The sequence below is a fragment of the Pseudotabrizicola algicola genome (assembly GCF_010915705.1).
Taxonomy (GTDB): domain Bacteria; phylum Pseudomonadota; class Alphaproteobacteria; order Rhodobacterales; family Rhodobacteraceae; genus Pseudotabrizicola; species Pseudotabrizicola algicola.
Genome location: NZ_JAAIKE010000006.1, coordinates 167623 through 209215, shown reverse-complemented (window position 1 = coordinate 209215; position 41593 = coordinate 167623). Strand labels below are relative to the sequence as shown.

General features: G+C 64.3%; 38 protein-coding genes and 1 pseudogene (1 of these 39 cut by a window edge). 15 read left to right on the top strand and 24 right to left on the bottom strand.

Annotated elements, in window-relative coordinates:
* From G3572_RS17210 to G3572_RS17180, 7 genes and pseudogenes are all read right to left on the bottom strand, one after another.
* Window positions 1-856 (bottom strand): annotated as a pseudogene (locus tag G3572_RS17210) (IS3 family transposase); the annotation flags it as partial.
* Window positions 857-921: 65 nt separating this feature from the next.
* On the bottom strand, window positions 922-1629 hold the full coding sequence (gene tnpC / locus G3572_RS17205; protein ID WP_435530986.1) for an IS66 family transposase: 708 nt from the start codon (window positions 1627-1629) through the stop codon (window positions 922-924).
* On the bottom strand, window positions 1512-1928 hold the full coding sequence (locus G3572_RS17200) for an IS66 family transposase (protein WP_164614178.1): 417 nt from the start codon (window positions 1926-1928) through the stop codon (window positions 1512-1514). The genes tnpC and G3572_RS17200 overlap by 118 nt, the downstream gene beginning before the upstream one ends.
* Before the next feature lie 58 nt (window positions 1929-1986).
* The gene (gene tnpB, locus G3572_RS17195) at window positions 1987-2301 is read right to left on the bottom strand and encodes an IS66 family insertion sequence element accessory protein TnpB (protein WP_275897800.1); all 315 of its coding nucleotides are present in this window, start codon (window positions 2299-2301) and stop codon (window positions 1987-1989) included.
* 165 nt (window positions 2302-2466) lie between these two features.
* Window positions 2467-4374, bottom strand: coding sequence for a pyrroloquinoline quinone-dependent dehydrogenase (locus G3572_RS17190; RefSeq protein WP_164614176.1), 1908 nt, complete (start codon window positions 4372-4374; stop codon window positions 2467-2469).
* Window positions 4371-4715, bottom strand: coding sequence for a hypothetical protein (locus G3572_RS17185; RefSeq protein WP_164614174.1), 345 nt, complete (start codon window positions 4713-4715; stop codon window positions 4371-4373). The genes G3572_RS17190 and G3572_RS17185 overlap by 4 nt, the downstream gene beginning before the upstream one ends.
* 283 nt (window positions 4716-4998) lie before the next feature.
* Window positions 4999-5430 carry a MarR family winged helix-turn-helix transcriptional regulator gene (locus G3572_RS17180; protein WP_164614172.1) on the bottom strand — a complete coding sequence of 144 codons (432 nt, stop codon included), beginning with the start codon at window positions 5428-5430 and terminating at the stop codon, window positions 4999-5001.
* A 232-nt stretch (window positions 5431-5662) separates the two neighbouring features.
* On the opposite strand from G3572_RS17180, the gene G3572_RS17175 reads away from it, so the two are divergent.
* The 8 genes from G3572_RS17175 (at window position 5663) to G3572_RS17140 (ending at window position 14098) form a co-directional block, all read left to right on the top strand.
* Window positions 5663-6661: a TRAP transporter substrate-binding protein gene (locus G3572_RS17175; protein ID WP_164614171.1), complete on the top strand. Its 999-nt coding sequence runs from the start codon at window positions 5663-5665 to the stop codon at window positions 6659-6661.
* Window positions 6662-6710: 49 nt separating this feature from the next.
* Entirely contained in the window at window positions 6711-7187 is a 477-nt protein-coding gene (locus G3572_RS17170; RefSeq protein WP_164614169.1) for a TRAP transporter small permease, read from the top strand.
* A 3-nt stretch (window positions 7188-7190) separates the two neighbouring features.
* Window positions 7191-8471, top strand: a complete 1281-nt coding sequence (locus G3572_RS17165) for a TRAP transporter large permease (protein WP_164614167.1) — start codon at window positions 7191-7193, stop codon at window positions 8469-8471.
* Window positions 8472-8563: 92 nt separating this feature from the next.
* Window positions 8564-10090: a bifunctional 3-(3-hydroxy-phenyl)propionate/3-hydroxycinnamic acid hydroxylase MhpA gene (gene mhpA / locus G3572_RS17160; protein WP_164614165.1), complete on the top strand. Its 1527-nt coding sequence runs from the start codon at window positions 8564-8566 to the stop codon at window positions 10088-10090.
* Window positions 10091-10105: 15 nt separating this feature from the next.
* Entirely contained in the window at window positions 10106-11095 is a 990-nt protein-coding gene (gene tsdA, locus G3572_RS17155; protein WP_164614162.1) for a gamma-resorcylate decarboxylase, read from the top strand.
* 94 nt (window positions 11096-11189) lie between these two features.
* Window positions 11190-11486: a hypothetical protein gene (locus G3572_RS17150; protein ID WP_164614161.1), complete on the top strand. Its 297-nt coding sequence runs from the start codon at window positions 11190-11192 to the stop codon at window positions 11484-11486.
* A complete protein-coding gene (locus G3572_RS17145) occupies window positions 11483-13195 on the top strand; it encodes a methyl-accepting chemotaxis protein (RefSeq protein ID WP_164614159.1) in 1713 nt (570 codons plus the stop codon). Before G3572_RS17150 ends, G3572_RS17145 begins: the two co-directional genes overlap by 4 nt.
* A gap of 357 nt (window positions 13196-13552) precedes the next feature.
* A complete protein-coding gene (locus G3572_RS17140; RefSeq protein ID WP_164614157.1) occupies window positions 13553-14098 on the top strand; it encodes a sel1 repeat family protein in 546 nt (181 codons plus the stop codon).
* On the opposite strand, the gene G3572_RS17135 is transcribed toward G3572_RS17140, so the two are convergent.
* The gene (locus G3572_RS17135; RefSeq protein ID WP_164614155.1) at window positions 14095-14697 is read right to left on the bottom strand and encodes an ABC transporter ATP-binding protein; all 603 of its coding nucleotides are present in this window, start codon (window positions 14695-14697) and stop codon (window positions 14095-14097) included. The two genes, G3572_RS17140 and G3572_RS17135, sit on opposite strands and share 4 nt — an antisense overlap.
* Complete coding sequence (locus G3572_RS17130; RefSeq protein ID WP_164614153.1) at window positions 14697-15671, bottom strand: ABC transporter substrate-binding protein; 975 nt, start codon at window positions 15669-15671, stop codon at window positions 14697-14699. The genes G3572_RS17135 and G3572_RS17130 overlap by 1 nt, the downstream gene beginning before the upstream one ends.
* Before the next feature lie 238 nt (window positions 15672-15909).
* Between G3572_RS17130 and G3572_RS17125 the strand changes: the two genes are divergently transcribed.
* A complete protein-coding gene (locus G3572_RS17125) occupies window positions 15910-17685 on the top strand; it encodes a PQQ-dependent methanol/ethanol family dehydrogenase (protein WP_164614150.1) in 1776 nt (591 codons plus the stop codon).
* Window positions 17686-18152: 467 nt separating this feature from the next.
* Here G3572_RS17125 and G3572_RS17120 read toward each other — a convergent pair whose 3' ends face one another.
* The 5 genes from G3572_RS17120 to G3572_RS17100 are packed head-to-tail and all read right to left on the bottom strand — an operon-like array spanning window position 18153 to window position 22292.
* Window positions 18153-18950 carry an ABC transporter permease gene (locus G3572_RS17120; protein WP_164614148.1) on the bottom strand — a complete coding sequence of 266 codons (798 nt, stop codon included), beginning with the start codon at window positions 18948-18950 and terminating at the stop codon, window positions 18153-18155.
* 19 nt (window positions 18951-18969) lie between these two features.
* Window positions 18970-19713 carry an ABC transporter ATP-binding protein gene (locus G3572_RS17115; protein ID WP_164614147.1) on the bottom strand — a complete coding sequence of 248 codons (744 nt, stop codon included), beginning with the start codon at window positions 19711-19713 and terminating at the stop codon, window positions 18970-18972.
* Window positions 19710-20126: a cupredoxin domain-containing protein gene (locus G3572_RS17110; protein WP_164614142.1), complete on the bottom strand. Its 417-nt coding sequence runs from the start codon at window positions 20124-20126 to the stop codon at window positions 19710-19712. Before G3572_RS17110 ends, G3572_RS17115 begins: the two co-directional genes overlap by 4 nt.
* Before the next feature lie 11 nt (window positions 20127-20137).
* On the bottom strand, window positions 20138-21103 hold the full coding sequence (locus G3572_RS17105) for a YVTN family beta-propeller repeat protein (protein ID WP_164614140.1): 966 nt from the start codon (window positions 21101-21103) through the stop codon (window positions 20138-20140).
* A 1-nt stretch (window position 21104) separates the two neighbouring features.
* Window positions 21105-22292: an ABC transporter substrate-binding protein gene (locus G3572_RS17100; RefSeq protein ID WP_164614138.1), complete on the bottom strand. Its 1188-nt coding sequence runs from the start codon at window positions 22290-22292 to the stop codon at window positions 21105-21107.
* Between the two features lie 163 nt (window positions 22293-22455).
* Between G3572_RS17100 and pedF the strand changes: the two genes are divergently transcribed.
* Both pedF and G3572_RS17090 read left to right on the top strand, forming a co-directional pair.
* Entirely contained in the window at window positions 22456-23136 is a 681-nt protein-coding gene (gene pedF, locus G3572_RS17095; RefSeq protein WP_164614137.1) for a cytochrome c-550 PedF, read from the top strand.
* A 2-nt stretch (window positions 23137-23138) separates the two neighbouring features.
* A complete protein-coding gene (locus G3572_RS17090) occupies window positions 23139-24068 on the top strand; it encodes a substrate-binding periplasmic protein (protein ID WP_164614135.1) in 930 nt (309 codons plus the stop codon).
* A gap of 12 nt (window positions 24069-24080) precedes the next feature.
* Here G3572_RS17090 and G3572_RS17085 read toward each other — a convergent pair whose 3' ends face one another.
* Both G3572_RS17085 and G3572_RS17080 read right to left on the bottom strand, forming a co-directional pair.
* Window positions 24081-24941, bottom strand: a complete 861-nt coding sequence (locus G3572_RS17085) for an FAD:protein FMN transferase (protein ID WP_164614133.1) — start codon at window positions 24939-24941, stop codon at window positions 24081-24083.
* Window positions 24938-27004: a 4Fe-4S binding protein gene (locus tag G3572_RS17080; protein ID WP_164614131.1), complete on the bottom strand. Its 2067-nt coding sequence runs from the start codon at window positions 27002-27004 to the stop codon at window positions 24938-24940. Before G3572_RS17080 ends, G3572_RS17085 begins: the two co-directional genes overlap by 4 nt.
* Before the next feature lie 87 nt (window positions 27005-27091).
* Between G3572_RS17080 and G3572_RS17075 the strand changes: the two genes are divergently transcribed.
* A complete protein-coding gene (locus G3572_RS17075) occupies window positions 27092-27856 on the top strand; it encodes an ABC transporter permease (RefSeq protein WP_164614129.1) in 765 nt (254 codons plus the stop codon).
* A 118-nt stretch (window positions 27857-27974) separates the two neighbouring features.
* Here the strand turns inward: G3572_RS17075 and adh are convergent, their stop codons facing one another.
* From adh to G3572_RS17055, 4 genes are all read right to left on the bottom strand, one after another.
* Window positions 27975-29495 carry an aldehyde dehydrogenase gene (gene adh / locus G3572_RS17070; protein WP_164614127.1) on the bottom strand — a complete coding sequence of 507 codons (1521 nt, stop codon included), beginning with the start codon at window positions 29493-29495 and terminating at the stop codon, window positions 27975-27977.
* A gap of 123 nt (window positions 29496-29618) precedes the next feature.
* On the bottom strand, window positions 29619-30584 hold the full coding sequence (locus G3572_RS17065) for a GAF domain-containing protein (protein WP_205518779.1): 966 nt from the start codon (window positions 30582-30584) through the stop codon (window positions 29619-29621).
* A 108-nt stretch (window positions 30585-30692) separates the two neighbouring features.
* Complete coding sequence (locus G3572_RS17060; RefSeq protein ID WP_164614125.1) at window positions 30693-33785, bottom strand: efflux RND transporter permease subunit; 3093 nt, start codon at window positions 33783-33785, stop codon at window positions 30693-30695.
* A gap of 3 nt (window positions 33786-33788) precedes the next feature.
* The gene (locus G3572_RS17055; RefSeq protein ID WP_164614123.1) at window positions 33789-34934 is read right to left on the bottom strand and encodes an efflux RND transporter periplasmic adaptor subunit; all 1146 of its coding nucleotides are present in this window, start codon (window positions 34932-34934) and stop codon (window positions 33789-33791) included.
* 161 nt (window positions 34935-35095) lie between these two features.
* Here G3572_RS17055 and G3572_RS17050 point away from each other — a divergent pair, with 161 nt between their 5' ends.
* A complete protein-coding gene (locus G3572_RS17050; protein WP_164614121.1) occupies window positions 35096-35752 on the top strand; it encodes a TetR/AcrR family transcriptional regulator in 657 nt (218 codons plus the stop codon).
* On the opposite strand, the gene G3572_RS17045 is transcribed toward G3572_RS17050, so the two are convergent.
* The 4 genes from G3572_RS17045 to G3572_RS17030 all read right to left on the bottom strand — a co-directional run bounded on the left by G3572_RS17045 (window position 35749) and on the right by G3572_RS17030 (window position 40242).
* A complete protein-coding gene (locus tag G3572_RS17045; RefSeq protein WP_164614119.1) occupies window positions 35749-36222 on the bottom strand; it encodes a YbaK/EbsC family protein in 474 nt (157 codons plus the stop codon). The two genes, G3572_RS17050 and G3572_RS17045, sit on opposite strands and share 4 nt — an antisense overlap.
* Window positions 36223-36235: 13 nt before the next feature.
* Window positions 36236-36727 carry a RidA family protein gene (locus G3572_RS17040; protein ID WP_164614117.1) on the bottom strand — a complete coding sequence of 164 codons (492 nt, stop codon included), beginning with the start codon at window positions 36725-36727 and terminating at the stop codon, window positions 36236-36238.
* Window positions 36728-36754: 27 nt separating this feature from the next.
* A complete protein-coding gene (locus G3572_RS17035) occupies window positions 36755-39151 on the bottom strand; it encodes a thiamine pyrophosphate-binding protein (protein ID WP_164614115.1) in 2397 nt (798 codons plus the stop codon).
* 71 nt (window positions 39152-39222) lie between these two features.
* On the bottom strand, window positions 39223-40242 hold the full coding sequence (locus tag G3572_RS17030) for a 1-aminocyclopropane-1-carboxylate deaminase (protein WP_164614113.1): 1020 nt from the start codon (window positions 40240-40242) through the stop codon (window positions 39223-39225).
* A gap of 140 nt (window positions 40243-40382) precedes the next feature.
* Between G3572_RS17030 and G3572_RS17025 the strand changes: the two genes are divergently transcribed.
* Entirely contained in the window at window positions 40383-40859 is a 477-nt protein-coding gene (locus G3572_RS17025) for an Lrp/AsnC family transcriptional regulator (RefSeq protein ID WP_164614111.1), read from the top strand.
* 83 nt (window positions 40860-40942) lie between these two features.
* A protein-coding gene (locus G3572_RS17020; protein ID WP_164614109.1) for a fumarylacetoacetate hydrolase family protein crosses the window boundary here: on the top strand, window positions 40943-41593 show its 5' portion. It continues 474 nt past the right edge of the window; only the first 651 of its 1125 coding nucleotides appear in the window; the start codon lies at window positions 40943-40945; its stop codon lies off the right edge, out of view.

The window sequence follows — 41593 nt, the reverse complement described above, 5'->3', positions numbered from 1 at the left end:
GGAGGAGGATCAGGAAACGGTCCAGTGGACCGTTTCCCCGACGACAGGTTCAGGGAGCGGACGACCCGTTCGGCGGGCAGCGAAAAATCGACCTCGATCCCCAGGCCCTCGCGATTGAAGTCGTCCAGAACGTTCAAGAGCCGGAACTGTCGCCCGTCGGCCAAGCGGTCCGCCATGAAATCCATCGACCAGACCAGGTTCGGGGGCCGAAGCGTAAAGCAATCGATCCGGGGGATCGATTGTAGCGAAGGCGGCACAGCCAATTCCTCGGGCTTCTCGCGCTTGAGACGTCGCCGCGGCTTGATGCGCAGGTTCAGTTCCAGCTCGCAGTAGATGCGGTGGATCCGCTTGTGGTTCCAGACATGCCCCTTCACGTTCCGCAGATGCAGGAAACACAGGCCGAAGCCCCACATCTTGTGGACGTTGGTCAGCCCGACTAGCAGGTCGGCGATCATCTCGTTCTCGTCGTCACGCTTCGGGCTGTAGCGGAAACAGGTCTCGCTGACGCCGAACGCACGACAGGCCAGCGCAATGCTGACCCCCTTCATCGCCACCGCCTTCTCGGCCAACTCCCGGCGCTGAGCTGGCCGCGTCACTTTTTTCCAAGAGCTTCTCGAAGCAGATCGGCCTGCATGCTGAGATCGGCGAACATGCGCTTCAGCCGCCGGTTCTCATCCTCAAGAGCCTTCATCTGGCTCACCATGGATGCATCCATGCCGCCATACTTGGCCCGCCACTTGTAAAACGTCGCGCTGCTGATCCCGTGCTCGCGGCACAACTCGGGAACGGGCATCCCGCCCTCCGCCTGGCGCAGCACGCCCATGATCTGGGCTTCGGTGAAACGGCTCTTCTTCATCGGAATCTCCTCGTTCATCCTGCCGAGAAAATTCTACTTCCGCATCCCCTTAACCATGGGGAGGATTACCGGTGGATGTCGACGAACTTGCGTCTGACATGGGCCATGCAGGCAATCTCTCGGACTGCTCCGGTGCGATAGAGATCTTCGAACCCGGCATAGCCGTCGGCATGCATCCAGCCGCGGAAGCGGGCGAGATGGTTCTTCGGGTGCTGGCCCTTGCGGTCGCCGGAGAACCGATACCAGGCCGCGGGCGGTGCCGTTCCACTCCAGGGGCGTTCGTCACGGGCATAGGTCCAGAGCCGTGCCGTCTGGGTCTTGCCTGTGCCGGGGGCGAGCATGCTGACCGGAGTATCGTCGGCGAAGATCGCCTCGGCCGACAGGATATGGCGGCCGATGGCATCTGCGAGGGGTTCCAGCAGGGCCGTGGATTTGCCCACCCAATCGGCCAGGGTCGATCTGTCGAGGTCGAGACCTTCGCGGTCGAAGATCTGGCTCTGGCGGTAGAGTGGCAGGTGATCGGCATATTTGCTGACCAGGACATGGGCCAGCAAGCCTGGCCCTGGGCGACCGCGCTCGATGGGGCGCGAGGGAAGCGGGGCCTGGCTGAACCGTTCGCAGCAGGAACACGTCAGGCGCGGCCGGACGATCCGGTTCACGATGAAGCGCCCGGGGACATACTCGAGTTCCTCGGTGACGTCTTCGCCGATCCGACGCAGGCGGCCGCCACAATCGGCACAGGCATCGGCCGCAGGGCTGAGTTCCACTTCCATCCGTGGGATGGGATATGATCCGGGATCGGGCGGCGCTTGGGTTTGTCCTTCTCCTCGATGTCCGGCAGCTTCATCCGCGCTGTCATCGCAGCGGCAGCGATCTCGCTGGTCTCCAGAGCCAATTGCAACTGCTCTGCCGCCTCCGACGACGCCCCGAACCGGTGCGCCCGGTACCCGGCCAGCTGGTGCCGCAGCTTCTCGATCAGGATCGCCTGCGCCTTGACCTCGGCCAGCAGCCGCGCGGTGAAGCTGCGCAGCTCCTCGGGGTCTTCCGGCAAGGTCAGGGTCTGATCGAGCATGAAAGAAGTTTATCCCACTGTATTCCTTGTGGGAATCCTTCTTGCGCGGGGCAGGCGATTATCCCGCAGCCAGAGGCCGCCACGTCCGTTCCGGGGCCCGCCAGTCGATGCCTTCCAAGAGCATCGACAGTTGTGCAGGTGTCAGCGCCACCTTCCCCTCCTTCGCCGAGGGCCAGACAAACCGGCCCTTCTCCAGCCGCTTCAGGAACATGCAGGCCCCTTGGCCATCCCACCAGATGACCTTCACCAGATCGCCTCGACGGCCACGGAAGACGAAGAGATGCCCGGCAAACGGATCCTGCTTCAGCACGGCTTCGGCCTGCGCGGCCAGGGCCGCAAACCCCTTGCGCATGTCCGTCACTCCGGCCTCCAGCCAGACCCGCGGTCCCTAGGAAACTAGGGGCACCTCACTCCGTTGCCCAAACCGCCCAGATGGGCAAAACTCAAATCCGGAGTCTCGCTCACGCTGGATAAAAGGGGGGCAACGTCACTTGGTCAGTCGCACCCCGCATGAGGCGCCGGATCTGGTGGAGAGCGCTCAGCGCCGCAGGCGGTAGGCGATGGCTTGGTCTGATACCTCGGGTTTCAGGATGGAATTGCCGCCGACGGCGAAGACCACATAATCTTCGCCCTCATGGGTGAAGACGGCAGGGATCGAAACAGCCGGGGCCTCGACGAGATCGGACCAGAGTTCCCGGCCCGTTGCCGCGTCAAGCGCGCGCACCCGTGAGTCCATCGACGCTCCGATGAAGACCACGCCGCCGGCGGTGACAACCGGCCCGCCCAGCGTCGGGGAGCCCCAGTTCGCCATTCCGTAGAAGCCATGGAATTGCGCCATGCCGAACGGCACTTCGTAAAGCCGTTCGCCGGTGACAAGGTCGATCGCCGCGAAGGTGCCGAACGGGGGTTCCCAGCAGGGCATGCCCATCCAGTTGCTCCAGTCGGTCAGATAGATCCCGTAGGGCGAGCCGTGCTGGGGCGAGTAGCCTTCTTCGTTGCCGCCGCCTTGCGGGTTCATTTCGTCATACTCTGCCCGCGGGATCAGCCGGATGAACTGCACGATGCGCGACGCATTGACGTAGAGTGTCGCATTTTGCGGATCGACAGCCACGCCGCCCCAGTTCGTCGCGCCTGCGGTGCCGGGGAAGAACAGCGTTCCTTGTTCCGAAGGCGGCGTGAAGAGGCCCTGATAGAGGTATTTTTCACGCTCGCGCGAACACTGGCCAAAGCTGACGATGTCTGACAGCGTCCAGACATCCGGCAGTTCCAGCGCGTTGCCCAAGGGGGCCGGTGTCATCGCAAAGGGTTGCGTCGGCTGGGTGACCTCGCCTTCGGTAGTGCTTTGCGGCACGGCCCGTTCTTCGATGGGGAACAACGGCTCGCCCGTGCGGCGGTCCAGCACGAAGAGAAAGCCCTGTTTGGTTGCCTGCACGAGTGCCGGAATGATCTCGCCATCGCGCGGGATATCGACCAGCGTCGGGGCAGAGGGCGTGTCGTAATCCCAGATGTCGTGGCGGACATGCTGGAACGACCAAGCGACCTCGCCCGTGGCGATATCCACCGCGGTGACAGAGGTGGCCAGCGGCATCGGGTCAGTCCGCATGCCGCCCCAGTAATTCGGACTGGGCGACGAGACAGGGGCATAGACAAGCCCGAGTTCCGGATCGGCGGTCATCGCCGTCCAGATGTTCGCGGTTCCGGTGCGGGCGATCATCTCCTCGGGGATAAAGCCCGTGTCCCACAACAGCGCGCCGGTGCGTGCATCGATGGCCAAGAGGTTGCCCGGAGGTGCCACGCTGTATTCCCAGTCCATGCCCGCCCAGCCCAGCAGCAGGACATCACCCACCACCAGTGGCGGCTGCAGGAGCGAGAAGGGAAAGACATTGTTGACCTGGTTCCACTGATTGACGTTCAGCACGCCGCCTGCCGCAAAATCGGCGCATCGCTCGCCCGTGTCGGCATCCACCGCGTGAAGTTCCGCATCCATCGTGCCAAGGAAAACCCGCTTTTCGCAGAGGCCGGTCTGCCCGCTTTCCCAATAGGCGACGCCGCGGTTCTTCAGCGCGGGCTGGGTCAGCGCCTCGAGCGTCGAGTTGCTGTCATAGACCCAGCGTTCGGTGCCGGTTGCTGGATCAAGGGCGATGATGCGGTAAAAGGGCGTTCCCAGATACACGGTGCCATTGGCGTAGACCGGGGTGGCAGACCAGACCGTTTCGGGCAACTCGCCCGACCCGTCGGCCACATCCCCTGTGCGAAATTCCCAGGCACGTTCCAGATTGGCGACCGACTCGGGCGTGAAACTTTGCGCCTTGGAGAATTTGGTCGAGGCCAGATCTCCGTGAAATGATGTCCAGCTGTCCTGCTGGGCCTGTGCGGGGCCGAAACCTCCACCGACAAGCCCCCCGAAAAGCAGCGCAATTGCACCGGGCAACAGGTGCTGGTTCATAGAACTCTCCGATCCGTGACAAAGAAAGCGACCAAAAGCAGCGCGAAGGTGGCGGCCATCAGAGCGGCCAGCAGTGTCTGCATGAGGAAATAGCCGGCCACTGCCGTCAAAAGGGCAGCCAGCAGCGCAAGCAGACCCAGCGTGACAGACCAGGCGCGCGGCAGGGGCCGCGCCGCGATGATGCCGATCATCAGCGTGGCCGCGACTGTGCCGATGACGGCCAGACCCGCACCGAGCGTTCCGTCAACGCCCGTATTTCCCATCGGTGCCAGAAAGGCATTCAGCGCGGCAATGAGGCCGAGAACTGCGGGAAGAAGGGCCAGGAGATAAGGTTTTTGCATAGGGTAGTAACCGCGCGCCGCGCGAATGGTTCCGCGCAAAAACCTGAGCGAAGGGGCTGTGGCGGGAAGTGCCCCCGAATGGGCCGCGCCCGCCCTGCGGCCGAACCTTGCGCATGCGGCTGGCAGTTGCGGCAGTGTCCGCCTGCGCCGGCATCCTACGGCAAGGCCGAGAGGGGATATTCACCCTGATCCGGCGTGATGCAGGCCGGCCTTTTCGGGTCGGCTCGCCGCGCGCCACAGGGGAGTGGCTTTGGGGCGCGTGGTCGCGCTCTGGTCGGCCGCGCTAGAGTTTCTCGACTTGTTGGTTCACCTGGCGCAAGAGAGCCTTGAGCGTTTCCACCTGTGCCGCGTCGAGGTTGGAGACGAGTGTGTCTTCGAAATGGGTCGCGATGGGCATCAGCTTGTCGGCCATTTCCCTGCCGTCATCGGTCAGGTCGATCAGCACGATCCGCGCATTGTCCTGCGGGCGGTCGCGCGTGACGAGGTTGCGCTTGGCCATAGTGCCGATCAGCCGCGAGAGGGTCGACATTTCCACCGAGACCATCGCCGACAATTCGCCCAAGGTATGGGTGCCTGTCTGCCGCAACACAGCCAGAACACGGTACATCGGCAGGCTTACGTCGTAATCTTCCAGCCTCCGGGTGAAGCGTTCGGCCACCGCGACACCGGCGCGGTTCAGAAGGTAGGGGACAGACTCGGTAAACCTGTAAGGCATGGCATCCTCAACCAAGGGAACAATACGCATGTGCCGCGCGGGGGTCTGCATTTTCGCAAATCTTTCGCTTGCAAGAGTTCTATCGCCCATGCTCCCCGGTTGTGGCAATGTGAATCTGTGCCGGGACGGGCCTAAAGCTTTCCGACACAAAACATGTAAATGAAATATTTGCAAACGCAAACAATATGCGCTAGCGTGATTCCCAGGATTAAAGACGCTCAGGGAGGAGTGCATGAGGAAATTGCTGCTTGCCGCGGCCAGCTTTGGCTTGTCCGCGACGACGGTCTTTGCGGCGGATTACACGCTGAAAGTATCGTCCCCGACCAATAACGACGCGATCCTGCAATGGATGCAGGCGTTTGAGGCGCGGCTGGAGGCTGCGACAGCGGGGGCCATCGATGTAGAGCTTTATCCGGCCAACCAGTTGGGGCAGATCCCTGCGACGGTCGAAGGTGTTGCGATGGGCACCATCGAGGTGACCGCGCCTGCATCGAGCTTTTTCGTGAAATACGATCCGCGCTTCGAGGCATTTGACGTGCCGGGTCTGTTCGATGATCTGGCCCATGCGCAGCGGGTTCTGGCCGATCCCGAGGTTTTGGACCGGTTGGAAACCTTTGGTGCCGATCAGGGTCTTCACCCGATTGCCGCTTTCCCGCATGGACCGCTGGGCCTGTTGTCGACCAAGGGCGTTGACAAGGTTTCGGCGTTGCAGGGCCAGCAGATCCGTGTGGCCGGGCCCTCCGCGCTGGCCACCGGACCGTTTGCCGCGCTTGGCGCATCGCCCGTGTCGATGCCGCTCGGAGAGGTGCTTCCGGCAATGCAGAACGGGGTGGTCGACGGTCTGATTGCGGGTCTGCCGGTGTTTACCACAGGCCGTTACTACGACGTGGCCAAGGATCTGACGGTGCTGCCGGAGAGCTATCTGGTGGTGACGGCTGTCGCCAGCCAGACCTTTCTGGACATGATCGGGCCGGAGTTGTCCGAGCAGGTGCGCACCGCCGCGCGTGAGGCGATCGCGGATGCGAATGGCTGGAACCTTGGCGCGGTCGAGAAAGTGCAGGCGATCTGGGTCGAGAATGGTGGCAAGATCGTCGAGTTGAGCGCCGAAGACAATGCAGCCTATCTCGAGGCGGTCTTTGCCACGCTGCCGACGGCCTTCGGGCAGAACCCGACGCTGGAAGGCGAGCTAGCCTTCTTGCAGGGCGTTGCCGACCGTCACGCCGCCAAGTAACCCTTTCTGGGGCGGGGATGCCCGGTGCATCCCCGTCATGGGAGCCAAGATGAGACGATCTTTAGACGCGTTCGCGCGGCTTTGCACGGCTGGGCTGTCGGCCTTGCTGCTGGGCATGGTCACGCTGATCTGCCTGAACGTGGTGCTGCGCTATGTCTTCGGGGCATCGCTGCTTTGGGCGGATGAAGCCCTGGTGTTTGCGATGGTGGGTATGGTCTTTCTGGCCAGCATCGGTGTCTCGCGCCGCGATCAGCATTTGCGGATGACCCTGATCACGCAGGCTCTGCCCGATGGCGCGAAACGGGTGTTTTCTGCTCTGGAATATCTCGCGACGGCAGGGGTGTGCCTGTTTACCGCTTGGTATGCCTGGCGGTCCACCCTGCTGCTGCATCGGCGCGGCACAGTCAGCAACATGGCCGAAATCCCGCTGTGGCTGGCGCATGGCGTGGTGCTGGTCGGTCTGGTCGGCATGGCCGTGGTGGCGTTGGTCCGCCTTTATGCGCTGCTTGCGCGGAAAGATATTTGAGCGATGTTCTGGACCTTGGTTGTCATCCCCGTCGTGCTGATGCTGATGGGTTTCCCGATCTTTCTGATCTTGCTGGCCGGTGCGGCGGCCACGATGGTTTTCACAATGAACGTGCCGCTGCTGGCGCTGCCGCAATACCTGTTTTCGTCGGTAAACGCCTATGCGCTGCTGGCGTTGCCATTCTTCATTCTGGCGGGTGAGCTGATGGATCGGGGTGGCATCGCCAGCCGTCTGGTCGGTCTGATGCGTGCCAGCATGGGACGGGTACCGGGGAAGGTGCCGATGACGGCGATCACCGGCGGCGCCATCTTTGGCGCGATCACGGGGGTGGGCGCGGCGTCTGTGGCGACGCAGAGCAAGATCATGCTGCCCTCGCTGCGTGAAGATGGCTATGCGGACGAATATTCATCGGGGCTGCTGGCCTCGATCGGGGCGGTCGGGGTGATCATTCCGCCATCCATCCCGATGATCGTCTATGCGGCGGCGGCCGATGAATCCATTCCGCGTCTTTATGCGGCGGGCATCGTGCCGGGGCTTTTGCTGGTGGCGCTTCTGGGCTTGCATGCGCTCTGGGTGGGGCGGGGGCGTGTCATTCCGGCCGAGGAGGCGTTTTCGTTGCGGCGCTTTGTTCCGGCCCTGCGGCAGGGCATCTGGGCGGCAGGGGTGCCGGCGGTGATCATCGGCGGCATTTACGGCGGCATCTTCTCGCCGACCGAGGCCGCAGGGGTCGCTTGTTTCTACGCTTTTGCCGTTTCGGCCTTCGTCATGAAAGAGCTGACCTGGGCTGATCTTCTGGCTGCCACGCGCACAACCGTTTCCTTTACCGCGCAGATCATGATCGTGATCGCTTGTGCCGGCGTATTCTCCTGGCTGATCACGGTGAACCAGATTTCGGCGCAGATGGTGCAGGCTATTCAAGAGATGGCCCTGCCGGGCTGGGTGCTGTTGTTGGCGATAAACCTTTTGTTGCTGATTGTTGGCTGCCTGATCGACCCGTTGTCCGCGATCTTGCTGCTGACGCCGCTGCTGCTGCCCTTGGCAACGGCAGTGGGGGTGGACCCTGTGCATTTCGGGATCATCGTGACGGTGAACCTTGCCATAGGCCTGTTCACGCCGCCCTTCGGGATCAACATCTTTGTCCTGCAGTCGGTGGCGAAGATACCGCTCCGGACCATCTACCGTGGGATCATGCCTTTTGTGGGCATCTATCTGCTGGCGCTGATGCTGATCACCTATATTCCGGCGATTTCGCTCGCAGGGGTCAGGCTTTTGATCGGCAACTGAGACAGAGAGCGGCGGGGCGGCACTGTGCCTAATATTTGCAAATGCAAACCTTGTCCGCGCAAATTCGCCTTTTGAGAACAGGGAGGAACCTGATGGACTATGATGTCGCAATCGTGGGCTATGGCCCGACCGGCATGGCCCTTGCTGCGCTGCTGGGGCAACGCGGGCGCAAGGTGATCGTGCTGGAGCGCTATGCCGGGTTATACAACCTGCCGCGCGCTGCTGCCTTTGACGATGAAACGATGCGCACCTTTCAAAGCCTTGGCATCGCCGAGGCAATGCTGCCGGGCACCAATATCCAGAAGGGATATGTCTGGGTGAACGGCCAGGACGAGGTGCTGCTGGACATCGAATATGACAATCCGGGCCGCTGTGGCTGGCCTGCGCAATACATGATGTATCAGCCGCATCTGGAAGACGTGATGGACCGCAAGGTGCGCGGGCTTTCCTCTGTCACCCTGCGTCAGGGCGTCAAGGTGGTGGGGATCACGCAGGCCGATGACAGCGTCACCCTGACGGCCCGCGCCGACGATGGCAGCGAAAGCGAGATCACGGCCCGCTGGCTGGTGGGCTGCGACGGTGGCAACGGCTATGTGCGCGAACATCTTGACGGGGCGCTGGACGACTACGGCTTCTTCGAGAACTGGCTGGTTTGCGATTTCGAAATGCGGCACGCGGTGCCGGGCCTGCCGTCGTTCCGGCAGGTGTGCAATCCGGCGCAGCCGATCTCGATCGTCAACATCGGCCCCAAGCATCACCGCTTCTCGTTCCGGTTGGAGGCCGGCGCAGACCGTGATGCGCTTGTGAAACCCGAAAACGTCTGGCCAAGGGTCGCGGCCTTCTTTGGCCAGAATGATGCCGATCTGATCCGGGTGGCCAATTACACCTTCCGCTCCTGTGTCGTGGACCACTGGCGCAAGGGCCGCGTTCTGCTGGCCGGCGATGCCGCGCACCAGATGCCGCCGTTTCTGGCGCAGGGCATGGTTTCCGGCATCCGCGACGCGCGCAATCTGGCGTGGAAGCTGGATATGGTCCTTTCGGGAACGGATGCCGCGTTGCTCGATACCTACCAGACCGAGCGCGAGCCGCATGTGCGTTTCATCATCGAAAAGGCGGTCGAACTGGGCAAGGTGCAAACCATGCGCGACCCCGAGGCGGCCAAGGCCCGCGACGCCCGCATGATCGCGGCCCGCAAGGCAAACCAAAAGCCCGACAAGCTGCGCTATCCCGCGCTTCGGGGCGGGCTGATCGCCAATGACGGAAGCCTGTTCCCGCAAGGCGTCGTCTCGTCACCAAGCCGGACCGCCCTGTTCGACGATATCGCAGGGACCGGCTGGCTGATTGTCGCCAAGGGCGAAGACGCACTCGCAGCCCTGTCAGAGGCCGACCGCGCCGATTGGGCGGCCTTGGGCGGCAGCGAAGCCGTGTTCGGCCTGTCCAGCATGGTGGGTGCGGGAGATCTCTGGGACACGGGCGGGGTCTACACCCGCTGGTTCGACGAGACCGGCGCCGTTGCCGCGATCATCCGCCCCGACAGCCACATCTACGGCACCGCCCCCCAAGCCGGCGACCTGCCCGCGCTTTTGAACACCCTTCTGGCCGCCCTTGGCCGCCGCTGACACACGGAGATACACATGCAAGGCAAGATCGCTCTTGAAGAACATTTCGCCATTCCCGAAACCCTGCAGGATTCCGCAGGCTTTGTGCCGGGTGCCTACTGGGACGAATTGCAGCATCGCCTGCTCGACATTCAGGACACCCGTCTGCGCCAGATGGATGCGCACGGGATCGAGTTGATGATCCTGTCACTGAATGCGCCCGCCGTGCAGGCGATCACCGACCGCAAGCGCGCCATCGAGGTTGCGCGCCGTGCGAATGACGTGCTGGCCGAGGAATGTGCCAAGCGGCCGGACCGTTTCCGTGCCTTTGCCGCCCTTCCGCTGCAGGACCCCGAGGCGGCGGCGCAAGAACTGGCGCGCTGTGTCAAGGATCTCGGCTTTGTGGGTGCGCTGGTGAACGGCTTTTCGCAGGATGCAACGCAGGGCGACGGGAAGGACCTGCTGTATTACGATCTGCCGCAGTATCGCCCGTTCTGGGCCGAGGTCGCGGCGCTTGACGTGCCGTTCTACCTGCATCCGCGCAACCCGCTTCCGCAGGACAGCCGTATCTATGACGGCCACCCGTGGCTGATGGGGCCGACATGGGCCTTCGCGCAGGAGACGGCGGTGCATGCGCTGCGGCTGATCGGATCGGGCCTGTTTGATGAACACCCGTCCTTGCAGATCGTGCTGGGCCATATGGGCGAGGGCATCCCCTATATGCTGTGGCGTATCGACCATCGCAATGCGTGGGTCAAGCTGCCGCCGAAGCATCCGGCAAAGCGCAAGTTTGTCGAATATTTCGCGCAGAACTTCCACATCACGACCTCGGGGAATTTCCGCACCCAGACGCTGATAGACGCCATCCTTGAACTGGGGTCAGAGCGGGTGATGTTCTCAACCGACTGGCCGTTCGAGAATGTCGATCATGCCGCCGATTGGTTCGATGCCACCAGCATTTCGGAGGCGGACCGGCTGAAGATCGGCCGGACCAATGCGATGCGGCTGTTCAAACTGGCACTGTAACGGCACCGCCCTTGCGGAAAAGCGGGCAGGGCAGGCTGTTGTTCGGGGTTTGTTAAGGGGGGATGGCTAGGGTCGTGCCAGACCAGAGGCCAGCATGAACACATCCCTTACCATCGCCGCATTTGCCCTGTCCCTTTTCGCGCCATTGTGGATGGCGTTGGCCTCTCCGCCTCGGGGCGGGGGGCCATTGCTCGTCGTGCTGCCGCCTTGGGCGGACGCAGACCGCGTGATCACGCAGGCGGGGGGGCAGCGGATCGGGCCGGTCGCGGCCCCATTTGCCGTTCTTGCCCAAAGCGACCATCCCCTTTTTGTGGTGCGCCTGATGCAGTCGGGTGTCTGGGCGGTGCGCGATGGCCGCCAGATTGCCCAGATTTGTGGTGCCCGCGCATGATAAAATCCCCTCAATCCCTTGTCCAAAGCCAAGACAATGCCGCCCTCTGGCTGTTGCGGGGGGCAAGCGCCGTGTTGCCGATGGTGGGCATCGCAGCCTATGCCGCAGGCAACAGCCTCGCTTTGGCGCCGGTCCTTGCGGCCGTCTTCCTTGCGCTGGGCTGGGCTGCGCGGACGCAGGGCGGGGCGGCAGCCCGGTTGGGTGCCGCTGTTGCGGTGATTGGCCAATCCATCGGCCTGACGACCGCCATGGCGGGCCATGCCTGGCAGTTGGACATGCACATGACGTTCTTCGCCGCGCTGGCCACCCTGATCTTGCTTGTCGACATCCGGGCTGTTCTGGTCGCGACCGGCTTGATCGTGGTGCATCATCTCTCGCTCGGGCTGCTGATGCCGGGGCTGATCTATCCGTCCGCCGATCTGTTGGGCAACATCGCCCGCACCTTGCTGCATGGTGCGGTGGTGAGCATTGAAAGCGCGGCCCTGATCGCCGCCATTGTGGTCAGATTGCGTTTGCAGGCGCAGGCGGAGGAGCGGGAGCGCGCGCTTGCCGAGGCGCGGGTCCAGACCGACAGGATGTTGGAACAGACCGAAACTGCCCGCGTGCTGGCCGATGCCCAGCGGATCGAGGCGGACCAGCTCCGCGCTCTGGCAGAGGCTGCACAAGCCAGGACCGCCGCCGAAAGCCAGCGCGCCGAGGCGGCGCATCGGCTTGCGCGCGAGGCAGAGGCGCAGGACGCGGCGCGGCGCGAAGCCGCGATGCAGGAGCAGCAGCAGATTGTCGCCGCGCTGCGCGAGGCGCTGAACCGCCTGTCGGGCGGGGATCTGACGGTGGGCATCACCACCGGTTTTCCTGCCCATTCCGAGACGCTCCGGCAGGATTTCAATGCGGCCATAGGTCGGCTGGGCGATGCTATTTCCGACGTCTCGCGGGTGTCGCACGGCATACAGGGGGCGGCCGGAGCCATCAGCAACGCTGCGCAAGACATGGCTTTGCGCACCGAACGTCAGGCCGCCACGCTGGAAGAAACGTCGGCCGCGATGTCTGACTTTGCTGCCAGCGTGCGCGCCTCGGCCACACTGGCCTCGGAGGCCGAGGCCAGCACTGCCCACGCCCGCATCAAGGCGATCGACGGCGGCACGGTGGTGGAACAGGCGATCGAGTCGATGCAGCGCATTGCAGAAAGCTCGCAAAAGATTGCCCAGATCAACTCGGTGATTGATGAAATCGCGTTCCAGACCAATCTGCTTGCCCTGAATGCAGGGGTGGAGGCGGCGCGCGCGGGTGAGGCAGGGCGGGGCTTTGCGGTTGTGGCCTCGGAAGTGCGGGCATTGTCGCAGCGATGCTCGGATGCGGCAAAGGAGATTACCGGCCTTGTTGAGGAGGCAGGTTTGCATGTGCACAACGGTGTTTCCCTGGTCGGGCAGACAGGTGCGGCGCTGACTGCGATCACGGGCAGCGTGGCCGCCGCGGCAGAACAGGTCGCCGCAATCGCCCGAACCGCCAAGGATCAGACGCTTTCGCTGACCGAAATCACCAGTGCCATCGCCAACCTTGATACGGTCACGCAGCAGAATGCCTCCATGTTCGGAGAGACCACAGCGGCGTGCAGATCGCTCGACGCTGCGACGCGCAAGATGATTGAGATGGTTAGCCAGTTCACGACGGCCGAAAGCACCGCCGCCCCTGTTTTGCGCCGATTGGCATAAGCCGTGGTGGGCCGGCCTGCCTTGCCGCGGCAAACTGGCTGCCCGCGCCGTGGATGTCCGGTGCGAAGTGTGATGGATGGGGTTGTGGCGCGCGAAGCCGATCTGCTGCGGCTTGACATTCTGCCACCCGCTTCCTGCCGGCCAGATTGCCGGTCGCCGTCGCCATATCCTGTCGCGCTAACCAATTCCGCGGTGCAAGGAATGTCCTGCCGGCTCGGCCCCCCCGCTGACGCGCCCCATGCCCTGCCCGTGTTTCTGCGGCCATGTGCCCTGCATCAGACTACGACCATGACAGCATTGCCGCGCCGGTTGGATCGGCGCATTCTTTTGCCTCACGCTTTGGAGTGGGAGCAAAAGATGCGCGCCGTGGTTGGACGAGCCGGAGTTGCCCTGCTTTTGGGCCTGAGCCCTGTGGCAGCGGAAACGGATGCCTACGGCAGCCTGAACCCCGACGAGATGAGCCTGCAGCGCATGGTCGAGGATGCAGAGCGGGGCAACACCTCTATGTCGGTCTGCGCCTCGGGCTATCTGATGACAAAATCGGGACGCCATGGGGCAGCGCGCGAGGTGTTCACGCGCTGCGCTGAAGATGGTTACACCGCTGCGATGACGTGGATGTCGCAACTGGAGGACAACGGATTCGGGGCTCCGGAAAACCCCGATGCTGCCGCCGCCTGGGATCGTCGGGCCGCCGAACTGGGGGACCCTGTCGGCATGTTCAACTACGGGCTGGACATGATGCGCGGGCGCGGGGTGGCACAGGATGAAGCTGCCGGACGGCAGATGATTGACCGCGCCGCTGCCCTCGGCCTTCCTGTAGCGCGGCGTTTGCAGGACGCGGGTTACGATCTGGACGAGATCACCCCCGATGCCGACAACTGGAAATACGCGCCGCTGTTCTAGCCTGTCACGATGCGCGCAGGCTGCCCCGACAGCACGACGATGCGGGTGGCGAGGCGCGCGGCCTCGGCGGCGTCATGGGTGACGAGAACCGTCGCCACATCGTGCCGGTCCCGCAGTCTTTCGAACAGCGACATGATCTCGTCGGCAAGCGCCGCATCGAGCGACACGAAAGCTTCGTCCAGCAAAAGCACATCCGGTTTTGTGGCAAAAGCGCGGGCAAGCGACAGGCGGCGTTGCTGGCCCAGCGAGAGCTGGTCGGGATAGGCGCCGGATTTGGCCGCAAGGTCAACCGAGGCGAGGGCGGCCTCGCCCTCTGCCAGACTGGCTCCGGTGGCAAGGCAGATGTTCTGCAGCGCGGTCCGCCACGGCAAAAGCACCGGTTCCTGAAAAACCATCGCCAAGCGACCCTGCAGCCGCAATTCTCCACTCCAGCCGCGATGCAGGCCCGCGATGATCCGCAAGAGTGTTGTCTTGCCCGCGCCAGACGCGCCGGTTATGGCCACGGTTTCGCGCGGGGCAACTGAAAAAGACAGGGCCCCAAGGATTTGCACGGCGCCGTGGGCAGCGCCGTGCAGCGTCAGGGACAGGGGTGGCGACATCAGCTTTCCGGTTGCAGGAACACGCCGGAGGGCAGATCGGTGACCTTTCCCAACAGCTCTTCCCCGCCAAGATCGGCCATAAGACGGAGCATTCTTTGCGCCGCATCTTCATCGACGGGACCGGGGGCCGGAATGCCCGCGCGGAAGCCTGCCACCAAGGCCTCGAATTGCGCATCGGTCTTTGCGTTCATGATCGGGCGCAGGGCCTGCCATGCGGCATCATCTGTGGCGAGGATCGCCTTTGCGCCGCGGCTGGCGGCGGCAAGACCCGCGACAAGCTCCGGCTGCTCGCGCAGCATCTCGCCGCGCACGACATAGCCCAGAAGCGGCGTGCCCGGGTCAAGGCCCAAGGCCTCGGCTGCCTCGGCCACGGTGATCAGGGGGCGCATCCCCGCCGCTTCCATCTTGGCGCCGAAATGCCAGAAATTTACCGCGCCGTCCAAGTCGCCCGCGATGGCGGTTTCGAAGATGAGGGGGGGTGCGCCGAAAACCTGTTCCGTTTCGGCTGCCAGATCAAAGCCTTTCTCTTGCTGGGCATAGGCGCGCAGGATCAGCCAGCTTTTGTCGATCGGGCCTCCGGCGATGCCGATCTTGGCCCCCTTGAGTTCGGCCAAGTCATTGATCGGGCTATCTTTCGGTACATGCAGCGCCCCCACCGCACGAGAATAGGGGATGAAGACATAATCCTGCCCCTCGGCCCGTTCGCGCGCAACCCAGAGCCAGTCTGACACGATCACATCGGCCTCACCCGCCTGAAAGGCGAGTTGGGCGGCAGGCCCTGCGGCGACATCCTGAATGGTCATCGTAAAGCCATTGGCCTTGTCGAGCCCGTTCTGCGCGATGGTCGTCAACTCCCAATTCACGGTGCCGCTGACCTGCGTTGCGATGCGCAATTCGGTCTCTTCGGCCACGGCTATCGTTGTGGCAAGCAGCAGGGTCAGCGCCGAGAGGCGGATGGATCTTGTAAAGCTCATGGTTTCTCCTCCCCGAGATGGCCGTAGAATAGCAAGGGTGCGCCGCAGGCAAATGGGACCAAAGGAGGGGGGCGCGGACGGGCAGCGGGAGCGGGCCAGGGCAGACCCCGCCCGGCCTACGACCATTGTTCAATTTTCACGCCGCCGTGAAAGATCGCAGGATGTTGCATGACCAGAGCTTCCCGCAGGAGGGGGCGAGTCGCTGCGGTCTTGTCGGCATCATCATGGGAGGAAACAGATGAACCGCTTTATCGTGGCCGCGGTCGCCGGATTGGCCGCCTCGCTCGCCACCGCGCCGATCTATGCCGGGGTGACCGAAGAGCAACTTGCAGGCGATGCGCAAAGCACGGGCGATGTGCTGACCAACGGTATGGGGCGCGATCTGCAGCGCTTCAGCCCGCTGACCACCTTGAACAAGGAGAATGTGAAGAACCTGGTTCCGGCATGGGCATTCAGCCTCGGGGGGGAAAAGCAGCGCGGGCAGGAAACGCAGCCTTTGGTCTATGACGGTGTGATGTATATCACCGGCTCGTATTCGCGGCTTTACGCGATCGATGTCGCGACGGGCAAAGAGCTTTGGCAGTATGATGCGCGTCTGCCCGAGGGCATTTTGCCTTGCTGCGATGTGATCAACCGCGGCGCGGCGATCTATGGGGATAACGTTTATTTCGGCACGCTTGATGCACGGATCGTGGCGCTGAACGCCAAGACCGGCGATGTCGTGTGGAACAAGAAGATCGCCGAATACAAGGAAGGCTACAGCTATACTGCCGCCCCGCTGATCGTGAATGGTCTGGTGATCACGGGCAATTCCGGCGGGGAATTCGGCATCGTCGGCGAGGTTCAGGCGCGCGATGCGCTGACGGGAGAGACGGTCTGGACGCGTCCGGTGATCGAAGGCCACATGGGGACGCTGAACGGCAAGGAAAGCACGATGACCGGCACGCTGAACGCGACATGGCCGGGCGATCTGTGGAAGACGGGCGGCGGCGCGACATGGCTGGGGGGCAGCTATGACATGGACACCAACACGCTTGTCTTCGGCGCGGGCAACCCGGCCCCGTGGAACAGCCATCTGCGCAATGCCGGCACGCCGGTGGATGGCAACGCGGGTGACAACCTTTATGCGGCAAGCCGTATCGGGATCGATCCTGCGACCGGCGAGATCAAGTGGCACTTCCAGACCACCCCGCGCGAAGGTTGGGATTATGACGGCGTGAACGAGGTCGTGTCTTTCGTCGACAAGGATGGAAACAAGAAATATGCGACTGCCGACCGCAACGGGTATTTCTATGTCCTGAACCGTGAAGACGGCAAGTTCCTGAACGCCTGGCCCTTTGTCAAGGATATCAGCTGGGCCTCGGGTATCGACGAGACGGGCCGCCCGATCTTTGTCGAGGAAAACCGCCCCGGCAATCCGGCGCAATCGGCAGACGGTGCCAAGGGGGAAATGGTGTTCGCATCGCCTTCTTTCCTTGGCGGCAAGAACTGGATGCCGATGGCCTTCAGCCAGAACACCGGGCTGTTCTATGTGCCGTCGAACGAATGGGGCATGGATATCTGGAACGAGCCGGTCACCTACAAGAAGGGTGCGGCCTATCTTGGCTCGGGCTTCACCATCAAGCCCAATTATGAGGACCATATCGGCAGCCTCAAGGCCATTGATCCGATGACCGGCGAATGGAAGTGGGAATACAAGAATGAAGCGCCGCTCTGGGGCGGGGTGATGACGACGGCGGGCGGTCTTGTGTTCTTTGGCACCCCCGAAGGCGAGTTCCTCGCGCTGGATGATGCCACCGGCGAGACGCTTTGGTCATTCCAGACCGGATCGGGCATCGTGGGCCAGCCTGTGACATGGGAGATGGATGGAGAGCAATACGTCTCTGTCATCTCGGGCTGGGGTGGGGCGGTTCCGCTCTGGGGCGGGGAGGTGGCCAAGAAGGTCAACTACCTCAATCAGGGCGGGACGCTCTGGACCTTCCGCCTGCCCAAACAGCTTGCCGCTGCAAACTGACCCCCTCCGGTCAGGCAACAGCAAGGCGCGCCATCCTTCACGGGGTGGCGCGTTTTGCGTTTCCCCCTGTGTTACAGTAAGCAGAAGCCTTCGTTTTCAATGGCATAGGATACGCGATTCAGAAATCTTTAACTTCTGGCCGGACTTACGCAGCCAGAGGAAGGCCAAGTCTCTTGGCCGAGACGAAGCCTCAGCCGTCGTGTCTGTTGCCATTCACCTTGGCAGCACTGAGCGGATGCTCGCAGCATTTGCGTCGGGTGCGCCTGTCAGGGCCAGCCAATCCGCTCTACGCACGCGCGAGTCAGCCGCCCTGACCGTTGCGGGTCTGGACGCCGCGGGTAGGGTCATAGCCCCAGAGGACGGCTGTGCCGGAGCCGACCCTCGCAGCAATATGCGGATGTCGCGGCTTTTGCCGTGGGTTGCGCCTGTCGGGGCCAGCAGACCGCTCTATGCACGCCGCGCGGGAGTCAGCCGCCCTGACCCTTGCGGTTCTGGACGCCACGGGCAGGGTCATAGCCCCAGAGGGCGGCCGCACCGAAGCCGGCCAGCGCGAGGCTGACCCAGAGCGCTGCGGTCAGGTTGACCTGACCGTAGAGCGCAAAGCGGATGAGTTCGACCGCATGGGTGAAGGGGTTCAGGTTGCACAGGTCGCGCAAGCGGGGGCTGGCCTCGGCCATTTTCCACAGGGGGTAGAGCGCGGAGGACAGGAAGAACATCGGGAAGATGACGAAATTCATCACGCCCGCGAAGTTTTCAAGCTGCCGGATGAAGGACGACAGCATCAGCCCGAGCGCCCCCAGCATGAGGCCCGACAAGGCAAGGGCGGGCAGGGCGAGGAGATAGCCCGACAGCGGAAGCCTTATGCCCCACAGGGCTGCGATGGCCAGAAAGGCCGCGCATTGCAGAAGCGACACCAGCGTTCCGGCCAGCAGTTTGCAGAAGAGCAGCCACCAGCGCGGCAAGGGCGCGGTGAGCAGCAGGCGCATCGACCCCATTTCGCGATCATAGACAAGCGACAGCGATGATTGCATGCCGTTGAACAGCAAGATCATGCCGCACAGACCCGGAACGATGTAGGTTTCATAGGTGATATAGGTCTGGTAGGGCGGCGTGATCGAAAGGCCAAGCGCCGCCCGAAACCCTGCGGCGAAAACAAACAGCCAGACCAAGGGCCGCACAAGCGCGGCGACAAAGCGGCCGCGCTGGCCGACAAAGCGCAAGGCCTCGCGGTGAAGGATGGCGGCCAAGGCGATCGTCCAGTTCATGCCGCGCCCCCTTCGGCTCTCATCGCAGGCCCCCGCCACCGTGTTCCTGCACTGCGCCACCTGTCAGGCGCAGGAACGCATCTTGCAAGGACTGGTCCTGCCGGAGATTGGCCGCCGTGTCCTGAGCCAGAAGCACGCCCTTGTGCAGCAGCAGCGTCAGATCGTTGTCTTGCACCTCGTCTGTCAGATGGGTGGCCCAGAGCACAGACAGGCCCTGATCGGCCAAGGCGTGAACGTGGTCCGTGATCGCCGCGCGCGATGCGGCGTCGAGCCCGACGGTGGGTTCATCCAGCAGCAGAACCTCGGGGCGGTGAATCAGGGCGCGGGCAATCTCCATCCGGCGGCGATGGCCCCCGTTCAGGGCGCGCACCGTCTCGGCTGCGCGTTCGCCCATGCCCAGTTGCTCGAGCGCGGCATCGCAGCGCCGCGCCGCCTCGCTGCCCGAAATTCCGTGGAGCGCCGCGAAATACAGCATGTTGCGCCGCACCGTCAGGTCCAGATCAAGGGTCGGCTGCTGGAACACCACCCCCATGCGGGCCAAGGCGCGGCGCGGTTCTTGGGAAAGATTGACGCCCGCCACCATGATCTGGCCTTCGGGGGCCGTGAAAAGCGCGGTCAGCAGGTTGAACAGGGTGGATTTTCCGGCACCGTTCGGCCCCAGAAGCGCGCAGAACCTTCCCTTCGGCACCGAAAAGCTGACCTCTTTCAGCGCCTGCCGGGGGCCATAGCGATAGGACAGGCCGCGGACCTCAAGGCCGTTCATTCGATGGTGATCTCGACCCGCTGGCTTGCCCCCGTGCTGCCCGGCACCGACAGGCTGTAGCTGCCCGGTTTGATGGCAACGAAGGACATCTCGAGCGTGCCTTCGTCGTCGAATTCGAAGGAGTGCAGGCCGGAGGGCCGGATTTCGATATCGTTGATGACGACTTCATTCACCCATATCGCCCGGAAAAAGCCCGCGCCTTCCAGTGCCAGTTCCGCGCTGCCATCCGAAACGACTTCCAGAATGTAATAGGTGCCGGATTTCAGGCGCAGAGGTTCCTCGGAAACCGGCTCGCCCGACATCAGCTTCAGGGCGGGCAGGGTGACGCGGTTGGCACGCTCCAGAAGGCCGGCCGTCTGGCTTTGCGCCGCGCCGGGAAGGGCAAGGAGGGCGGCAAGGATCAGCGGTTTCATCAAAGTTCCTTTCAGTTTGACTTGGTGGGCCGCATGGCTGCGCCCCACGGAAAACGGCCGACCTTGATGGATTTGACCGCCTCTTCCCGCGCGACATCGATCACGGTGACATCGCCCGAAACGCCGTTGGTGGTGAAGAGTTGTGAATTGTCGGGGGAAAAGGCCATGTGCCACACGCGGCGGCCGACGAGGATGTATTTCTCGACGCTGAGGCTTTGCATGTTGACCACGGCCACATGGTTGGAGGGGCCAAGGGCGACGAAGGCCTTGGTGCCTTCAGGGTTGAACTTGAAGCCGACAGGCTGGACCAGATCGGCGTTCACCCCCGTGATGGCGAAACGGATCTTTCCGATTTCCGTCTGGTCGGCCACGTTGAACACCGTGATGGTGCCGCCGATTTCCGACGACACCCAGAGCGTCGTGCCATCAGCGGTGAATTCGGCATGGCGGGGGCGGCTGTCGACGAGGGTATTGGCAAAGAGGCTGTGGCTGGCGGTGTCGATCCAATGCGCCATGTTGGTGGTTTCCGAGGTGGTGATCGCGATCTTGCCATCGGGCGAGATCGCCATGCCTTCGGGTTCTATGCCCACATTGATTTGGGCCACCACCTGACGGGTCTGGGTATCAACCACGGTGGTGACGGCATCATCCTCGTTCGCGATGTAGATATGGCGGTCATCGGGGGCCAGAACGAATTGCTCGGGGTCTTCGCCCGAGGGCAGGTCAAACAGGATGGCGCCCGTATCCGGGTCCATGACCTGCACCGTGTCGCTGTCCGAGGCGCAGATGTAGACGCGGCTGAAGTCCTTGGAAAAGGTGATGCCGCGCGGACGCTCGCCGGTGGGAATGGTCCGGACCACCTCGAGCGTGTCGGTGTCGATCACGGAAATGGTGTCATCCTTTTCGTTCGTGACCCAGATTTCACCGGCGTGAAGCGGCAGGGCGACGGTCAGGAGCAGGAGTGCAAGGCGTTTCATCTTATCCCCCGAAGGCAGTGCAGTCGCTTTCGGGCTGGTCCAGCCCCAGACTGTCGGTTTCGTTGCGCTGGTGCAGAAAGCCTTCGATGGGGGCCATTGCCACCAGGGCGCGGTCGTTCACGATGGCGACGGGTTGCCGCATCTGGCCATTCCACGCCCTGTAGGTCAGGGCGCGGCCCTTGAAGCCGTCTTGCTGGAAAGCATCCGACAGCAGGAAGGCGCGCAGATTTGCCGGATCGGCAGAGCCGGTGCGTGTGACCGCCTCGCCGATGCTGCGCACCGCCAGCCAGGCCGCGTAATCACGGCTGCGCATGTCGCGCCCAGCCGATGCCTCGAACCGGTTCTGAAGCTGCACCGCGCCCCAGGATTCCACCACCGGCGCCCAGGCTTCGGCATGCAGTCCGTGGCTTCCGGCGACAGGGCGCGGCAGCCATGTGTTGTGCAGGATGTAGCGCCCGAAATCGTCGGTGGGATCGGCAACCAGCAGCACATCATGGTCGGGCAGGTCCTGGGTAAAGCGAGGCACTTCGGCCATCGTCGACTCGCGCAGGTCAGTGTCGAAGGTCCATGCCTTTTCGCCGAGGATGGCAAGGCCGAACTTGGCCGCCGATCTGCGCAAGGAGTCGGCATAGGCCTGATCGTTCGGGGTGGGCCCGACGATCATCGCCAGTTTGCGCCATTGCTTGGCCACAAGGAATTGCATCAGGGCATCGGTGCGGGCGGCGTCTTCGGGCAGGGTGTGCAGCAGATTGGCGCGGCAATCGGCGGATCGCAGCGACGCATCGCCCGCGCTGACGTTGAACAGCAGCTTTCCCTGCGCTTCGGGCAGGTCTGCGATGGCCAGAAGATCGGAGGCCGTGCCGTCGAGCAGCACGAAAGGCGCCATCGCCAGCCCTTGCCGCGCGGCGCCGGTCAGATCCTCGCCCGGGGCCACGCTGATGATGTCCAGCCTGTAGTCATGGCCAAGGAAAGCGCCGGTTGTCTGGTTGTCGGTGACGGCGAGCTTTGCCCCCGCCAGACCGAGGTCTTCCGGCACGGGGTCCAGATTGGACAACACCGGAGGCTGCTTGATTTCCTGACGCAGATACAGGATCGGCACGTCGGTTTTCGCCGCTTGCGCGGCGGCACTGCATGGCAAGGCCAATGCGGTTGCAGCGCAAACGGCTGCCCATCTTGTCCAGTGCGGCATATGTCTGTCTCCCTGACCTCACAGTCCGGACCAAGACCCCTGCGGGCAATTCGACTATGGTCGCGGTTTGGGGGGGCGGGGCGGTGATCGCCACGAAAGTCCAATATCCGGCCGCGGCGGCGATGGGTTAGCACATCTGCGAACACCGAGGGAGGACCACAGCATGACCAGGGATTTTCGTGGAGCGAGCGCTTTTGTCGTCGCGTTTGGAATGGCCACGATGGCGTTTGCGCATGGCGACGTGGCCCCGCAGCCAGTCAACACCGATGCCCTGCCGGATGTAGGAGAGGAATGGCTCATCGAGAACCCATATCGCGCCGAGGCGGCGGGGAACGAGGTATGGTGGACCGCTGTCACGATCGGTGACAGCGCCTACAACCAGAACTGCGCGCGCTGCCACGGGCTTGGCGTTGTCTCGGGCGGGTTGGCACCGGACCTGCGCTATCTGGAGGCGGCGGAATATGGTGATGAATGGTATGTGGAGCGCTTCCGCCACGGCTACACCCAGGACGGCACCACCAAGATGCCTGCCTTCGGGGATGTGCTGGGCCAGAAGGCAGCATGGGCCATCCGGACCTATATCGAGACCAGACCCGAGGACGGGGCGCTGGATGCCTTTACCGCACGTCTTGGCGAAATCCGGAGCGAACTGGCCGCTGGGGGCGGCGACGAGGCGGCGATCAGGGAGGAGCTGATGGCAATTGCCTTGGAGGCCAAGACAGCATCGGGCGCACCGATTGCCGATAGCGCGGCCAAACGGGCGGCGCTGGCGCTGAATGGCACCGCCGAGGGGGTCAAACATGCGACCGATGCCCTGACGATCGGGCTGTCGGCAGCGAATTGACCATGCGGCGGCTGGGCTTGGCCCTTGGCTTGGCGGTCGGCTGTTTCGTCTCTGCGGGGGGCGTTGCCTTTGCGCGATGTGAAAACGTCGCGCCCGGGCAGCGCCCGCAAAACACCGCGCGCGAGTTTGTCGGGCAGACCCTCGACGAAATCGTGGACCGTGGCACCCTGACCATCGCGGTCTACGAGGATTTTCCGCCCTATAGCTGGCAAGAGGGGGAGACCCCGAAGGGCGTCGACATCGAAGTGGGGCGCATTCTGGCCGAAGGCTTGGGGGTGCAGCCCGAGTTCCGCTTTGTTCAGGCGGGCGAGACGCTTCAGACCGACCTGATGAGCTATGTCTGGCGCGGCACGGTGCAGCGTGAACCCGTTTCCAACGTGATGCTGCGGGTGCCCTATAACAGCGCCTTCACCTGTCTGGTGGAACAGGTTGTCTTTACGGGCCAATATGCCAACGAACAGATTGCGATTGCCTATTCGCGCGAGGCCTATCCCGATGCCGTGCCATCGGACAAGGACCGCCACGATGACGCCCCTGTGCCGGCCTTTTTCCGGTTTGATACGGTCGCGGTGGAGAATGACTCCATTGCCGACTTCTATCTGACTGCCTTTCCGGGGGGGCAGATCGGCCCCAACATCCGCCGATTTGGCGCGATGGCGGAAGGGATGGCCGCGCTGGCGCAAGGGGAGGTGATGGCGGCGATGGGGCCTCTGGCGCAACTGGAGTTCGCGCTTGCAGAGGGGATTGCCGTTCACCGCCCGCCCTTGCCGAACTTTGCCCTGTCGTCGTGGACAGTCGGGATTGCGGTGCATCACAGCCACCGCGATCTGGCCTATGCGCTGGATGATGCGATTACGGCCGCCTTGGGCGATGGCCGGATCGAAGCGGCCTATGCCGCCTATGGGCTGCACTTTTTGCCGCCCGATCGCTAGGGGTGGCGCGGCCTAAAGGGTCATCAGGTTGCCCGCAGGATCGACGAGGGCGATGCGCGACACCTCGGGCATCTGCTGTTTGAGCGCGGCGATCCGGTCTTGCGTCAGGAAGACGAGCGCGGTGGACAGCCCATCCGCCAGCGCCGCGCTTTGGGCCTGAACCGCGACGGTTGACCAGAGCAAGGGCAGGCCGGCGGGGTGCAGCAGGTGCGGCTTGCCGCCCACCAGCGTGGCCCGCGCCGAGGAGACGGCAAGCGCGCTGTTGCGCAGGTGCCATTGCGCCAGAAGCCCCGCCTCGGGGTCTTCGATGCCCAGACGGAACGGGCCGCCCATCGCGGCCAGTTCACCGATGTTGACAAGCGCCTTGGCAAAGCCGTGACCGGCGAGGTGATGGCGGACAAGATCGGTGGCAAAGCCTTGGGCAATGCCGTTGAACGTCAGCGCCTGCCCGTTGGCAAGGGTGATCTCTGGTCCAAGCGTGATGTGATGCCAGCCGACGGGGCCGCGCGGCGGATGGCCTTCGGCAAGCGCTGTCCACAGGGGCTGCACGCTGGGATCAAACGCCCCGCCGGTCAGCAGGTTCAGCCGCGCCGAGAGGGTCATCAGGTCTGCGAACCATGCGCTGGGCTGCAACCTGCCCGTGCGGTTCAGGCGGGTGAGCTCGGATGTCCGGTAAAGGCTGAAGCTGTCTTCGACCCGTGCAAGCAGCGCCTCCAGACCGGCAAGCGCTGTCTGGGCCTGCTCTTGCCGCCCGTAGAGCCGCACTTCGGTTTCTGCGCCAAGGGCGGTGCCGCGCCAGACGGTTTCTGCCTGCGCCAGACGGGGCCAGGCCAATGCGGCGGCGGTGATGCTGAGAAAGCGGCGGCGCTTCATGCGGCGGGGGCCTTTTGCAGACTGCGGCCCCTGGCGGCAAGGATCAGGGGAACGCAGCGGGTGGGGTCATTGTGAATGGTGACACAGTCAAGGCATTGGAAGCATTCAGAATAGACAATCTGCCCTGTCGGCTTGATCGCGCCGTAACTGCATTTGACGCGGCAAAGCTGGCACGGCGCGCCGCAGGCCTTGCGCCTTGCGATCCAGTCGCGGCCGCGCAGCAGACCGCCAAGCGCCATCAGCGCGCCCAAGGGACAGACATAGCGGCAAAAGCCCTTGAAGGTGAACAGGCCAAGCACCAGCCAGAAGCCCGCATAGGCCACATAGATGCCATCGCGCAGGAAGAAGGTGGTGATCGCGGTCTTGAAGGGTTCGATCTCGGCGGCGGTGTCGATATGCTCGGGGGCGAGGATCACGGTTGCGACCAGCCCCGCGAGCAACAGGTATTTCAGGGCTTTGGCGCGGGTGTCCCAGCGGGCCGAAAGCTCCAGCCGGGGCAGGCGCAGCAGACGGCCGAGTTTATGGGCGAACTCCTGCAGGGCGCCGAAGGGACAGAGCCAGCCGCAAAACAACCCCCGGCCCCAGAGGACAAAGCCGATCAGCGTGACCGCCCAGACCAGAAGCGAGACAGGGTCGTAGAGCAGATAGGCAAAGCTGCCGCCCTCGACTGCGGTGCGCAGGACGGCAAGCGGCGTGACGATGGAAAGCTGCGCCTGTCCCCACCAGCCGACAAAGCCCGTGACAAAGGCCAGAACCGACAGGCGGATCGCGCCGTAGTGGCGATGGTCCGCAAGCCGGTTCATGCGCGGCCCCAAGGCCCAGAGCAAGGCGGGCAGGGCCAGTGCCAGCACGACAAGGTCCGCCGCGCGATTGCGCAGCGCCTCGAGCCACGGGGGCAGGGGTTCGGCCACCTCGGCACGGGCAAAGAAGCGCTCTGGCGTGGCATGGGTCAGCGAAAAGCCCACCATGCCGATTTCGGGCTGGAACATGCCATGCGCGCGCAGGGCCTTGGCCTCGAATTGCCAGTCGCGGGTCGGATCAAAACCAAGTCGCCGGTCGGTGCGCAGGATCATGGCGACGCCCTCTGGCACATCGGGCAGGGTCGAGAAGATGAGATCGGCATCCCGCAGGGCGATGGGCAGACCGTCTTGCGTCGCCGCCAGCAGGTCGGGCGCTGTGTTGCGCACGAAATCGGGTCCGACCAACCCGTGCCGCCCCGCGTCGATCACCAGCAGGGGCTCGTCAAAGCCGGAGACTGACAGAAAGTCCTGAAGCTCGGCCAAGGCATCGGCCGGCAGGACCGCGCGGGCAATGGCGGGTGGCCCGATGTCGACAAGCCAGAGGTCAAGGAACAGTCCCTCGGGGTCGGCGCTGGCCTCGGGGTCGTCGTCGGCCCAGACGGTGCCTGCGAAGGCGGCGTCGACCTCGGCATTGGTGACGCGCAGGTTACGGGCGATGCCCTGATCCACCAGGGCGGCCCAATCCAGCGGCTCGTCATGGTCAGGGTCGGGATAGGCGGGCGGCGCGGATTGCACCCCCTGCATCTTCTCGCGCGCGACCTGCAAGGTGGCGGCGAGGATCGATTCATGCGCGATGCGCACCGATGCCGTGGCCTTGACCACACCGTCCAGATAGACAAGACCGCCATCCCCCGCACCGGAGCCATAGCTGGTGCCGACCACCATCGGCGTATTGATGGAATGGCCGCGATATTGTTCGAGAAACTTGCGAAACGGCGCTTCGCCCAGACCCGAGACGAAAATCGGCTCGTTGTGCGAGATCAGGCGCACGTCGATGAAGCGGCCATCCAGATCGAGCATGACCAGCATGTTGACGGGCGCGCCGGAAAAACCGGGCAGGGGGGCCATCTGGGCGGTTTCAAAGACATATCCCGCCTCGGCCCCGCCCGAGTTCAGCAGCGTCCACACCCCCTTGTCATTGACAGGTTCGCCCAAGGCGTAAGGCGGCACGATGAATGGCTCGATGGTGCTGCGGGACAGCGTCTCGGCCATGAGGCCAAGGCTTTGACAGAGCCAGAACAGGGCAAACAGCATCATCCGCATGCGCAAACCTATGCCTTGGGCTGCGGAGGCTTCCATTAGACCAAGGTCGCGCGCGACAGGCGGGGCCAATCTTTTATGCTCGGGCAAATGAGCCAGACGAGCGCCCTGCACAGCCGAGTGATCTTTGCCCTGTCGGTGACGGGATTTGTGCTGTTCTGGTGGGCGCTTTCCGTGGTGCGGGGAGATCCGCGCATCCTGCCGCCGCCCTCGGATGTCCTCGGTGTGATGTGGGTCGAGGCGCAGTCGGGCCGATTGTGGCGGCACATTTCGGCCACCTTGGGGCGCGTGGTGCTGGCCTTTGGGCTGGCGATGATCTTTGGCACGGTTCTGGGGGTCTTGCTGGGCCGGATGCCACGGCTGAACCGCTGGCTTGATCCTTGGGTGTCGATCTTCCTGAACCTGCCCGCGCTTGTGGTGATCGTGCTGTGCTATCTGTGGATCGGGCTGAACGAGACGGCGGCCATTGCTGCCGTGACGATCAACAAGACCGCGATGGTGCTTGTCACGATGCGGGAGGGCGCGCGCACCTTGCGGCCCGATCTGGCAGAGATGGCGCAGGTGTTCCGCCTGTCCCCGCTGGCACGGTTGCGCCATGTGGTGCTGCCGCAGCTTGCCCCGTTTTTTGCCACCAGTGCGCGGCTTGGATTGGCGATCATCTGGAAAATCGTGCTTGTCGTCGAGTTTCTGGGTCGGTCTTCGGGGGTGGGCTTCCAGATCCACATGAAGTTCCAGATGTTCGACATCGCGGCGGTGCTGGCCTATGCCTTGGGTTTTGTCATCATCATGCTTGCGGTCGATGCCTTGGTGATCCAGCCGCTGGAGCGGCGTGCGAACCGCTGGCGGCGCGGGTGACGGGCAGCCCGGCCGGACCTTTGTGCGGTTTTTGTCTGCGGGCGGCGGATATGGCACCGAGCAAGGAAAAACCGGCCGCGCGTTGCGCGGCCGGTCTGGCAAGCCGGTCGGGGCGGGGTCAGAAGAAGCCCAGCTTGTTGGGGTTGTAGCTGACCAGCATGTTCTTGGTCTGCTGGTAATGGTCCAGCATCATCTTGTGCGTCTCGCGCCCGATGCCGGATTGCTTGTAGCCGCCAAAGGCCGCGTGGGCGGGATAGGCGTGGTAGTTGTTGACCCAGACGCGCCCTGCCTCGATCGCGCGGCCAAAGCGGTAGGCGCGGGTGCCGTCCCGCGTCCAGACACCGGCCCCGAGCCCATACATCGTGTCATTGGCGATGGCGAGCGCCTCGGCTTCGTCCTTGAAGGTGGTGACCGAAACCACGGGGCCGAAGATTTCTTCCTGGAACACCCGCATCTTGTTGTGGCCTTTCAGGATCGTGGGCTGGATGTAGAACCCGCCCGCCAGATCGCCGTTGAAGTGCGCGGCGCCGCCGCCGGCCAGCACCTCGGCCCCTTCCTCGCGGCCGATGGCAAGGTAGGACATGATCTTGTCATGCTGCATCTTTGAGGCCTGCGCGCCGACCATCGTTGTCATCTCGCGCGGATCGCCTTGCTGGATGGCCTTTACGCGGGCGATGCAGCGGGCCATAAATTCCTCGTAGATGTCCTCCTGGATCAGGGCGCGGCTCGGGCAGGTGCAGACCTCGCCCTGGTTGAAGGCAAAGAGCACGAAGCCTTCCACAGCCTTGTCGAGGAAGGCATCGTCGGCGGCCATCACGTCCGAGAAGAAGATGTTGGGCGACTTGCCGCCCAGTTCGAGCGTGACAGGGATCAGGTTGACGGTGGCGGCCTCCATGATCTTGCGGCCCGTCGCGGTCGATCCGGTGAAGGCGATCTTGGCGATGCGGCCCGAACGCACCAGCGCGTCGCCCGCTTCGGCGCCAAGCCCGTTGACGATGTTCAGAACGCCCGCCGGCAGCAGGTCGGCGATGAGTTCGGCCAGCACCATGATGGCGGCGGGGGTCTGTTCGGCGGGCTTCATCACGATGCAGTTGCCCGCTGCCAGCGCCGGAGCAAGTTTCCACGCGGCCATCAGGATCGAGAAGTTCCACGGGATGATCTGGCCGACAACGCCGAGCGGTTCGTGGAAGTGATAGGCCACGGTGTCATGGTCGATTTCCGACATCGTGCCTTCCTGGCTGCGCAGGACACCTGCGAAGTAGCGGAAATGGTCGATGGAAAGCGGAATATCGGCGAAGGTGGTTTCGCGGATCGGCTTGCCGTTGTCCCATGTCTCGGCGGCGGCCAGCAGGTCGAGATTGGCTTCCAGCCGGTCGGCGATGCGCAGCAGGATGTTCGAGCGCTCGGCGGCGCTGGTCTTGCCCCATGCGTCCTTGGCGGCATGGGCCGCGTCGAGGGCGAGGTCGATGTCTTTCTTGCCGGAACGGGCGACTTCGCAGACCTTCGCGCCGGTGATGGGCGTGATGTTGTCCATGTAGGTGCCGTCGACGGGGGGCACGAAAGTGCCGCCGATGAAGTTGTCGTAGCGGGCGCGGAACGGCGAGGTGACGCGGTATTCCGCCTGGGTCATCTGGTTCATGCTGGTCCTCCAAAACCTGCCCGGTCCTCCACCGGGTGTGCCTGGAGGCTGCGGCACGCGGTGGGCGATGTCAGCCCGACCAAGGTCTCGTGGCGGGGGCGGGTGTCTCAGGTCTGAGACAGGTCAGGACAGGTTTTCGCCGATGCCGAGGCGTTTCATGCGGCGATACATGGTCGCGCGGCCTATTCCGAGTTCGCGCGCGGCCTCCGAGACATTGCCGCCGGCGCGGGCCAAGGCGCGGTTGATCGCGGCACGCTCGGCCTTGTCAAAGCCGGCCGGCCCCTCGCTGCGTCCAATGAGATCGGAGGCTGGCATCGGGCGGACGGGGCCGGAGGCAGCCAGACCCAGCGCCTTGCGCGCGGCGCGGGTTGCGCCGATGACGATGTCATCGCCATTCACCGCCAGCAGGGTTGCCGCGTCGCGCTCTTCGGCGTCCGCGACGAGGATGCGGGCCTCGGGAAAGGCGGCGCGAAAGGTTTCCGCCTCGATCTGGCGGGCCGTCTGGGCGACCATCGCCGCGATCAGCCGGTTGAAGCCTGCGGTCTGATCGGCCCGCGCCGACGAGACATCGAGCGCGCCGATCAATTCGCCCTCGGCCCCGAAGATCGGCGCGTCCATGCAGCTCATCGCGGTGTTGCGGGCGTGGAAATGATCCTCGCGGTGGATGATGACGCGGCGCGCCTCGCTGATGCAGGTGCCAATCCCGTTGGTGCCTTCCGATGCCTCGGACCAATCCGCACCGGGTGTCAGGCCCCAGGCTTCGAAGGTGGCCAGATCGCCCGCCGCAACCCGCAGGTCGAGCACGACGCCCTCGGCATCGGTCAGCAGGACGCCGCAGCCAGAACTGCCGACCAACTGGTAGAGCGCATCCAGCTTGGGCATGGCCAGTGCCACCATCGACGCGGAACGATCGCGCCGTTCCCGCAGGGCGGTCGCATCGAAACGGCGCACGCCCGCACGCTCGCCGGGATTGAGGCCATGATGGGTCAGGGACCTGCGCCAGGACGCGGCCAGCGAGGATTTCACCGCGGCGGACGGGTCCGCTGCGGTTTCGAGCACGCGCGCGACATGTTTGGAAACATCCGGCAGCACCTGTCCCTCCACCGCGCCAGTATACGCCCCTGCCACGACGAGGCGACAGGTATTTTGCCGGCCGGTCTAGTGCTTTGGTGGGCGCAGCTTCCGGTCTTTGGCAAATCAGCCGAGGGCAGGCGCGGAGGCCGTGCTGCCGACCCTGCGCCGCGGCAGGGTCAGCGCAAACATTTGCGGGGTGAAGGCAAAGGCGAGCGTCACCGACAGCGCCACACCCCCCGCGATGGACATGGCAAAGGGGGGCCAGAACCCGCCGCCGCCAAGGATGAGGGGCAGGAAGCCCCCCACGGTGGTGACGGTGGTCGAAAGGATGTGGCGGGTCGATCCGGCGACCACATCGATCATGGCGTCACGGTTCCCCGCACGGGCGCGCGGGTCGTCCTGAAGGCCGGACAGCACCACAAGCGCCGCGTTGATCGACACGCCGATGGACCCGATCACGCCGATGATGGCATTGATCCCGAAGGGATAGCCGAAGAGCGCAAGGCAAAGCATCGACAGCCCCGCCGACAGCCCTGCCACTGCAAAGGCGATCAGCGAAAGCCGGAAAGAGTTGAAGGTCAGCACCACGACGGCAATGGAAAGCGTGATGATGAGGCCAAGAGGGGCCACCAGCGCCTTGACCGTGCTATTGCGCGCGTCACTGTCGCCACCGGTTTCGAGGCGAAGTCCGGCGGGCGGGGCATAACCTTCGGCCTTTAGCAGCGCCATCGCCTCGGCCAGCGCGACCGCAGGCAGGACGCCCGGCATCAGATAGGCCTGCACCGTGTTCACGCGCTCGCCATTGCGGCGGGTGATGGTGCTTTGTGACGGCTCCAGTCGCAGGGTGCCAAGGGTTGACAGGGGCACGGCGGGGAAGGCGCCGCTGGCGGCGATCTGCGGGGCGGCGGGGGGCAGGATGGGCATGTCGCCGATCGCCACCGGATCTTCGCGCAGGCCCGCACCAAGGCGCACGCGCACGGGCAGTTCTTCGGTGCCTTCGACCAGCGATCCGCCCGTCACGCCTTCGAGGCCCGCCTCCATCTGCCGCGCGATTTGCCCCAGATCGAGACCGAGGAGACGGGCGCGGGCCTCGTCCACCGCAAGGGTGAGCTTCGGCGTTCCACCCGCAATCTCGGTGCGCACCGTGGTGACCGATGAGACGCGGGCGAGATGGTGGCGCAGGTCCTCGCCCGCGCGGCGCAGCGCGTCGATGTCTTGCCCGACGAGGCGCAGTTCCACGGGCGCGTTGACGGGCGGCCCTTGGGTGAGGCCACGGATGACAAAGCGCGCCGTCGTAAAGCGGGGCGGCAATGTGTGCTGCAGATCGGCCAGCAGACGCTCGGTCGCGGCGGGGCTTTGCGTGCGGACAAGCGCTTGGGCAAAGGCGGGGGCCTGATCGCGGTTGCCCACCATGTTGTAATAGAAGGCCGGTGCGGATCGCCCGACCACCCATGCCACATCGGCGATTCCGTCTTTTGCAGCCAAGGCCGCGTCAATCTGGCGGACCAGACGCTGGGTTTCGCCGATGCCGGTGCCGGGGGGCAATTCCACCTCTATGTGGAGTTGATCGCGGTCAACCCCCGGAAAGAACTGGGGTGTCAGCAGGGGCAGCGCGGCGAAGCCGAGAACGGGCAGCACCAGTGACAGGGCGATGCTGCGCAAGGGATTGGCCATCGACAGCGCCAGCAAGGCGCGAAAGCCGCGCACCATCGGACCTTGGCGCAGGGCTTCAGCGCCTGTCTGCGGCAGCCACAGGCCCGACAGGGCAGGGGTGATGGTGATGGCGACGAGGAAGGACCAGACCAGCATGACGATCACCGCCGTTGCGATAGAGCCGACAAAATCGCCCGCCGGACCCGGCAACAGCAGCAATGGCAAGAAGGACAGGATGGTGGTGATGGTCGAGGCCAAGAGCGGCATCGACAGCCGGCCCACCGCCTCTGCCACTGCCGCAAGCCGCGTGAGACCCGCGCGCAGGCGCTTGCCGACTTCGTCCGCCATCACGATGGCGGCATCCACAAGCAGACCCAAGGCCACAATCAGGCCGGTCACGCTCATCTGGTGGATCGGCACCCCCAAGGCATTGAGCGTGGCAACCGATGCGAGCGAGACCACCGGCAGCACCAGCGCCACGATCAGGGCGGCGCGCCAGCCCAGCGTGACAAACAGCACGATCACGACCAAGGCGATCCCCTGCGCCATGTTCACGCCCACCTCTGCCAGCCGGTCGGCGGTGTAGCGGCTTTGATCGAACACGGTTTGCACCGACATTCCCCAGGGCAGGGCTGCCGATTGTGCTGCCACGGCGCTGCGCATGTCTGCCATCCAGCGATCGACCTGGAGTCCGTCGGTGAGCTTGGCCGACACCAGAATTGCAGGTTGTCCGCGAAACAGCGCCGCTTCGGACAGCGGCTGGCGGGGCCCGCGGGTGATCTGCGCCACATCGCCGAGCAGGGTAAGCCTGCCCGCCGCATCTTCGCGCAGCACCACGGCGCGCAGGCGGTCAAGCGAGGTGATTTCGCCTGTGATGCCGAGGACAAGATCGCTGGTCTCTGCCCGCAGGCGCCCGGACTGGACCTTGGCATCGGCGGCACGGATGGCGGCAGAGACGGCATCGGGAGTCATCCCCAGCGCGGCGATGCGGTCGGGGTCGAGCGTGACCAGAACCTCTTCGTCCGGCAGCCCGTGCAGGTCGACGAGGCTGGTGCCCGCCACACGGCGCAGCGCATCGGCCAGCGCCTCGGCTTCGCGCGCGGCGCGGGTCAGGCTGAGGCCCTCGGGAAAGGTCAGCGCGAAGATCGCCGCATAGCCGCCTGCGCCATCGCTGTTGAAATCCGGCTCTTGCACGCCGGGCGGGAAGCTGCGCTGCGCCTCTTTCACCGCGTCACGCACCTGCGCCCAAAGCTGTTCGATCTGGTTGGCCGGAACGGTCTCGACCAGTTCGACCGAGATCACCGAGATTGCGGTTCCCGAGGTCGAGGTGACTTCGGCGATTTCGGGAATGGCGCGCAGTTCGGTTTCGATCTTGGTGGTCACCAAGGCCTCGACACGGGCCGGATCAGCGCCGGGGAACACGGTGGTGACGGTGGCAAAGATGTTGGTGATGGTCGGGTCCTCTTGCCGCCCGATAGAGAAAAGTGCGGAAAGGCCTGACGAGAGGATGACGAGGCAGGCGAGGATCACAAGGCGCGGCTGGCGGAAGAACAGGGTGCCCATGATCTATTCCGCCTGTGCAAGGATGATCTGGCCGGGGGTGACACGGGCGGGGGCCTCTGCCACGATCCGCCCGCCCGCTGGCAAGAGGCCGCGCAGATAGACGCGCGCGCCGTCGGTGTGGATCACCTCGACTGCGGCAGGCAAGGTGCGGTCGCCGTCCGCCGTCGTCTCGACGGCCATGACCGACCAGCTTCCGCGCGCGCCTTCCCGCAGCGCCCCCAGCGGTGCCCAGAAGCCCGGCTCTGCCACCTGCTGCGCCACAAGCAGCGCGACGGTATCACCGAGCACCGCAGCCTTTTCGCCCGGAAGGCCGAGGATCACCGAGCGGCTGCGCGTGCCGGGGTCGAGGTCGGGGCGGATCTGGATCAGCTGGGCGACCTGCACCGTGCCGCCGATGTCCACCTGCAGCCTGTCACCCACGCGGAGCCTTGCCGCAATCTGCGCCGGAAGGCCGACGCGGGCCTTGGGCGGGGCCGCGTCGAACAGCACCAGCACCGGTTGCCCCCCTGCCACCGTCTGCCCCGGATCGGCCAGCCGTTGTCCGATGCGCGCGGCAAAAGGTGCGCGCAGCACCGATTTTTCCAGCCGCACATCGACGCCCGCAATGCGCGCGCGGAGGGCGGCCATTCCGGCCTCGAGCCGGACAAGCCGCAAGCGCGCTTCATCCTGCGCCGCGACCGAGCGAAATCCGCGTTCGGTCAGGCTGTCGTTGCGGGCAAGGGTGAGGCGGGCCAGTTCTGCATCTGCCTGCAATGCTGCCAGTTCAGCCTCCAGCGCGGCGCGTTCGGGCAGCAGGGCGCTGATGTCGAGCCGCGCGAGGATGCTGCCTTCGGTCACCAGATCGCCTTCGCCCACCAGCAGTTCGGTGATGCGCCCGCCGAATTCAAAGCCGAGATCCGCCCGTGTGGCGGCTTCGACCTGTCCGGTAAAGCGGCGGGTGATGGTGTAGCCGTCGCTCGGGGCGACGCGCATGACGCCGACGGGCGTAAGCGGGGCTTGCTGCCCGTCGCTTTCTCCGCCCTGACGGGCGATCATCGCGTATCCGGCCAGCCCTGTGGCCCCTGCGATGCCGAAAACAAGGATTGTCACCAATGGGGTCATCGCGCGGCGCAGTGCCTTGCGGAAACGAGAGGATTCATGTGCGGCCATCGTGTGTTCCCCCTGTCTGGGCGGGTCCGGTCTTTAATGTGAGTGATTCTTACATATGTGAGTGATACTCACTTTGGCAAGCGATTCCGCGCGCCCTTGTCCTGAAAAGTGAGAGTTGCTAACTTTGCAGGCAAAGCCGCGCTGACCGAAAGCTCTGTCCAATGCCTGACGCCAAAGCCAAGACCGCGCCGACACGGGCCGCCTATCATCATGGCGACTTGCGCGCGCAACTTATCTCTGCCGTGCGTTCCTTGGTGGAAACCCACGGCCCCGACGGGTTTTCTGTTGCCGAGGCGGCGCGGCGGGCCGGAGTGAGTTCGGCCGCGCCTTACAAGCATTTCAAGGACCGCGCGGAGATCTTGCGCGGGGTGTGCAGCGAAGCGATGGACAGGCTGCGGGCCGAAATGGAAGCCGGAGCGGGCCGCTATCCGGAAGGGTCTGCCGAGGCGGTGGCGGCTGTCGGGCTTGCCTATGTGACCTTTGCCAAGACAGAGCCGGGTGTGTTCCGGCTGGTGTTCGGGCTGACCGAAGGGCATGAAAACGCGCCCGATTTGCAATCCAAGGGCGAGGGTTGCTTTGGCGTGGTTGTGGGGGCGGTCGCGGCGCATCAGCGCCTGTCCCCTGACGATCCGCAGGTTCTGTATCGGGCCTATATCCTGTGGACCTTTGTCCACGGTCATTCTTTCCTGACGATAGACAACAAGGTCAGCGTGGCCAGCGCACAGATCGATGACTGGAGCTATCTGCTGACCGTGAGCCGCGCGATCCTGACACAGCCAAGCGCGGGTCAGCCGACCTCTGGCGCGGGCATCGGCTAGCGCTCTGCGAAATCGGCAGTCGTGGCGTTGGCGATCTGTGCCAGCCGGTCGGGGGCGATCTCGAAAAGGTGGTTTGGCGTTCCCCCTGCCGCCCAAACGCAGGCAAAGGAAAGCAGGGTCTGATCCATCCACGTCGGAAGCGGTTCGAGATGGCCGACGGGGGCAACGCCGCCGATGGCAAATCCGGTGCGTTGACGGATCGCCTCGGGCTTGGCCTGCCGCACCGCGCCGCCGACGAGGGCGGCGGCTTTGGCCAGATCGACGCGGTTCCCGCCTGCGGTGATGAACAGAAGCAGGTGCTGGCTGTCTGATGCCTCGAGGATGATCGACTTGGCGATCTGGTCGACGACCACCCCCAGCGCGGTTGCCGCCTCTTGCGCGGTGCGGGTGGACTGGGCCAGGGCGCGCACCCGGGGAACCAGCCCGGCCTGTTCAAGGGCACGCTCGACGCGTTCGACGCTGCTGCTCATGCGCGGTCATCCTTCATGGAAAATAGCCGATGGTGTCGGATTTAGGCTGGATCATTGCGACGGCGTCAATCTGCACGGCGGCGCCGTGTGGCAGGCCAGCCACGCAGGCGGCACTGCGCACATGGGTTCCCTTGGGGCCGAGGAGTGCGGAAAACTGGTCCGAAGCCGCCTGCGCAACGGTCTGGAGATCGGGAAACTGCGGGCAAGCGTTGACCAGAACGGTGATGCGCGCGATCTGGCGCAAGCGGTGCCAGTCGCCCTCTAGCGCCGCGCCGATCCGGGCCAGAACCCCGAGCGCAGACTGGCGGGCGGCGTGGCTGGCTGCCTTGACCGACAGGTCGTCTCCGGCGCGGCCCGCGATCAGCGCCGTGCTGTCACAGGAAAGCTGGCCGCCCACATAAAGCCATTCACCGAGGCACAGCCAGTCTGGCCCCGGACCTGACAGGCGCGAATCCGGCAGCCGGAGGTTCAGACTTTGCAACCGCTGTTCGACCGGATGGGTCATGGTGCGCGACACTCCTTGGCAAACGGATCAGCCGGGCAATGCGGTTTGCAGCGCCGCGAGACCGGACCTATGGCCCGCAGACAGCGCCAGAACCGCTTGCGCCAGCGCGTGACGGTCGATTCCGAAATGGCGATAGAGATCGCCGATCGTGCCGGTCTGGCCGAAATGCTCGACGCCCCGTGCGACGGTGCGGTGGCCGCAGACCGCGCCGAGCCATGCCAATGTGGCCGGATGGCCGTCGATGACCGTCAACAGGAGGCAGTCGCGCGGCAGGTCGCGCAACAGGGTTTCGATGTGGCTGCGGGCATGGGGCCTGCCCTTGATGCGGGCGCGCTGGGCCGCTGTCCAGCCTGCGTTCAGACGGTCTGCCGAGGTGACGGCCAGCACGCCCACATCGCGCCGATGCCCGCCAAGCAGGCCGGCAGCGGCAATCGCCTCGGGTGCGATGCAGCCCTGATAGGCGATCACGACATCACAGTTCGGCCCCGGTTTGCGCAGCCAGTAGGCGCCATCGATCGCCCCCTGACGGAAGGCATCGTCATGGCGTTTGCCCGGCTGATCGATCGGGTTGGTCGAGAGCCGCAGGTAAACCGACCCTCCGGTTTCGTCGCGCAGCCATGTCCGCTCGTCCGGATCACCGTCACCCGATCTTTGCATATAGTCGAAGGCCCATTCCATGATGACGGCGAGTTCATCGGCAAAGGCGGGCTCGAAGGCTGCGAGACCGTCCTGTGACATCCCTGTCAGGGGGGTGCCGATGGATTGGTGCGCGCCGCCTTCGGGTGCGAGCGTCACGCCCGAAGGGGTGCCGACGATCATGAAGCGGGCGTCCTGATAGCAGGCGTAGTTGAGGGCATCGAGACCACGATGGACGAAGGGGTCGTAGACGGTGCCGATGGGAAACAGGCGCTTGCCGAACAGGCTGTGCGACAGGCCCGCCGCGCCCAGCAGCAGAAACAGGTTCATCTCGGCGATGCCCAATTCGATGTGCTGGCCTTCGGGGGTGAAATCCCACTTGGCGGTCGAGGGGATGCGATGTTCGATGAAGGCATCCGACTGGGCCTTGCGGGCAAACAGTTTGCGCCTGTTGACCCAGGGGCCGAGGCTGGTGGTGCCTGTCACATCCGGCGACGTGGTGACGATGCGCGCGGCCAAGGCGCTGTCCCCCTTGGAGAGGGCGTCAAGGATCTTGCCGAAGGCGGCTTGGGTGGACACCTCGCGCTCGGCATCGCCGGAGATGGCGGGAACGGGCAGTCTGGCATCGGCATGGCGGCGGCTGCCCTTGGCGAAGAACGGCACGCGCGCCAGAAAGGCCTCGAGCGCGGCCACGTCCTTCACGGCGGCGAAACGCTCCCATTCCGCGCCCTGCGGCACCCCCATATGCTTTTGCCACGCGGCGAACTGGGTCGGGTTCATCAGGCCGCCGTGGTTATCCTTGTGTCCGGCAATCGGCGTTCCCCAGCCCTTGATCGTATAGGCCAGAATGCAGGTCGGGCGGTCAGAGGTGATTGCGTCGAATGTCTCGGCCATCGTCTGGACGCAGTTGCCGCCGAGGTTTTCCATCAGGGCCGCCAGTTCGGCATCGGTGCGCCTGTCGATCAGCGCCGATACATCGCCCTGATCGCCCAGATCATCCAGCAGCCGTTTGCGCCAGACCGCCCCGCCCATGAAGGTCAGCGCCGCATAATCCTGGTTCGGGCAGGCATCTATCCAGTCGCGCAGCGCGGTGCCGCCCGGTTCCGCAAAGGCGGCGCGCTGCAAGGCACCGTACTTCACGCGCACCACATCCCAGCCGAAGGCGTCGAAAATCTTTTCGACCCGCGCGAACAAGCCTTCGCGCACGATCCCGTCAAGGGACTGGCGGTTGTAATCCACGATCCACCAGCAATTGCGCAGATCGTTCTTCCACCCCTCTTGCAGCGCCTCGTAGATATTGCCCTCGTCAAGCTCGGCATCACCCACCAAGGCGACCATGCGACCCAGAGGCAGATCGCGGCCCCATGATTTTGCCCAGATGTAATCCTGCACCAGGGAGGCAAAGGAAGTGATCGCCACGCCAAGCCCGACAGAGCCTGTCGAGAAATCCACATCATCTGTGTCCTTGGTGCGGCTGGGGTAGCTTTGCACACCGCCCAAGCCCCGGAAGTTCGCCATTTTCTCGCGGGTTTGCCGCCCCATGAGATATTGGATCGCGTGGAACACCGGCGAGGCATGCGGTTTGACCGCCACACGGTCCTCGGGGCGCAGCGCGTGAAAATAGAGCGCCGTCATGATCGACACCATGGAGGCCGATGACGCCTGATGCCCGCCGATCTTGATCCCGTCCACCTTTGGCCGCACGTGGTTGGCGTGGTGGATCATCCAATGCGACAACCAGAGCAGCCTTTGTTCAAGGGTCTTGAGGGGGGTGCTGTTTTCGGTCATGGCGGTCTCCGGCTGGATGGGGGAAAATCGCCCGCGATGTGCGGGCGATCCGGGGCGCGGGGCGGGGGCGTTCAGCCTTCCTTGTAGTAGTAGCTGTAGCCGTTAAGCGCTGGTGCGCCGCCCAGATGGGCGTAAAGCACCCTTGAGCCTTCGGGGAAGAAGCCCTTGCGCGTCAGATCGATCATGCCCTGCATCGATTTGCCTTCATAGACCGGATCGGTGATCATCGCCTCGGTCCGGGCCGCAAGCCGGATGGCCTCGTTCGTCTCGTCCGACGGAACGCCATAGGCGGGGTAGGCGTAGTCGGGATTGATGACGATTTCATCGTCGCGCACCTTGCGGCCAAGGCCAACCAGTTCCGCCGAGTTGTCAACGATCTGCCGGACTTGCGCACGGGTCTGCTCGAGCGTGCCGGAGGCGTCGATGCCGATGACGCTTTGCGCGCGGTCCTGCGCCGCGAAGCCCACGATCATGCCCGCCTGTGTCGAGCCTGTCACCACGCAGACCACGATGTAATCGAAGGTGAAGCCGAGGTCTTTTTCCTGCGCGGCGACCTCTTCGGCAAATCCGATATAGCCGAGCGCGCCATATTTGTGGACGCTGGCCCCTGCCGGTATCGGATAGGGGACCCCGCCCGCATCTTTCACCGACTGGATCGCGTTTTCCCAGCTTTGCCGGATGCCGATGTCGAAGCCATCATCGACAAGCCGCGAGTCTGCCCCCATGAGCCGCGTCATCAGGATGTTGCCGACGCGGTCATAGACGGCATCGAAGTGCGGCACCCATTTTTCCTGCACCACGACGCATTTCATGCCGATCTTGGCGGCCGTTGCCGCCACCATCCGCGTGTGGTTGGACTGCACGCCGCCAATCGAGACAAGCGTATCGGCCCCCGATTTGATCGCATCGGGAACGATGTATTCCAGCTTGCGCAGCTTGTTGCCGCCCATCGCAAGGCCGGAGTTGCAATCGTCGCGCTTGGCGTAAATCTGCACCTTTCCGCCCAAAGCCTCGGTCAGGCGCGGCAGGTGTTCGATGGGCGTGGGGCCGAAGGTCAGCGGATAACGTTCGAATTTTTCAAGAAGCGACATGCGGGGTCTCCTGTGTTTCGCCTTGCAGGCAGCGTAACAGGAAGGCGCGATGACGCGATTTCATAGTTGTGGCTTGTTTTTTTCTTTTATTTTATGGAAGCCGTATGAACATTAGACAGAATCAAGATTTGGTAACTTAATTGAAAGAATCCTCAACAGGTGATCTCGACCGAATCGACCGTAACATTTTGCGGGCGCTGCAAAAGGACGGGCGTCTTGCCAATGCCGATCTTGCCAAACTGGTGAATGTCAGCGCCCCCACCTGCCACCGCCGCACGCAGCGCCTGCTGGACGAAGGCTATATCACCGCGATCCGTGCTCAGGTTGCCCCCGCTGCGGTGGGGCTTGGTGCCTTGGTGATGGTCGGGGTGGTGCTGGACCGCTCGACCCCCGAAAGCTTTGCCGCATTCGAGGCGGCGGTGGGCGCGATGAAGGAAGTGCTGGACTGCAACCTTGTCGCGGGCGATTTCGATTATCTGCTCAAGATACGGGTCCGCGACATGGCGGGGTTCAACCTGCTTCACGGGCGGCAGCTGATTTCCCTGCCGGGGGTGCGGCAGATCCGGACCTTCTTTGTGCTCAAGGAAGTGAAGGACAACGCGCTTTTGTCTTTCTAGCGTCTGGCGCCGCAGAGGGTTGATGCCCTGCGCAGAGTGTCGCAACCTGCGGCAAAGATCGGGCAACGCGGGAAGGCAGGGCCATGGACGGAACAGTGATCGGACGGATTTGGTCACCAGAGGCGGGCGGCCCTTCGGTCATCACGCTGCGGCAGGGCCGGGTGATCGACATCACCTGCCGCGCGGCGCCTCTGGTGCGCGACATCTGCGAGATGGAGGACCCTGCGGGATATGTGCAATCCGCCGAGGGGCGGGATATCGGCACGCTCGAAGATCTGATGGCGGCGGCTGTCGGGGATATGGGGCGGCCGCATCTGCTGGCCCCGTGCGATTTGCAGGCGGTGAAGGCCTGCGGCGTGACCTTTGCCGGGTCGATGGTGGAGCGCGTGATCGAGGAACGCGCGAGCGGTGATCCGGCGCGGGCCGAAGCCATCCGCGCCCGTGTGGGCGCCGCGATCGGTGACAGCCTGCGCAACATCAGGCCCGGGTCTGCCGAGGCGATGGCGGTCAAGGCGGCCCTGATCGCCGAAGGGCTCTGGAGCCAGTATCTGGAGGTTGGCATCGGACCTGACGCAGAGGTGTTTTCGAAGGCGCAGGTGCTGTCCTCTGTCGGGCATGGGGCAGAAATCGGCCTGCACCCCGTGTCGAAGTGGAACAATCCCGAGCCCGAGGTCGTGCTGGCGGTCTCATCACGCGGGCAGATCGTGGGGGCGGCGCTGGGCAATGACGTGAAC

Bases quoted from the DNA above. Each gene is read 5' to 3' on its own strand.
- tnpC (WP_435530986.1), bottom strand. From the start codon at position 1,629: ATGGAAGTGGAACTCAGCCCTGCGGCCGATGCCTGTGCCGATTGTGGC.
- G3572_RS17200 (WP_164614178.1), bottom strand. From the start codon at position 1,928: ATGCTCGATCAGACCCTGACCTTGCCGGAAGACCCCGAGGAGCTGCGC.
- G3572_RS17190 (WP_164614176.1), bottom strand. From the start codon at position 4,374: ATGAACCAGCACCTGTTGCCCGGTGCAATTGCGCTGCTTTTCGGGGGG.
- G3572_RS17185 (WP_164614174.1), bottom strand. From the start codon at position 4,715: ATGCAAAAACCTTATCTCCTGGCCCTTCTTCCCGCAGTTCTCGGCCTC.
- G3572_RS17180 (WP_164614172.1), bottom strand. From the start codon at position 5,430: ATGCCTTACAGGTTTACCGAGTCTGTCCCCTACCTTCTGAACCGCGCC.
- G3572_RS17175 (WP_164614171.1), top strand. From the start codon at position 5,663: ATGAGGAAATTGCTGCTTGCCGCGGCCAGCTTTGGCTTGTCCGCGACG.
- G3572_RS17170 (WP_164614169.1), top strand. From the start codon at position 6,711: ATGAGACGATCTTTAGACGCGTTCGCGCGGCTTTGCACGGCTGGGCTG.
- G3572_RS17165 (WP_164614167.1), top strand. From the start codon at position 7,191: ATGTTCTGGACCTTGGTTGTCATCCCCGTCGTGCTGATGCTGATGGGT.
- mhpA (WP_164614165.1), top strand. From the start codon at position 8,564: ATGGACTATGATGTCGCAATCGTGGGCTATGGCCCGACCGGCATGGCC.
- tsdA (WP_164614162.1), top strand. From the start codon at position 10,106: ATGCAAGGCAAGATCGCTCTTGAAGAACATTTCGCCATTCCCGAAACC.
- G3572_RS17150 (WP_164614161.1), top strand. From the start codon at position 11,190: ATGAACACATCCCTTACCATCGCCGCATTTGCCCTGTCCCTTTTCGCG.
- G3572_RS17145 (WP_164614159.1), top strand. From the start codon at position 11,483: ATGATAAAATCCCCTCAATCCCTTGTCCAAAGCCAAGACAATGCCGCC.
- G3572_RS17140 (WP_164614157.1), top strand. From the start codon at position 13,553: ATGCGCGCCGTGGTTGGACGAGCCGGAGTTGCCCTGCTTTTGGGCCTG.
- G3572_RS17135 (WP_164614155.1), bottom strand. From the start codon at position 14,697: ATGTCGCCACCCCTGTCCCTGACGCTGCACGGCGCTGCCCACGGCGCC.
- G3572_RS17130 (WP_164614153.1), bottom strand. From the start codon at position 15,671: ATGAGCTTTACAAGATCCATCCGCCTCTCGGCGCTGACCCTGCTGCTT.
- G3572_RS17125 (WP_164614150.1), top strand. From the start codon at position 15,910: ATGAACCGCTTTATCGTGGCCGCGGTCGCCGGATTGGCCGCCTCGCTC.
- G3572_RS17120 (WP_164614148.1), bottom strand. From the start codon at position 18,950: ATGAACTGGACGATCGCCTTGGCCGCCATCCTTCACCGCGAGGCCTTG.
- G3572_RS17115 (WP_164614147.1), bottom strand. From the start codon at position 19,713: ATGAACGGCCTTGAGGTCCGCGGCCTGTCCTATCGCTATGGCCCCCGG.
- G3572_RS17110 (WP_164614142.1), bottom strand. From the start codon at position 20,126: ATGAAACCGCTGATCCTTGCCGCCCTCCTTGCCCTTCCCGGCGCGGCG.
- G3572_RS17105 (WP_164614140.1), bottom strand. From the start codon at position 21,103: ATGAAACGCCTTGCACTCCTGCTCCTGACCGTCGCCCTGCCGCTTCAC.
- G3572_RS17100 (WP_164614138.1), bottom strand. From the start codon at position 22,292: ATGCCGCACTGGACAAGATGGGCAGCCGTTTGCGCTGCAACCGCATTG.
- pedF (WP_164614137.1), top strand. From the start codon at position 22,456: ATGACCAGGGATTTTCGTGGAGCGAGCGCTTTTGTCGTCGCGTTTGGA.
- G3572_RS17090 (WP_164614135.1), top strand. From the start codon at position 23,139: ATGCGGCGGCTGGGCTTGGCCCTTGGCTTGGCGGTCGGCTGTTTCGTC.
- G3572_RS17085 (WP_164614133.1), bottom strand. From the start codon at position 24,941: ATGAAGCGCCGCCGCTTTCTCAGCATCACCGCCGCCGCATTGGCCTGG.
- G3572_RS17080 (WP_164614131.1), bottom strand. From the start codon at position 27,004: ATGCGGATGATGCTGTTTGCCCTGTTCTGGCTCTGTCAAAGCCTTGGC.
- G3572_RS17075 (WP_164614129.1), top strand. From the start codon at position 27,092: ATGAGCCAGACGAGCGCCCTGCACAGCCGAGTGATCTTTGCCCTGTCG.
- adh (WP_164614127.1), bottom strand. From the start codon at position 29,495: ATGAACCAGATGACCCAGGCGGAATACCGCGTCACCTCGCCGTTCCGC.
- G3572_RS17060 (WP_164614125.1), bottom strand. From the start codon at position 33,785: ATGGGCACCCTGTTCTTCCGCCAGCCGCGCCTTGTGATCCTCGCCTGC.
- G3572_RS17055 (WP_164614123.1), bottom strand. From the start codon at position 34,934: ATGGCCGCACATGAATCCTCTCGTTTCCGCAAGGCACTGCGCCGCGCG.
- G3572_RS17050 (WP_164614121.1), top strand. From the start codon at position 35,096: ATGCCTGACGCCAAAGCCAAGACCGCGCCGACACGGGCCGCCTATCAT.
- G3572_RS17045 (WP_164614119.1), bottom strand. From the start codon at position 36,222: ATGAGCAGCAGCGTCGAACGCGTCGAGCGTGCCCTTGAACAGGCCGGG.
- G3572_RS17040 (WP_164614117.1), bottom strand. From the start codon at position 36,727: ATGACCCATCCGGTCGAACAGCGGTTGCAAAGTCTGAACCTCCGGCTG.
- G3572_RS17035 (WP_164614115.1), bottom strand. From the start codon at position 39,151: ATGACCGAAAACAGCACCCCCCTCAAGACCCTTGAACAAAGGCTGCTC.
- G3572_RS17030 (WP_164614113.1), bottom strand. From the start codon at position 40,242: ATGTCGCTTCTTGAAAAATTCGAACGTTATCCGCTGACCTTCGGCCCC.